The 55,018-nt window shown below is 36.3% G+C and carries 70 protein-coding genes and 6 tRNA genes (1 of these 76 cut by a window edge); 28 read left to right on the forward strand and 48 right to left on the reverse strand.

The features are described 5' to 3' along the window. The first annotated feature begins 2 nt into the window (after positions 1-2). The 14 genes from RYK20_RS00005 (at position 3) to RYK20_RS00070 (ending at position 5,662) form a co-directional block, all read left to right on the forward strand. A tRNA-Thr gene (locus RYK20_RS00005) sits at positions 3-76 on the forward strand. A 31-nt stretch (positions 77-107) separates the two neighbouring features. Then, positions 108-190: transfer RNA gene (locus tag RYK20_RS00010), tRNA-Tyr, on the forward strand. Between the two features lie 11 nt (positions 191-201). Continuing rightward, positions 202-274 (forward strand) — tRNA-Gly (locus RYK20_RS00015). An 11-nt stretch (positions 275-285) separates the two neighbouring features. Next, a tRNA-Thr gene (locus RYK20_RS00020) sits at positions 286-357 on the forward strand. A gap of 72 nt (positions 358-429) precedes the next feature. Next, positions 430-1,617, forward strand: a complete 1,188-nt coding sequence (tuf, locus tag RYK20_RS00025) for an elongation factor Tu (RefSeq protein ID WP_297978995.1) — start codon at positions 430-432, stop codon at positions 1,615-1,617. A 64-nt stretch (positions 1,618-1,681) separates the two neighbouring features. Beyond that, a tRNA-Trp gene (locus tag RYK20_RS00030) sits at positions 1,682-1,755 on the forward strand. A 34-nt stretch (positions 1,756-1,789) separates the two neighbouring features. Next, positions 1,790-1,972: a preprotein translocase subunit SecE gene (secE, locus tag RYK20_RS00035; RefSeq protein WP_297978993.1), complete on the forward strand. Its 183-nt coding sequence runs from the start codon at positions 1,790-1,792 to the stop codon at positions 1,970-1,972. Next, positions 1,973-2,521: a transcription termination/antitermination protein NusG gene (gene nusG, locus RYK20_RS00040; protein WP_297978991.1), complete on the forward strand. Its 549-nt coding sequence runs from the start codon at positions 1,973-1,975 to the stop codon at positions 2,519-2,521. 54 nt (positions 2,522-2,575) lie between these two features. Next, positions 2,576-3,013 carry a 50S ribosomal protein L11 gene (gene rplK / locus RYK20_RS00045; protein ID WP_297978989.1) on the forward strand — a complete coding sequence of 146 codons (438 nt, stop codon included), beginning with the start codon at positions 2,576-2,578 and terminating at the stop codon, positions 3,011-3,013. Positions 3,014-3,023: 10 nt separating this feature from the next. Continuing rightward, the gene (rplA, locus tag RYK20_RS00050) at positions 3,024-3,713 is read left to right on the forward strand and encodes a 50S ribosomal protein L1 (RefSeq protein WP_297978987.1); all 690 of its coding nucleotides are present in this window, start codon (positions 3,024-3,026) and stop codon (positions 3,711-3,713) included. Positions 3,714-3,735: 22 nt separating this feature from the next. Beyond that, entirely contained in the window at positions 3,736-4,251 is a 516-nt protein-coding gene (gene rplJ, locus RYK20_RS00055; RefSeq protein ID WP_297978985.1) for a 50S ribosomal protein L10, read from the forward strand. A gap of 44 nt (positions 4,252-4,295) precedes the next feature. Then, on the forward strand, positions 4,296-4,673 hold the full coding sequence (rplL, locus tag RYK20_RS00060) for a 50S ribosomal protein L7/L12 (RefSeq protein ID WP_311455935.1): 378 nt from the start codon (positions 4,296-4,298) through the stop codon (positions 4,671-4,673). 73 nt (positions 4,674-4,746) lie between these two features. Further along, positions 4,747-5,106, forward strand: coding sequence for an aspartate 1-decarboxylase (gene panD / locus RYK20_RS00065; protein ID WP_297978981.1), 360 nt, complete (start codon positions 4,747-4,749; stop codon positions 5,104-5,106). Positions 5,107-5,218: 112 nt separating this feature from the next. Then, positions 5,219-5,662 carry a tellurite resistance TerB family protein gene (locus RYK20_RS00070; protein WP_297978979.1) on the forward strand — a complete coding sequence of 148 codons (444 nt, stop codon included), beginning with the start codon at positions 5,219-5,221 and terminating at the stop codon, positions 5,660-5,662. Between the two features lie 67 nt (positions 5,663-5,729). On the opposite strand, the gene RYK20_RS00075 is transcribed toward RYK20_RS00070, so the two are convergent. Then, entirely contained in the window at positions 5,730-8,582 is a 2,853-nt protein-coding gene (locus RYK20_RS00075; RefSeq protein WP_314894063.1) for a DEAD/DEAH box helicase, read from the reverse strand. 117 nt (positions 8,583-8,699) lie between these two features. Continuing rightward, positions 8,700-8,773, reverse strand: a tRNA-Asp gene (locus RYK20_RS00080). Positions 8,774-9,024: 251 nt separating this feature from the next. On the opposite strand from RYK20_RS00080, the gene RYK20_RS00085 reads away from it, so the two are divergent. From RYK20_RS00085 to RYK20_RS00095, 3 genes are read left to right on the forward strand one after another with little or no spacing between them, the layout of a single operon-like run. After that, complete coding sequence (locus tag RYK20_RS00085; protein ID WP_314893979.1) at positions 9,025-9,273, forward strand: phosphopantetheine-binding protein; 249 nt, start codon at positions 9,025-9,027, stop codon at positions 9,271-9,273. Next, on the forward strand, positions 9,263-10,171 hold the full coding sequence (locus RYK20_RS00090) for a lipid A biosynthesis acyltransferase (RefSeq protein ID WP_314893980.1): 909 nt from the start codon (positions 9,263-9,265) through the stop codon (positions 10,169-10,171). Before RYK20_RS00085 ends, RYK20_RS00090 begins: the two co-directional genes overlap by 11 nt. A gap of 12 nt (positions 10,172-10,183) precedes the next feature. Then, positions 10,184-11,002, forward strand: a complete 819-nt coding sequence (locus RYK20_RS00095; RefSeq protein WP_314893981.1) for an SAM-dependent chlorinase/fluorinase — start codon at positions 10,184-10,186, stop codon at positions 11,000-11,002. A 207-nt stretch (positions 11,003-11,209) separates the two neighbouring features. Here RYK20_RS00095 and RYK20_RS00100 read toward each other — a convergent pair whose 3' ends face one another. The 10 genes from RYK20_RS00100 to RYK20_RS00145 all read right to left on the reverse strand — a co-directional run bounded on the left by RYK20_RS00100 (position 11,210) and on the right by RYK20_RS00145 (position 20,807). Next, the gene (locus RYK20_RS00100) at positions 11,210-12,139 is read right to left on the reverse strand and encodes a bifunctional riboflavin kinase/FAD synthetase (protein ID WP_314893982.1); all 930 of its coding nucleotides are present in this window, start codon (positions 12,137-12,139) and stop codon (positions 11,210-11,212) included. 10 nt (positions 12,140-12,149) lie between these two features. Continuing rightward, a complete protein-coding gene (locus RYK20_RS00105; protein ID WP_314893983.1) occupies positions 12,150-12,950 on the reverse strand; it encodes a rhomboid family intramembrane serine protease in 801 nt (266 codons plus the stop codon). 20 nt (positions 12,951-12,970) lie between these two features. Further along, positions 12,971-13,711 (reverse strand): rhomboid family intramembrane serine protease, encoded by a 741-nt coding sequence (locus tag RYK20_RS00110; RefSeq protein WP_311455947.1) that lies wholly within the window; start codon positions 13,709-13,711, stop codon positions 12,971-12,973. Positions 13,712-13,740: 29 nt separating this feature from the next. Then, on the reverse strand, positions 13,741-14,673 hold the full coding sequence (locus tag RYK20_RS00115; protein WP_297980061.1) for an electron transfer flavoprotein subunit alpha/FixB family protein: 933 nt from the start codon (positions 14,671-14,673) through the stop codon (positions 13,741-13,743). 18 nt (positions 14,674-14,691) lie between these two features. Continuing rightward, positions 14,692-15,432 (reverse strand): electron transfer flavoprotein subunit beta/FixA family protein, encoded by a 741-nt coding sequence (locus RYK20_RS00120; protein ID WP_311455951.1) that lies wholly within the window; start codon positions 15,430-15,432, stop codon positions 14,692-14,694. Between the two features lie 135 nt (positions 15,433-15,567). Beyond that, the gene (locus RYK20_RS00125) at positions 15,568-17,058 is read right to left on the reverse strand and encodes a cellulose synthase family protein (protein WP_297980056.1); all 1,491 of its coding nucleotides are present in this window, start codon (positions 17,056-17,058) and stop codon (positions 15,568-15,570) included. 155 nt (positions 17,059-17,213) lie between these two features. Next, on the reverse strand, positions 17,214-17,465 hold the full coding sequence (locus RYK20_RS00130; protein ID WP_297980054.1) for a type B 50S ribosomal protein L31: 252 nt from the start codon (positions 17,463-17,465) through the stop codon (positions 17,214-17,216). 103 nt (positions 17,466-17,568) lie between these two features. Next, positions 17,569-17,886 (reverse strand): DUF4286 family protein, encoded by a 318-nt coding sequence (locus RYK20_RS00135; RefSeq protein ID WP_314893984.1) that lies wholly within the window; start codon positions 17,884-17,886, stop codon positions 17,569-17,571. Between the two features lie 23 nt (positions 17,887-17,909). Continuing rightward, positions 17,910-20,075, reverse strand: a complete 2,166-nt coding sequence (locus tag RYK20_RS00140) for a TonB-dependent receptor (RefSeq protein ID WP_314893985.1) — start codon at positions 20,073-20,075, stop codon at positions 17,910-17,912. 81 nt (positions 20,076-20,156) lie between these two features. Next, entirely contained in the window at positions 20,157-20,807 is a 651-nt protein-coding gene (locus RYK20_RS00145; protein ID WP_314893986.1) for an HmuY family protein, read from the reverse strand. A gap of 173 nt (positions 20,808-20,980) precedes the next feature. Between RYK20_RS00145 and RYK20_RS00150 the strand changes: the two genes are divergently transcribed. Beyond that, positions 20,981-23,086 (forward strand): TonB-dependent receptor, encoded by a 2,106-nt coding sequence (locus tag RYK20_RS00150; RefSeq protein WP_314893987.1) that lies wholly within the window; start codon positions 20,981-20,983, stop codon positions 23,084-23,086. An 11-nt stretch (positions 23,087-23,097) separates the two neighbouring features. Next, positions 23,098-24,228: an HmuY family protein gene (locus RYK20_RS00155; RefSeq protein WP_311455957.1), complete on the forward strand. Its 1,131-nt coding sequence runs from the start codon at positions 23,098-23,100 to the stop codon at positions 24,226-24,228. A 46-nt stretch (positions 24,229-24,274) separates the two neighbouring features. Here RYK20_RS00155 and RYK20_RS00160 read toward each other — a convergent pair whose 3' ends face one another. The 4 genes from RYK20_RS00160 to RYK20_RS00175 form a co-directional block, all read right to left on the reverse strand. Next, the gene (locus tag RYK20_RS00160; protein WP_314893988.1) at positions 24,275-26,356 is read right to left on the reverse strand and encodes a leucine-rich repeat domain-containing protein; all 2,082 of its coding nucleotides are present in this window, start codon (positions 26,354-26,356) and stop codon (positions 24,275-24,277) included. Positions 26,357-26,579: 223 nt separating this feature from the next. Then, positions 26,580-26,864 (reverse strand): transcriptional regulator, encoded by a 285-nt coding sequence (locus tag RYK20_RS00165; RefSeq protein WP_297979785.1) that lies wholly within the window; start codon positions 26,862-26,864, stop codon positions 26,580-26,582. Then, positions 26,849-27,451 (reverse strand): hypothetical protein, encoded by a 603-nt coding sequence (locus RYK20_RS00170; protein ID WP_314893989.1) that lies wholly within the window; start codon positions 27,449-27,451, stop codon positions 26,849-26,851. Before RYK20_RS00170 ends, RYK20_RS00165 begins: the two co-directional genes overlap by 16 nt. A gap of 136 nt (positions 27,452-27,587) precedes the next feature. Continuing rightward, entirely contained in the window at positions 27,588-28,409 is an 822-nt protein-coding gene (locus RYK20_RS00175; protein WP_314603349.1) for a purine-nucleoside phosphorylase, read from the reverse strand. Between the two features lie 308 nt (positions 28,410-28,717). Here RYK20_RS00175 and RYK20_RS00180 point away from each other — a divergent pair, with 308 nt between their 5' ends. Continuing rightward, positions 28,718-29,554, forward strand: coding sequence for a hypothetical protein (locus RYK20_RS00180; protein ID WP_314893990.1), 837 nt, complete (start codon positions 28,718-28,720; stop codon positions 29,552-29,554). A gap of 154 nt (positions 29,555-29,708) precedes the next feature. Here RYK20_RS00180 and rplQ read toward each other — a convergent pair whose 3' ends face one another. The 32 genes from rplQ to rpsL form a co-directional block, all read right to left on the reverse strand. After that, positions 29,709-30,182 (reverse strand): 50S ribosomal protein L17, encoded by a 474-nt coding sequence (gene rplQ / locus RYK20_RS00185; RefSeq protein ID WP_311455969.1) that lies wholly within the window; start codon positions 30,180-30,182, stop codon positions 29,709-29,711. Between the two features lie 30 nt (positions 30,183-30,212). Then, complete coding sequence (locus RYK20_RS00190) at positions 30,213-31,205, reverse strand: DNA-directed RNA polymerase subunit alpha (protein ID WP_297979774.1); 993 nt, start codon at positions 31,203-31,205, stop codon at positions 30,213-30,215. A gap of 22 nt (positions 31,206-31,227) precedes the next feature. Next, on the reverse strand, positions 31,228-31,833 hold the full coding sequence (gene rpsD, locus RYK20_RS00195) for a 30S ribosomal protein S4 (protein ID WP_297979772.1): 606 nt from the start codon (positions 31,831-31,833) through the stop codon (positions 31,228-31,230). Positions 31,834-31,922: 89 nt separating this feature from the next. After that, entirely contained in the window at positions 31,923-32,315 is a 393-nt protein-coding gene (gene rpsK, locus RYK20_RS00200; protein WP_002666650.1) for a 30S ribosomal protein S11, read from the reverse strand. 11 nt (positions 32,316-32,326) lie between these two features. Beyond that, positions 32,327-32,701 (reverse strand): 30S ribosomal protein S13, encoded by a 375-nt coding sequence (rpsM, locus tag RYK20_RS00205; RefSeq protein ID WP_297979768.1) that lies wholly within the window; start codon positions 32,699-32,701, stop codon positions 32,327-32,329. 3 nt (positions 32,702-32,704) lie between these two features. After that, a complete protein-coding gene (ykgO, locus tag RYK20_RS00210) occupies positions 32,705-32,821 on the reverse strand; it encodes a type B 50S ribosomal protein L36 (protein WP_002666762.1) in 117 nt (38 codons plus the stop codon). A gap of 33 nt (positions 32,822-32,854) precedes the next feature. Next, positions 32,855-33,070, reverse strand: coding sequence for a translation initiation factor IF-1 (gene infA, locus RYK20_RS00215; RefSeq protein WP_002666434.1), 216 nt, complete (start codon positions 33,068-33,070; stop codon positions 32,855-32,857). After that, a complete protein-coding gene (gene secY / locus RYK20_RS00220) occupies positions 33,071-34,399 on the reverse strand; it encodes a preprotein translocase subunit SecY (protein ID WP_314893991.1) in 1,329 nt (442 codons plus the stop codon). Positions 34,400-34,414: 15 nt separating this feature from the next. Next, positions 34,415-34,867, reverse strand: a complete 453-nt coding sequence (gene rplO / locus RYK20_RS00225) for a 50S ribosomal protein L15 (protein ID WP_297979763.1) — start codon at positions 34,865-34,867, stop codon at positions 34,415-34,417. Between the two features lie 20 nt (positions 34,868-34,887). Continuing rightward, positions 34,888-35,070: a 50S ribosomal protein L30 gene (gene rpmD / locus RYK20_RS00230; protein ID WP_297979761.1), complete on the reverse strand. Its 183-nt coding sequence runs from the start codon at positions 35,068-35,070 to the stop codon at positions 34,888-34,890. 12 nt (positions 35,071-35,082) lie between these two features. Further along, positions 35,083-35,607 carry a 30S ribosomal protein S5 gene (rpsE, locus tag RYK20_RS00235; RefSeq protein WP_297979758.1) on the reverse strand — a complete coding sequence of 175 codons (525 nt, stop codon included), beginning with the start codon at positions 35,605-35,607 and terminating at the stop codon, positions 35,083-35,085. Positions 35,608-35,613: 6 nt separating this feature from the next. Continuing rightward, the gene (gene rplR / locus RYK20_RS00240; RefSeq protein WP_297979756.1) at positions 35,614-35,967 is read right to left on the reverse strand and encodes a 50S ribosomal protein L18; all 354 of its coding nucleotides are present in this window, start codon (positions 35,965-35,967) and stop codon (positions 35,614-35,616) included. Positions 35,968-35,978: 11 nt separating this feature from the next. Continuing rightward, the gene (rplF, locus tag RYK20_RS00245; protein WP_297979753.1) at positions 35,979-36,521 is read right to left on the reverse strand and encodes a 50S ribosomal protein L6; all 543 of its coding nucleotides are present in this window, start codon (positions 36,519-36,521) and stop codon (positions 35,979-35,981) included. Between the two features lie 18 nt (positions 36,522-36,539). Continuing rightward, complete coding sequence (gene rpsH / locus RYK20_RS00250) at positions 36,540-36,938, reverse strand: 30S ribosomal protein S8 (protein ID WP_297979751.1); 399 nt, start codon at positions 36,936-36,938, stop codon at positions 36,540-36,542. A 19-nt stretch (positions 36,939-36,957) separates the two neighbouring features. Further along, complete coding sequence (rpsN, locus tag RYK20_RS00255) at positions 36,958-37,227, reverse strand: 30S ribosomal protein S14 (protein WP_002666758.1); 270 nt, start codon at positions 37,225-37,227, stop codon at positions 36,958-36,960. A 2-nt stretch (positions 37,228-37,229) separates the two neighbouring features. After that, entirely contained in the window at positions 37,230-37,781 is a 552-nt protein-coding gene (gene rplE, locus RYK20_RS00260) for a 50S ribosomal protein L5 (RefSeq protein WP_297978403.1), read from the reverse strand. A gap of 2 nt (positions 37,782-37,783) precedes the next feature. After that, positions 37,784-38,098: a 50S ribosomal protein L24 gene (rplX, locus tag RYK20_RS00265; protein ID WP_297978402.1), complete on the reverse strand. Its 315-nt coding sequence runs from the start codon at positions 38,096-38,098 to the stop codon at positions 37,784-37,786. Positions 38,099-38,109: 11 nt separating this feature from the next. Continuing rightward, entirely contained in the window at positions 38,110-38,478 is a 369-nt protein-coding gene (gene rplN / locus RYK20_RS00270; RefSeq protein WP_297978401.1) for a 50S ribosomal protein L14, read from the reverse strand. Between the two features lie 2 nt (positions 38,479-38,480). Continuing rightward, positions 38,481-38,738 carry a 30S ribosomal protein S17 gene (rpsQ, locus tag RYK20_RS00275; RefSeq protein WP_297978400.1) on the reverse strand — a complete coding sequence of 86 codons (258 nt, stop codon included), beginning with the start codon at positions 38,736-38,738 and terminating at the stop codon, positions 38,481-38,483. Positions 38,739-38,754: 16 nt separating this feature from the next. Then, the gene (gene rpmC / locus RYK20_RS00280; protein WP_297978399.1) at positions 38,755-38,946 is read right to left on the reverse strand and encodes a 50S ribosomal protein L29; all 192 of its coding nucleotides are present in this window, start codon (positions 38,944-38,946) and stop codon (positions 38,755-38,757) included. Between the two features lie 11 nt (positions 38,947-38,957). Next, the gene (gene rplP, locus RYK20_RS00285; RefSeq protein WP_297978398.1) at positions 38,958-39,377 is read right to left on the reverse strand and encodes a 50S ribosomal protein L16; all 420 of its coding nucleotides are present in this window, start codon (positions 39,375-39,377) and stop codon (positions 38,958-38,960) included. Positions 39,378-39,396: 19 nt separating this feature from the next. Further along, positions 39,397-40,134 carry a 30S ribosomal protein S3 gene (gene rpsC, locus RYK20_RS00290; RefSeq protein ID WP_297978397.1) on the reverse strand — a complete coding sequence of 246 codons (738 nt, stop codon included), beginning with the start codon at positions 40,132-40,134 and terminating at the stop codon, positions 39,397-39,399. 8 nt (positions 40,135-40,142) lie between these two features. Beyond that, positions 40,143-40,550, reverse strand: a complete 408-nt coding sequence (rplV, locus tag RYK20_RS00295) for a 50S ribosomal protein L22 (protein ID WP_297978396.1) — start codon at positions 40,548-40,550, stop codon at positions 40,143-40,145. A gap of 5 nt (positions 40,551-40,555) precedes the next feature. Further along, entirely contained in the window at positions 40,556-40,834 is a 279-nt protein-coding gene (gene rpsS, locus RYK20_RS00300; RefSeq protein WP_297978395.1) for a 30S ribosomal protein S19, read from the reverse strand. An 8-nt stretch (positions 40,835-40,842) separates the two neighbouring features. Further along, positions 40,843-41,667, reverse strand: a complete 825-nt coding sequence (gene rplB, locus RYK20_RS00305; RefSeq protein WP_297978394.1) for a 50S ribosomal protein L2 — start codon at positions 41,665-41,667, stop codon at positions 40,843-40,845. Between the two features lie 8 nt (positions 41,668-41,675). Further along, on the reverse strand, positions 41,676-41,966 hold the full coding sequence (gene rplW / locus RYK20_RS00310; RefSeq protein ID WP_297978393.1) for a 50S ribosomal protein L23: 291 nt from the start codon (positions 41,964-41,966) through the stop codon (positions 41,676-41,678). Positions 41,967-41,970: 4 nt separating this feature from the next. Then, positions 41,971-42,600, reverse strand: a complete 630-nt coding sequence (rplD, locus tag RYK20_RS00315) for a 50S ribosomal protein L4 (RefSeq protein ID WP_297978392.1) — start codon at positions 42,598-42,600, stop codon at positions 41,971-41,973. Next, positions 42,600-43,217: a 50S ribosomal protein L3 gene (gene rplC, locus RYK20_RS00320; protein ID WP_297978391.1), complete on the reverse strand. Its 618-nt coding sequence runs from the start codon at positions 43,215-43,217 to the stop codon at positions 42,600-42,602. The genes rplD and rplC overlap by 1 nt, the downstream gene beginning before the upstream one ends. A gap of 177 nt (positions 43,218-43,394) precedes the next feature. Further along, the gene (gene rpsJ / locus RYK20_RS00325) at positions 43,395-43,700 is read right to left on the reverse strand and encodes a 30S ribosomal protein S10 (protein WP_002666495.1); all 306 of its coding nucleotides are present in this window, start codon (positions 43,698-43,700) and stop codon (positions 43,395-43,397) included. 12 nt (positions 43,701-43,712) lie between these two features. Continuing rightward, entirely contained in the window at positions 43,713-45,833 is a 2,121-nt protein-coding gene (fusA, locus tag RYK20_RS00330; RefSeq protein ID WP_314893992.1) for an elongation factor G, read from the reverse strand. A 13-nt stretch (positions 45,834-45,846) separates the two neighbouring features. Beyond that, positions 45,847-46,323: a 30S ribosomal protein S7 gene (rpsG, locus tag RYK20_RS00335; RefSeq protein ID WP_009642347.1), complete on the reverse strand. Its 477-nt coding sequence runs from the start codon at positions 46,321-46,323 to the stop codon at positions 45,847-45,849. A gap of 28 nt (positions 46,324-46,351) precedes the next feature. Continuing rightward, positions 46,352-46,765, reverse strand: a complete 414-nt coding sequence (rpsL, locus tag RYK20_RS00340; protein WP_002666477.1) for a 30S ribosomal protein S12 — start codon at positions 46,763-46,765, stop codon at positions 46,352-46,354. Between the two features lie 339 nt (positions 46,766-47,104). Here rpsL and RYK20_RS00345 point away from each other — a divergent pair, with 339 nt between their 5' ends. The 8 genes from RYK20_RS00345 to RYK20_RS00380 form a co-directional block, all read left to right on the forward strand. After that, positions 47,105-47,989, forward strand: a complete 885-nt coding sequence (locus tag RYK20_RS00345) for a hypothetical protein (protein ID WP_314893993.1) — start codon at positions 47,105-47,107, stop codon at positions 47,987-47,989. Between the two features lie 117 nt (positions 47,990-48,106). After that, on the forward strand, positions 48,107-48,838 hold the full coding sequence (locus RYK20_RS00350) for a hypothetical protein (RefSeq protein WP_314893994.1): 732 nt from the start codon (positions 48,107-48,109) through the stop codon (positions 48,836-48,838). A gap of 47 nt (positions 48,839-48,885) precedes the next feature. Then, entirely contained in the window at positions 48,886-49,554 is a 669-nt protein-coding gene (locus RYK20_RS00355) for a hypothetical protein (protein ID WP_314893995.1), read from the forward strand. Between the two features lie 12 nt (positions 49,555-49,566). Then, positions 49,567-50,064: a YfbM family protein gene (locus tag RYK20_RS00360; protein WP_314893996.1), complete on the forward strand. Its 498-nt coding sequence runs from the start codon at positions 49,567-49,569 to the stop codon at positions 50,062-50,064. A 176-nt stretch (positions 50,065-50,240) separates the two neighbouring features. Continuing rightward, positions 50,241-50,771, forward strand: coding sequence for a hypothetical protein (locus tag RYK20_RS00365; protein WP_314893997.1), 531 nt, complete (start codon positions 50,241-50,243; stop codon positions 50,769-50,771). Positions 50,772-50,813: 42 nt separating this feature from the next. After that, positions 50,814-52,352: an AAA family ATPase gene (locus tag RYK20_RS00370; protein ID WP_314893998.1), complete on the forward strand. Its 1,539-nt coding sequence runs from the start codon at positions 50,814-50,816 to the stop codon at positions 52,350-52,352. Beyond that, a complete protein-coding gene (locus RYK20_RS00375; RefSeq protein WP_314893999.1) occupies positions 52,339-54,162 on the forward strand; it encodes a VWA domain-containing protein in 1,824 nt (607 codons plus the stop codon). The genes RYK20_RS00370 and RYK20_RS00375 overlap by 14 nt, the downstream gene beginning before the upstream one ends. A 176-nt stretch (positions 54,163-54,338) precedes the next feature. Further along, on the forward strand, positions 54,339-55,018 hold the 5' portion of the coding sequence (locus tag RYK20_RS00380) for a pentapeptide repeat-containing protein (RefSeq protein ID WP_314894000.1). 316 nt of this gene lie beyond the right edge of the window; only the first 680 of its 996 coding nucleotides appear in the window; it begins with the start codon at positions 54,339-54,341; its stop codon lies off the right edge, out of view.

Raw genomic sequence — 55,018 nt, forward strand, 5'->3', positions numbered from 1 at the left:
TTGCCGGTATAGCTCAGTTGGCCAGAGCACGTGATTTGTAATCTCGGGGTCGTGGGTTCGAATCCCTCTACCGGCTCAAAGTTCATCATTGTTTATTGATCAATTAAGGGGAGGTACTCAAGCGGCCAACGAGGGCAGACTGTAAATCTGCTGGTTTTCACCTTCACAGGTTCGAATCCTGTCCTCCCCACTATAAGTATTGCGGGAGTAGCTCAGTTGGTAGAGCGTCAGCCTTCCAAGCTGAATGTCGCGAGTTCGAACCTCGTCTCCCGCTCTTTTCTTTAAGCCGATGTAGCTCAGGGGTAGAGCGCTTCCTTGGTAAGGAAGAGGTCACGAGTTCAAATCTCGTCATTGGCTCTCTTATAGTATAATTATTATAAGTAACATTATATTGATTTTCTATTATAACTAAGATTAAATTATTTAAACATGGCAAAAGAAAATTTTGACCGTTCCAAACCCCACTTGAATATTGGTACTATTGGACACGTTGACCACGGTAAAACAACATTAACTGCTGCTATTACCAAAGTATTGGCTGATGCAGGTCTCTCTGAAGCGAGAAGTTTTGACTCTATTGACAACGCTCCTGAAGAAAAAGAGCGTGGTATTACCATTAATACTTCACACGTTGAATATCAAACAGCTAACCGTCACTACGCACACGTTGACTGTCCTGGTCACGCCGACTACGTAAAGAACATGGTTACTGGTGCGGCTCAGATGGATGGAGCTATCCTTGTAGTTGCTGCTACAGATGGCCCTATGCCTCAAACTCGTGAACACATCCTTCTTGGTCGTCAGGTAGGTATTCCTCGTATCGTTGTTTTCCTTAACAAAGTGGATATGGTGGATGACCCTGAGCTTTTGGAGCTTGTAGAAATGGAAGTACGTGAACTACTTTCTTTCTATGAATATGATGGTGATAATGGTCCTGTAATCCAAGGTTCTGCTCTTGGTGCCCTTAACGGTGAGCCAAAATGGGTAGATACTGTAATGCAGCTTATGGACGCTGTTGACAACTGGATCGAACTTCCACCACGTGATATTGATAAACCATTCTTGATGCCTATCGAGGACGTGTTCACTATCACAGGTCGTGGTACTGTAGCTACTGGACGTATCGAAACTGGTATTGCTAACACTGGTGATCCTGTTGAAATTATCGGTATGGGAGCTGATAAACTTACTTCTACTATCACTGGGGTAGAAATGTTCAAGAAAATCCTTGATCGTGGTGAAGCTGGTGATAACGTAGGTCTATTGCTTCGTGGTATCGACAAAAAAGATATCCGTCGTGGTATGGTAATCTGCAAACCAGGTTCTGTAAAACCACACGCTAAATTCAAAGCTGAGGTGTATATCTTGAAAAAAGAAGAAGGTGGACGTCACACTCCATTCCACAATAACTACCGTCCTCAGTTCTACGTACGTACTACTGACGTTACAGGTACTATTAACCTTCCTGAAGGAGTAGATATGGTAATGCCTGGTGATAACCTTACCATCACTGTAGAACTTCTTCAACCAATCGCTCTTAACGTAGGTCTTCGTTTCGCAATCCGTGAAGGAGGTCGTACAGTAGGTGCTGGACAGGTAACTGAAATTATAGACTAAGAATTCTATTTTTCATAAGATTAATTTTTTTGAAAAAGGGTTTTGGCAACAAAACTCTTTTTATACGGGTGTAGTTCAAGGGTAGAATAGCGGTCTCCAAAACCGTTGATGGGGGTTCGAATCCCTCCACCCGTGCCATAATAGTTTCTACGAACTTTATAAACCAAAAGTAATGATCAACTATATCAAAGAATCATACACTGAACTAACAGAAAATGTTACTTGGACTTCCTTCAGCGAAGCACAACGCTTGTTGTGGGTGGTTACTATTTTCTCTATAGTATTCTCTCTATTTATTGCAGGAGTTGATTTTCTTTTTGAATCTTTCATAGCAAAGATATTTAAAATATTCTAAATGGCAGTTCTTGAAAAAAAATGGTATGTAGTACGCGCCGTAAGCGGACAGGAAAATAAGGTCAAAAATTATATAGAGACCGAAATTAGTCGCTTAGGGTATGCTGACTATGTGGAGCAGGTACTCGTCCCTACTGAGAAAGTGCCTCAGATGCGTAATGGAAAGAAAATTAATGTAGAAAGAGTATTCTTCCCTGGCTATGTAATGATTAAGGCTGACCTCTCTGGAGAAGTCTCTCACATTATCAAAGGTATTTCTGGAGTTATAGGTTTTTTAGGAGAAACTAAAGGAGGTACTCCCACTCCTATCCGTAAGTCAGAGGTTAATAGGATGCTGGGTATTGTAGATGAGTTACAAGAAAAGGTAGAAACAGTTCTTATTCCTTATGAGATAGGAGAATCTATAAAAGTTATTGATGGACCTTTCAATGGCTTTGTAGGAAATGTGGAAAAAGTAAATGAGGAAAAGCGTAAACTGGAAGTAATCGTTAAGATTTTTGGAAGAAAAACGCCTCTTGAACTAAGTTACACACAAGTAGAAAAAGTATAATTTACGTCCTTACCTCAATAGTAAGGACATTATTCATAAATTTAAAGTTGAACAATGGCAAAAGAATTACACAAAGTAGTTAAGCTACGAGTTAAGGGAGGTGCTGCGAATCCTTCGCCACCGGTTGGACCTGCCTTGGGGGCTGCTGGAGTTAACATTATGGAGTTCTGTAAGCAATTTAATGCTCGTACACAGGACAAGCCTGGTAAAGTATTACCTGTTGTTATCTCTGTATACAAAGACAAATCTTTTGATTTTGTTGTAAAGACCCCACCTGCGGCAGTTCAACTCTTAGAAGCAGCTAAAGTAAAAGGGGGCTCTGGAGAGCCTAACCGTAAGAAGGTAGCCAATATCACTTGGGATCAGGTGAAAGCTATCGCTGAGGACAAAATGCAAGATCTTAATGCTTTCACTATTGAGAAAGCTATGAGTATGGTAGCAGGTACTGCTCGTTCTATGGGTATTGCAATTACTGGAGATAAACCTTTTTAATTGATTGATTATGGCAAAACTGACAAAGAAATACAAAGAGGCTTTATCTAAAATAGAAGCTGATAAACTATATAATCTTACAGAAGCTAGTAAGAAAGTAAAAGAAATCTCTTTTACCAAATTTGACGCTTCTGTTGATATAGCCGTAAGGTTAGGAGTTGATCCTCGTAAAGCAAACCAAATGGTTCGTGGTGTGGTAACACTTCCTCACGGAACAGGAAAAGATGTACGTGTACTTGCTCTTGTTACTCCAGATAAGGAGGCTGAAGCAAAAGCGGCTGGAGCTGATCACGTAGGTTTGGATGACTATCTACAAAAAATCAAAGATGGCTGGACAGATGTAGATGTGATTGTTACTATGCCTGCTGTAATGGGTAAATTAGGACCTCTTGGACGCGTTCTTGGACCTCGAGGGCTTATGCCTAACCCTAAAACAGGAACCGTTACAATGGAAATTGGGAAAGCTGTTCAAGAAGTAAAAGCCGGTAAGATTGATTTCCGTGTAGATAAAACAGGGATTGTTCACGCTTCTATTGGAAAAGTTTCTTTCTCAGCTGAGAAATTGGTAGAAAATGCTAATGAACTTATCCAAACACTAATCAAGCTAAAACCATCTACTGCTAAGGGTACTTATATTAAGTCTATTTACTTATCTAGCACTATGAGTCCGAGTGTGGCCATAGATACAAAAGCAGTCTAACACGTAGTTAAAAGGAAAAATTATGACAAAAGAAGAAAAATCAGTAGTAATAAAGGATTTAACCGCACAGTTAGCAGCTAATCACGTCATTTATTTGGCAGACCTCACAGGGCTTGATGCAAAGACAACTTCAGACCTTCGCCGTGCTTGCTTCAAAGCTGGAATTAAGCTTTCCGTAGTTAAGAATACGCTTTTGGCAAAAGCTATGGAGGCTTCTGATAAAAACTTTGGAGACCTTCCTTCTACTCTTAAGGGAAATACCTCTCTTATGTTTGCTGAAGTAGGAAATGCACCTGCTAAACTTATTCAAAATTTTAGAAAAAAATCCGACAAACCTATCCTTAAAGGAGCTTATATAGAAGAAGCTGTATTTATTGGTGATAATCAATTAGATACCCTTTCTGCTATCAAGTCCAGAGAGGAACTTATTGGAGATATTGTGGCTCTTCTACAATCGCCTGCTAAGAATGTTATTTCTGCTCTTAAATCAGGAGGTGGAAAGATTGCAGGAATTGTTAAGACCCTCTCAGAACGTTAATAGAACACACATTATTATTTTATAAACCATTAAAAACGATAGAAATGGCAGATTTAAAAAATTTCGCAGAACAATTAGTAAATTTAACTGTTAAGGAAGTAAACGAGCTTGCTCAAATCCTTAAAGATGAGTATGGTATAGAGCCTGCTGCTGCTGCAGTTGCAGTTGCTGCTGGTCCTGCAGCTGGAGCTGGAGAAGCTGCTGCTGAGAAAACAGAATTCGATGTAATTCTTAAAAATGCAGGTGCTAACAAACTAGCTGTTGTTAAACTTGTAAAAGAACTTACAGGACAAGGCTTAAAAGAAGCTAAAGAATTAGTAGATGGTGCTCCTTCTAAAATAAAAGAAGGTGTTTCTAAAGACGACGCTGAAAGCCTTAAGAAAGCACTAGAAGAAGCTGGAGCTGAAGTAGAATTAAAATAATTTCACCCTGCTTTGAATCATAATAAAGTCTTTCCTTCCTCTGAGGGAAAGACTTTCATTTTTACCTTTGTTTATGAAGATAGAAGTACTAAAATCCAAGATCCACCGAGTATCTGTTACAGGTGCTGATCTAGACTATATAGGAAGTATTACCATTGATGAAGCGCTCCTAGAAGCTGCCAACCTTATCCAAGGAGAAAAAGTTTCGGTTGTGAATGTTAATAATGGGGAACGATTCGAAACTTATATTATCCCTGGCGCACGTAATACAGGAATTATCACCCTCAATGGACCTGCTGCCCGCAAGGTACAAAAGGGAGATATTGTTATTATCATATCATATGCCCTTATGGACTTTGAAGAGGCGAAGAACTTCCAACCAAGTGTTATCTTTCCTGACGAAAGAACAAATTTACTTCTTAAAAAATCATAGAAATTACATTTTTTTAAGAAAAACCCTATTTCTTTCTAAATAAAAAGAGAATTTATTTTTTTAATCAGTTTTTTTTATTACATTTGCCCCTAAATATTTAAAATCATATTATATGAGTTTATTCGGAAAAATCTTCCAATCAGTAACTGAGGAAGTAAATCTTAATGAGCAAGAATCCTTCGCAGGGATTGCTCTTGCTATGGCTGGAGCTGATGGTAATGTAGGTCGTGGAGAATGGGACGAAATCGTAAATTATATGAATCGTCTTCGTATCTATGATAGCTATTCAAGCTCTGCTTTTGACAAACTTTTTGACAAGCTCTTCCGTATTCTAAAAAAAGAAGGTCCTGGAAGCCTTGTAGAAAAATCTGTTAAAGGTCTTCCTTCTGAACTTCGCTTAACTGCTTTTGCTTGTGCTGTAGATATCGCTACTTCTGACGGAGTACTTGAAGAAGAAGAAAAAGATATGATCAACCAATTAGCAGAATTACTTACTGTACCTGAAAAAACCGCAATTTCTATTATTGAAGTAATGCTTATAAAGAATAAGGTATAATGTAGTTTTATCCTAAAAGAATAATGAGACTTCCTCAGGGAAGTCTCATTATCTTTTTTAAGTATTTTTATTCCAATATTTCTCCCAAATGGTTAAATACATCATCCATCAGTATATGTTCCTCTATTATATTTCCTGAAAGCTCTTTTTTGTTCTCTTGTAGGCGAATAATTTTCTCCTCAAGGGTATCCTTAGCTACAAATCTGATAACGTTTACTTTATGTTGTTGTCCCAATCGGTGTGCCCGTGCAATGGCTTGCCGTTCTGAGAAAGGATTCCACCAAGGATCCAATAAGAGTACATAAGAAGCTGCTGTAAGATTTAACCCCACCTCTCCTGCCTTAAGAGAGATAAAGAAAAAAGAGACTTTGGGGTCATTCTGAAAAGCCTCCACCTGTAGTTTCCTTTGCTCCAGTGAAACACTTCCTGTAAGCGTTGCATAGTCCATATGATGGGCTTGACACCATTCCTGATAGATTTCCAAGTGGGATACAAAACTACTAAAAATAAGAGCCTTCTGAGAGGAATTACTTATCTGTTCCAAATAACTAATCACCTCTTCATATTTTCCAGAAGGAATATCACTCTCCTTATCCAATAACTTCGGGTGATTACTCAGTTGCCTTAGCTTTGTAAGCATATTAAGAGTACTTATTTGCACATTTTCCTCTGTAAGTAATAGTTGATTCCTTACTTTGGATTTCTCGCTTTCATACCACTTTCTTTGGGCTTGAGAGAGCTCGCAATAGGCAATTTGTTCCTCCATCTCAGGCAAGTCGTCGAGCACTTGTTCTTTAGTCCTCCTCAGAAGAAAGGGACTAATAATAGTCTTGAGCTCTGCTAAGGCTACTGGATTCTTTTTCTTTTCTATCTCTGTTTTAAAATATTTATTAAATTGGGCAAAGGTTCCCAGTATATTGGGATTAATGAACTGCATCTGTGACCACAGGTCTGTTAGTGAATTTTCGATAGGAGTTCCACTTAAAGAAATTCTATGAGAAGACTGTAAACTATTAATCACTTTAAAGATTTGAGAATCCTTATTTTTTATTCGTTGACTTTCATCTAAGATAATATATCTAAATTCATATTTTTCAAAAATTTTAGCATCCCGAATCACGATAGGATAGCTTGTAAAAACAATATCATAGTTCAGAAGCCTTTTGGCTTTTACCTTTCTATCATTCCCTACATATTGAGTACATTTGAGTTGAGGAGCAAATCGCTTGGCTTCATCATACCAATTAAATACCAGAGAAGAGGGAAGAATCACCAGCACCTTAAGAGCTTCTTTTTGTTTCTGTCCTATCTGGAAGAGATCTTCTGGGTATTCTATGTTTTTTTCAGGCAATTTATCGTGAATATCCACTAATAATGCGAGAGTCTGCAAGGTTTTTCCCAAGCCCATATCATCTGCTAAGCAAGCTCCCATTCCATTATAATAATGTTCTAAGAGCCACTTGACTCCTTCCCTCTGGTAGGGGCGGAGCGTTGCTTTGAGGTTTGGAGAAGGACTATAGTCTATCTTTTGCGAAAGGTGTTGAGGCTTTACTTCTGGCAAATCTTCTAATAAAGCATAATTATTCTTAGGAAGGCGCAACTTTTCCCCTTCTATTTTTCCAAATTTAGCTATTTTTTCGTACTTACTAAACCATTCCTTGGGAATAATAAAGATATTTCCTTCAGAAGAAATATAGATAGGGTTACTTTCCTTGATATTTTTAACTAAAGAAGAAAAATGAAAGCGATTTTCCCCTTGTTGCACCCATATATTAATATCAAACCAATCATTTCCCATCTTAGTCTCCTCAAATAAAAGTTCAAAAGGCTCCATCTCAATGCTCTTCCCTCCTATTTCAAGAGATTCTATAATAAATCCTTTCGAAAGTAGTTCTTCTTTATGAAGCAACAGCTGAAAATAAGTAGCGAAAGGATAAGTATCTTCTACAGAGAAATTTCCTCCTTCATTTATAAAACCCATTTCTTCCAGCATATGGTAGTTCTTTAGTTCTTCTAAATGATTTCTTTTATAGTTATATATCCTTATCTGTTCATTAGGAAGTATTTCTAGGCTTGAATGCGATTTTTTAGACTGATTACTATAAAAAATATAGCCCCCATAGTCAAATTCTATGTATATTTTGTATCGATTTGTGAAAACATCGTGTAAAAACTTTATTTTTGAAGAAATTATCACTGACTTCTGTATCATATCGAATCCAATGGTACTGATCTCCGCTTTTTTGAGTACTTCTTTTAGGAATTTGTTGAAATATTCAGGAATCAACTTCTCTGGAATAAAGACTTCTGTTTTATCCAGAAAAGGCTTGATGTGTAGTGCATTTATATCCTTTAGTTTCATTAGGTTTTTATCAATCACCACCCAAGACCTTAGATTATTCAAGAGCTCTATTTTGTGTTCAGAAGGAATAATTGGTTGCCCTTGGTCATATAGGGACAAACGATAATGGATGCCATTAGTTCCTTTTTCAAACTCAAGGAAAGGAACTAGTTCCTTTTTTGTAGATTTTATATGATATTTTTCTAATATTTCCTGCCTATTAACATAGTTCAAAGACAGATAGAAGTCATTTTCAATTATAATTTCTATAAGTTTTGCTGTTTTTTCTTCTATTTGTTGCTGAATATATCTTTTTTTGTCCCTATTTTTGTAGATATCTTCTATTAGACTCCCTTTAGGGATATATTTTTCTATTAGGATAGGTATCTGCAGATGATTCACAAGCTTCAGAGCTTCTTTTTGGGCTTCACTAAGAGGAATGGCTATACTACGGAGCACTTCCTCAGAGGCTTTTCTGAGCATATACCAATGAGTATTTCTATTCTCTGCAATATAAGCTATAGGAAGAAATAATTGAAAATCAGGATTAAAGGAGAAGTCAAAAAAGATTAGATACATAGAAATAGACTCAAAAAGAAGAAAATAAAAAAAGCCTTCCAAAGGAAAGCCTTTCATTGGTTTAAATAAACCTGTGTAAAACCAAATATTACACAAAACAACACAACTAAATTTTAGCGGTCTGGACGGGACTCGAACCCGCGACCCCATGCGTGACAGGCATGTATTCTAACCAGCTGAACTACCAGACCATTGTTTTGTTTTGCGATGCAAAGGTACAACTTTTTTTGAAACTAACAATGTTTTTTTTCAAAAAAATAAATATTTTTTTCAATTAGTTGATTATCAATTATATGAATTTTAATTAGTCATAGATAAAGACTTTTTTAATAGCCAAATTACCCCCTTTTCAGGAAGTGTGGAAAAGATTTAGAAATTATAAATCGCATTATTTCCATTCTTTGACAAAAATTCCTTATTTTTGCACCTAAATAATACCCCTATGAATAGAGATGAAATTATAGAAACAATCAACCGCATTTTGGTGGAAGAATTTGAAGTGAATGAGAGTGTTATTGAGCCACAAGCGGATTTCCGTGAATCCCTAGGGCTAGATAGCCTTGATTATGTGGATTTGGTAGTTATTATTGAGGAAACATTTGGCGTTAAGCTTGTAGAGGCTGATTTTAAGCCTATTATTACTTTTGAGGATTTTTATAGTACCTTAGAGAATAAGATGAATGCAAAGTAAAGAAGCCTCTCCAAGAACAAAATGGCAAGGAAAGTCCAAAGGGACTGTGCTAGGATATAAGATTTTTGTATTCCTTATTAAGCACTTGGGTGTTCGTTCAGCTTATTTTCTACTTATCTTTGTGGCTTTCTATTATTTCCTTTTTGAAAGAAAATCCAATCAGGTTTTATATTACTATTTCCGCAAACGATTAGGATTCTCCCGCTTGAGAACTATCCTTGCTTTATATCAGAATTATTTTGTTTTTGGGCAAACACTGATTGATAAAGTAGCTATTTTTGCACAACTACAAGACAAATTTACTTACGAATTTGATGGTGTTGAACATCTTTACAATCTCTTAGAACAACCCAATAAGGGAGGTATTCTTATTTCCGCACATATAGGAAACTTTGAAGTGGCTGAGCCTTTTTTTAGAGAAATAGATGTAAATTATCAGATTCATACAGTAACTACTGATATGGAACGGTCGGCTATAAAAGAATATCTGGAAAGTATTACAGATAAGAAGTATGAAGCCAAGTTCGTTTATGTAAAGGAGGATCTTTCCCATATTTTCGAGATTAATGATCTTCTACAGAAGGAAAATATTATTTGCTTTACAGGGGATCGTTATTTTGAAGGAACAAAATATCTCACAGGAAACCTCTTAGGCAAGCAGGCTAAATTTCCTGCAGGACCTTTTTTAATTGCCTCACGCTTGGGTGTTCCTGTTATTTTCGTCTATGTGATGAAAGAAAAGAACCTACACTATCATCTGTATGCACGTATAGCTGAGGCTAAGCATAGAGATGCACAGGAGCTTCTGAATGCCTTCACTGAGAATATGGAACAAATGCTTTTGAAGTATCCCTTGCAGTGGTTTAATTATTTTGATTTCTGGGAAAAGGAAGATTAACCTTGGTCTAATATGAATATGATTACCCTCACCACCGACTTTGGATATAGGGACTATAGTGTTGGTGCCCTAAAGGGACAACTATACCGCCTATTACCCGATGTAACCATTGTAGATATCTCTCACGATATTGAACGCTTCAATATTGCAGAGGTTGCCTATACACTACAGGGGGCTTACTCATATTTCCCTAATAAGACCATTCACATCATAGGGGTAAATAACGAGTTGAACCCCGAAAGACCTCTCTTAATACTTGATTATAACAACCATTATTTCATTACTGCTGACAATGGGTTTATTTCCTTATTTGTAGAAGAACAAACGCCTTGTCATATTTACAAGGTGAATTTGAAAGACACCTGTTCCAGCTTCCCTACCCTTGATTTTTCAACCAAAGTAGCCCAACTTATTCGCCTACAAACTCCCATTGAGGAAATTGGCACTCCCTATCAAGAACACTTACATATTACTAATTTTCTTCCTAAGGTACTCCCCAATAGAATTGAAGGTACTATTATTCATATAGATCATTTTGGAAATCTAGTCTCCAATATCACTCAAAAACTCCTTGAAAAAGAGGCGAAAGGAAGAAAGTTCAACGTGTATTTCCGCTATGAATCTATCAAGAATATAGGACTGGAAGATATCTACCTACAATACAACCAAGCAGAAGAAAAAGAAATTCCAGAAGGAAACAAAATATTGATTTTCAATAAATTAAAATATTTGGAAATGACTCTCTATAAAAGTGATCCTTCTTCTTCGGGAAGTGGGGCTAGCCTAATGGGTATCAAAAGAGGAAATACAATGAGTATCGATTTTATATAAAAATAAGAGAGAGCTTGCGCCCTCTCTTACCAATTCTAACCACAAAATCTAATATATGAAAAACAATTTATCTTTCCCTTTTACGGCGCAAAGATACATCGGTTTTAGCAATAGAAAATCTGTTTTTTTATTGGTTTTTTCTATATTTCTATAGATATTCCTTATATATATGCTTAAAACATTGAAAATGAATACCTTTACGAACATTTATTCTTTTCGGATTCTTTTTCTAGCTTCTACTTCATCCTTTTGAAGTTGTTTTTTTAAAGCCTCTATGGAAGAGAATTTTACTTCTTCTCGGAGATAATCCACAAAATAAATACGTAATTGCTGACCATAAAGATCCCCATTAAAGTCGAAGAAATACACCTCTATACTTTCTCCTTTCCCTTCTATAGTAGGATTTTTCCCTATACTAAGCATCCCGAATACCTTACATCCTTGAATAAAACTATATACAATATATACACCTATTTTAGGAACTATTTTGTAAGGTGTCTCTATCTGGATATTTGCAGTAGGATACCCTAAAGTACGACCCAATTTCTGCCCGTGAATGACCTCCCCTGAAAAGGAAAAAGGATACCCTAAGTAGTGATTCGCTTCCTTTATATCTCCACTAAGTAGAGCCTTTCTTACCTTGGTGGAACTTACAGAGACTGCCTCTACCTCTTGCACAGGGATTTCTATCACCTGAAAGTGATACCGATTTCTAAACTCCTTTAATTCCTCTATCCCTGCTGCACGTTGCCTTCCAAAACGATGATCATACCCTATGATAATTATCTTAGCCCTAAGCTTCTTCATCAGAATATCTTTAACGTATTGTTCTGCTGTAAGTGAAGCAAATTCTTTATCAAAAGGCTGAATCACAAGTTGTTCTATTCCATAATTCTCCATTAAGAAAGCTCTTTCCTCTATTGTTTGGAGAAGCTGGATAGGTTCCGAAGGTTTCAGAACCATTCTGGGGTGAGGGAAAAAAGTCAGTACTGTAGGAAGGAGTTGGTTCCTCTTAGCCATTTCCACTACTTGCTTGATAATCTTCTGATGTCCTATATGTATTCCATCAAATGTTCCAATAGTAACTACGGTATCAGCTGGAGAAATGAAAGAGGTCGTATCTGTAATTAATTGCATAAGGAATCTATTAAGAGTCGTTTTTGCTAGCCAAGAATAGATAGTTTTTCTCCTCACGGGTAAGGCTATCATAGCCACTCTTAGCTATTTTATCTAAAATGGTATTAATCCGTTCTTCGGTAGCTTTGTTGGGGTATTTGTTTGTTTCTTTTTTCTTTTTATTAAAGGAAAATGATAGTCTGAAACCTCTCTTAAGATAAAGAGCATATAATCCTCCTATACAGGCTCCTCCTAAATGTGCAATGTGACCTCCAGCATTGGCAACAGGAATACTTATCAAATCAACTATAATAAGAAGTGCTCCCAACACCCAAAGAGGCAGAGAAAATACGCCTAATAAATATATTCTATAAGAAGGTATATAGCTAGCTAAGAATATCATAACTGCCATAATTCCAGCAGATGCTCCTAAAAGAAAGTCTCCTTCTCGATGTGAGAACACAGGAAATACTTGATAGGTAAGAACGAAAAAGAGTCCTCCTATAATAATTCCTGAAAAATAAACCCCCAAAAAGCGCCTTGGAGAAGATAAATTCATAAATAATACCCCTCCAAAATAAAGCATTATCATATTAAAAAACCAATGCCCAAAACCTGTATGAAAGAAGCTATAAGTAACCAATGTCCAAGGTTGAGATAATAAAGACTTAGGACTCTGCGACAAAGCGAAATAGTCTCTTATAAAAGGTGTTTCTATCTGCCAGAGAAATGCTATAAGTGTAGGAAAGATATACATACACAAATACCCCATCAATAGTATATAAATTACTGATAGGGAATGTCTTGTAAATAGTTGCTTGAGTGGTTTCATCTTAAAATAAAGCTCCTTTTTTAGTTCCAACGCCTATTCTCGAAGGAATTTTTCTGCCATATCTTCATCAGAATAAAACCAATCAAAGCTCCTCCTATATGCGCAAAATGAGCTATATTACTTCCAAAAATAGGGAACTTGGTAATCCCTGAGAACAAATCCAGAGCTATAATAATAGGAATAAAATACTTTGCTTTGATAGGAATTGGCAAAAACATCAGCATCAGTTCTGCATTAGGAAATAGGATTCCAAAAGCTACCAATATTCCATAAACAGCTCCAGAGGCTCCTACTGCAGGAACTGAAAAGGAATTGAAAAGGTCTTTGAGCTGGCTCTGTGATAGAATTCCTTGCCAGTCTGTATAAATTTTCCCCTGACTAACAACATTTGTAATTTGTTCTTGTGTATAACCTTCTCGTAAGAGTACATCCGCTACGGAATGAAACTCATAATAATTGACTGCAGTATGCAAAAAAGCTGCCCCCAATCCACAAGCAAAATAGAAAAAAATAAAACGATTACTCCCAAAATAACTCTCCAGAGGAACCCCAAAAGAATATAAGGCAAACATATTAAAGAAAATATGTCCTATCGAAGCGTGCATAAACAAGTGTGAGAATGCTTGCCACCAATGAAAATTCGGGTTCTCGAAAAAATAGAGAGCTGCATTATCTTGCACAGTAGGAATCACTAAAGCAAGTAAGAAAAATAGGATATTGGCTATAATAAGGTGCTTAACCGCTCTGGTAATATTCATCAAACTAATCGAATTAAAGGGCAAAGATACAACTATTTTTGTAAGTTCTTAATTTTCTCGGTCAGCTTAGGAACAATTTCAAAAAGATCTCCCACAATACCATAGTCAGCTGCCTTAAAGAAAGGAGCTTCTGGATCAGAATTAATAACCACTTTCACCTTGGAAGCACTTACTCCTGCTATATGCTGAATAGCACCAGAAACCCCCAGAGCTATATACAAATCACAAGCCAAAGGCTTCCCTGTCTGTCCAATATGTTCGCTATGAGGACGCCATCCCATATCAGAAACAGGCTTTGTACAAGCGGTAGCCGCTCCAAGAGCATCGGCTAAATCCTCTACTAAGTGCCAGCTTTCAGGAGTCTGCATTCCTCTTCCTCCCGATACAACAATAGAAGCTTCCTCTATTGAAATTTTTTGGGATACTTTCTGTCTTTCTATAGAGTAGATAGACTTCTCTTTATGAGGAATTTCTACCGAAAAATCCTCAATTGAAGCTTCTGTAGGAGCCTGTTTTGCCTCCAACACATTTCCAGCAAGCGTAATTACCTGCTTGGGGGCAAGCGGAATCCAAGCAATTGCTTTTGAAGAAAAAATTACTTTCTGGACTTTCCCTTCTTTAGGTAAGGAAGACACATTGGATAGGTAAGCTCCCCCCCACTTAACAGCCACTATAGGAGCCAGATAGCGAGTATCCGCTGTGCTAGGCAATATTATAGTATTTACCTGTAGGCTCTCGGCTACCTGCTGTATAACCTCAGCATAAGTCTTGGCATCGAAGGAGGAAAGCCTTGTATCTGTTATTTTTATAATTTTATTTGCCCCATACTCTTGTAAGAGAATAGGGTCTGATATATTTATTGTAAGGGCAATAACCTGTTCAGAAATTGACCTAGCGTAAGCAATCGCTTCTAGGGATTTTCTTGTGAATTGTCCTTTATCATATTCGGTATATACTAAGATCATTATTTATCCTTTAAATTTTTAAAAAAGTTTTCTCTTATTATGAAGTTCATCAATTAATTCATCCAGATTATCAGGTGAAATCATCTTGATAGGAGCTTTTTCCTGAGGTTTTTCCAGCGATGCTATAGCAGGCTGAGATTGAGCCTCTATAGGAGAAAGTAGTTGCAAAGGTGCTTTACGAGCTCCCATTATTCCTTTCATACTTGGAATACGTATTTCATTCTCTGGAATGAGCTCTTTCTGGATACCTACCACTATGGGAAATGAAGATTCTAATAGTTCCTTACCGCCATCAATTGTACGAGTTACCTTTACTTTTTCTCCCTCTATAGAAAAAGCTGTTACATCATCTACAAAGTTATAATCCAGTAAGGTTGCTAGCATCCCCCCTACCATTCCTCCATTATAATCCAATGATTCACGCCCACAGAAGATAATTGGGTAGTCCTTAGCTACTACAGCCAGCTGTTGTGCTACAAAATAACCATCTGTAGGAAAAGTATCTATCCGAATCATCTCATCTGCTCCCAAAGCAAAGGCTTTCCTTAGAACAGGCTCACTATCAGAAAGTCCTACGTGTACTAGAGTAATATGAGCCCCTTCTTGTTCTTTGAGCTGTATTGCCCTAATAAGAGCAGCTTCATCACTAGGATTTATTACAAATTGTACGCCTGTCGGGTCAAACGACTTATGGTCAGTTGTGAAATTTATCTGGGAGGTAGTGTCAGGTACCTGATTAATACAAACTAATATTTTCATTAAAAATGTAATTTATAAAGAATGCACAAAGATACAAATTTTTCACTATAAAAATAAATATTAAAAATAAAAATAAGGCTTTATCCTCAAATAAAGCCTTATCAACAACTAAACATTTATCTCACAAATTTACAACTATGCTTTCGGAATTAGTGACTTATAAAATACAAAGCCAAAACCAAAGGTAAGCATTAAGTGAAAAGGAAAAAGTCCAAAATCATTCAGCTTAATACCACTATAGAGTCCAAATAAGAAATAACACATCAACAGAAATTCCATAATCACATTTGGAGAAAGCTTCTTATTGATATATTTATTTCCTTTCCAAGAATCCTTCAAAGAACTAATATTAAACTTAGGTGTACGGACAAACTCCGTTTTCTTTCCTGAATATCCCTGAAGCACTGCCAATACATTATGTAAAGAGAATCCTAGAGCAACGGAGAAAAAGCTAAAGAATAGCTTCACATAATCCACAAAATCATCAAAAGTTTTTCCTTGGATATTTTTATATGTAATCCAGTAACAACAAAAGAGAATTATAGTACTAGCAATAAAAAAACTTGTAAGCTTGAACAGCCAAGCAAAACTAGTATAATAATCCTTAACATACATCATAGGAACACTAAGTATTGCTACCAAGAATACATAAAGAAACATAGAACTATTCAGTAAATGCATCACACCGTGGAACTTTGTCTTCCAGCTAATATTCTTGGCTGCGAGAACATTACGAACTGATTTTTTAAATACCTCTGCCCCACCCTTATTCCATCGGAATTGCTGTGAGCGTGCTGCGGAAACTACTACTGGTAATTCTGCTGGAGTCTCTACATCTACCAAGTATTTGAATTTCCAATTCTTAAGCTGGGCTCGATAGCTCAAATCCAAGTCCTCTGTAAGAGTATCTCCTTCCCAATTCCCTGCATCTAGAATTGTCTTCTTCCTCCAGATTCCAGCAGTTCCGTTGAAGTTAATAAAGTGCCCTTTGCTGTTACGCCCCACTTGTTCTAAGGTAAAGTGAGTATCTAAGGCTAGAGCTTGAATCTTCGTCAAAAGAGAATAGTTACGATTGATATGTCCCCATCGGGTCTGAACTACTCCTATTTGTTCGTCTTTAAAATAAATAACTGTTTTCTTAAGCCAATCAGGCTTAGGAAGGAAATCTGCATCGAAGATAGCAATAAAATCTCCTTTAGCAATCGCTGTTCCATATTTTAGAGCTCCTGCCTTGAAGCCTTCTCTATTTTCACGACGAATATGAACAATATCCAAGCCTGTTGCTTGTAACTCAGCAATAATCCTAGCTGTTTCTGCTACCGAATCATCTGTAGAATCATCTAATACTTGGATTTCTAATTTATTCTTTGGATATTCTAACTTAGCAATATTTTCTAACAGGCGAGGCACCACATATTTTTCATTATAAATAGGGAGCTGTACTGTCACATAAGGAATTTCATTAGGGTCAAATAAGTTGAACTTAGGAGCTTCACTATTCTGATTCTTATTTCGCAGATAATTAACAGCTAAATTCAATATAGTCAAGCTATAAAAGAAAATAAGCAATAATGACAAGCAATAAACACCTGAAATTATGTACGTTACAATTAATTTTAAATCCATAAATTTACTGATTTAAATCCAGTGCAAAGATACGTTTTTTTCTCTATTTAACATTGTTAAATATTTTTTTTAAAAAACAAACCCTTCTCTTCAAAAAGAGAAGAGAGAGGGCTCGCAAAATAATTTTAAAACTTATTTATTATGAAAAACCTTTTCTATTTTTGATATTTAGCATACTTGCTCTTGAACTTATCTATACGCCCAGCGGTGTCGATAAGCTTCGCTTTTCCTGTATAATAAGGATGAGAAGTACGAGAGATTTCCAACTTTACTAAAGGATATTCTACTCCTTCTATTTCTATGGTATCTTTAGCTTCTATGGTTGATTTGGTGATAAAGATATCCTCATTAGACATATCTTTGAAAACAACCAAACGATAATTAGAGGGATGTATTTCTTTTTTCATTACTACTGTTATTTCTGATTTTTTCAAGGTGCAAAGGTACTACTTTTTTTTTATTTCACAAACGAAAAGAATATTTTTTATTCACAAATATAAATTTTAACATTTAATCCTGCTTTAGTTCTTCTGTTACCTCCAAAAGTGTAGCAAAAGTAAGCACTTTTTCTCCGAACTGTAGAAAAAGTTCTTTCCTATAATGCTCTTCAAGAACAGACTGGAAATAGGAAATTGCTTCCTTATTGGTAGCTTCATACTGCAGGCTGAAAGCCTTACTTCCTATCTCTTGTATATGAATCTGTAGAAGTTTTAATCCTGAAAAGTGACTTTCCTGTAATGATCGAGACATATGTCCTCTTATCCATTCTTGCCATTGAGGGAAAACAGCTTCCTCTATATGGTAGGTGATGTTATAAATATATTTCATTCTTAATTTTTTATCAAACCCGTCTATAAATTCCACTTAAGCCCAGCATAATAAGTACGCCCTGGGGAGATACTCGAATAGAAAGTATTCGTCTTAGACTGATAACCCAATAAGTTATTAATTCCTGCACTTATGGTCATCTTGTAAGGGAGCTTAGAAGATAGTTGTAATCGCCATATGCTATAGGGTTCGTAGTAGCTATATGTCTCCGAACCATTATCTGTTCCATAAAGATGATTCGCACTTACATATTTACCACTGATAAGTACATTCGGAATATATTTCCTATTATTTACAGGTATATATTCAGCTTTAAGAGTAAAAGTATGAGGCCTTTCCTCTGATTTCCTTTTTTCTATATTATAATAAGCATAAGAAGCCTTAAAACGCAATGCGTGTATAGGGCGATATGTAGCCGAAACCTCAGATCCTATAACCCCTGTTTTCCCTGAGAAATTGGTATAGTGCAGGGTATCATTGGACTGCGTCCAGACATAAGCAATCTTATCTGTAACCACTGAATACTGAGTCATTGCTGTTACATTCCATTTTTTAGTATTAAGCTCTACAGAAAAATTAAAATTGTTACTCGTCTCTGGCTGAAGCTTCTTATTACCCATTATCTGGAATCCTCCTCCTGGTGCGTGGAACCAATTCGTATAAAGTTCTTTCAGAGTAGGAGAACGGAATCCTGTAGAATAGCCTCCTCTAAAGGTAAATTCTTCGATCTTGAACATCCCTGAAAGACGATAAGTAAAATACTCCTTAAAGAGAGAATGATAATCCATTCTCAAGCCTGTAACCAAAGTAAAAGCTGGAGAAAGTGCCCAATCCTGTTGAGTAAAAAGACTATAAGTATAAGCATTTTGCTTAGCTGAAGTTCCCTCATTATTAAAGCGAAAACTCATCAAACCGTCTGAGTTAGCTTCTATACCTGCCACAAAAGAATGCTTCCCATAAAGAGCTTGGTTATACTGAGAACCTACCTTCCAGATAGTACTTTCATAATTTTTTTCTTTCTCCTTTAATCTCACAAAATAATCATATTTTTCATAACGGTCGAAAGAACCAGAGAAGCTCAATTCCTTATTTTCATTAATTAGGTATTTGGCATTCATAGCTAAGCTATAGTCATAATAGCGATCTCTTATCTTATTAGATATTTCAGTTCCAGGATTCCGCTCACTGAAATAATAAGTAGGCGTAAAAGAGAGCTTTAGCTTAGGAGAGAAATCAAATCCTATTTTGGGTGAAACACTATAGATAGTAAATCCTGCAATGTTAATTTTCCCTTTTTCTCCTTCCACTACTCTTCCATCTGGATAAGTCACTTTTAGCCCTTCAGTATCTGTAAGCCAATAAGGTGTCCGGAGCTTATAGAAAGATGTAAGACGAATATTCCCCCATTTTTGCTTGGAGCCTATGGTAAAGTCTATCTTATGATCCTTATTGGTGTCATAGAGGTAACCAGCATTCATCTCTATAGGCTTCTGAGAATTTTTAGTTATGATATTAATAACCCCTCCCAAAGCATTAGAACCATAAAGAGAGGATGAGGCTCCTTTAATAATCTCTATCCGTTCTACATTATCCAAATTAATCCGATCATAGTCAATATTATCAAAACTTTCGCCTCCCATACGTTCTCCATCCACTAGGAAAAGGACATATTTTCCGCCAAATCCCATCATATTAATATCAGGACTGCTATTCCCTCGATAGGTAAAATTAATTCCAGAAAATTCGTTCTCCAAGAAAGTTTGGAAGTTTGTAGCCTGAGATTTTCGTATATCCTCCGAGGTAATTACCTGTACTGTAATAGGTACATTTTTAAGATTTTTCTCTGTTCTTGTAGCAGTCACAGTGATTTCTTCAACTTCTATTTCCTTATCCTTACAAATGGCAAAAGTATAATTTTTTTCACTTTTTTTGAGCGTTATCCTAAAAAATTTACCTTTGTAGCCCTCTTGAGAGATATAAATAGGATATGTTCCCTTAGGAAGATTATCAAAAAGAAAATGTCCTTGCTCATTGGTCTGTATAGTTCTTTTAAGAGAGACAAACTCCACTGTGGCACCTACCAAAGGCTGTTGAGAGGAACAATCAATAATCCTCCCTGAAAAAGAATATTGTGCCCAGGCATCCAAAGACAGAAAAAGACAACATAGATAGATAAATATTCTCCCCATTTTGTATTAGATTTTTTAGAAAAAGGAATTGCTACACTCTTAATAAGCATAGCAATTCACAGACATTTTATATTTTATGGGTTAGAAATTTCCATCTGTACTCACTTTATAAATGAATGTAATGAAGCCAGCTACTTTTTTATCACTATAGAAATCCGTAACTTGGAACTTCACAAGCTTACCTGTTGCTGTCTTTAGGACATATACATTCTTAGTAGGAGCATATACACTTGGCCAGGTAGGCATATTAGTTGGAGCAATATTAATTGTTCCTGTAGTTACTCCAAAACCACCTGTAAGCAAGGGAGAAGCAGAGGTTGTAATAGTCTGATAAGGTTTATAAGAGAGAGTTAGCTCAATTCCTTCTTTATCCTTTACAAATGTACCTGTAGGTGCTTTGGTTACAGCTGCAAAGTCCTTGCTATCAGCACTTATTGCTTCTGCTTGACCTTTTCCAGATGTTCCTCCATTAAGCTTTACCGCATAAGAATTAAAAGCAACATCCCAAGTAAGGTCTGTCTCAGGAGTGGTAGGGGTTACAGTAGTCCCTTTTTCAAAGGAGAAATACACCCATTGTTTCTTAGAAGCATCTAAGTTTTCTATTTTCTTTTCCCCTCCATTAGTAGAGGCTCCTCCTTGATTCTGTTCGCTAGACTTATTATCATCTTTGCTGCAAGAGCTAAGCGTTACCATTCCTGCTAGGAGCGCAGGAAGAAAAAAATTCATTTTCATCTTTGTAGAATTTAGTATTATTAATGGGGCAAAGTTACGATTTTATTTAGAATAAAAAAAAATAATTTAATTATTTTCCAGTTTTTAAAATATGATTTTATTTATTATAAATATTATTTGGAATAAATAAAAACAATTATTACCTTTGCACCCTAATAAAATTTAACCTTGAAATGCGATTTCTTTTGATTTTCTCTGTAGGATTATTTGGTATACAAAATGCCTTCTCCCAGAGAGATACTCTTGACCCTAAAAAAATTATTAAACTAGATGATATTGTGGTTTCTGCACAGATAGAACCACAATCTATCAGAAAATCTATCAAAAATGTGCAAGTAATCACAGAGGAACAGATTAAAAGCTTAGGAGCTTCAAATCTTGGTGATGTACTGAACCAATATGTGAATATTACAGTAGTACCTAGCGGAGAATCTGGACGATCTACAGTGTCTCTTTTTGGTTTGGACTCAGATTATTTCAAAATATTGGTAGATAACGTCCCTTTAGTTAATGAAGGAGGTTTTGGAAATAATACGGATTTGTCTCAAATCAATCTGGAAGATATCGAACGTATTGAAATCGTAGAAGGAGCGATGGGAGTTACACACGGAGCAAATGCTGTAAGTGGCATTCTAAATATTATTACCAAAAGAAAAACACCTAACCAATGGGACATATCCTATTCCCTACAGGAGGAAACAGTAGGGAAAGAATACAATATAAAGGATAGAGGGCGACACATTCAGAACTTCAAAGCTACTCATAATATTAATCAAAATTGGCTAGCTTCATTAGGAACTACTCGCAATCGATTTATGGGGTTTTTAGGCGATTATAATGGAAAAAATGTTCTCTATAATAGCCAAGGAAGAGGTTATATGTATCTACCACGTACCTATTGGCAGACCAATGCATTGGTGAATTATCATTCTCAGAAATTCAACACTTTCTACAAGTTCGAATGGATGACTCAGGATATTGATTACTATGACCGAAATATAAAATCTGCCTATAATGATCGCTGGGGAGCTTACAAATACGGAAATGACAAGCGTTATTTCTATAAGCGACAGTTCCATAACTTGAACCTGAATGGAATTGGATGGATGAATTATGATTTTTCTTTCTCTTTCCAGAAACAAACTCGCGAGAATGAAGACTTTAGATATATTATTAGTCAGAAAACAGAAGCGGACAACCGAAAACAACTCATAGAATCTATGCAAGTATTCTATTCCAAAGGAAACCTCAACAAACTATTCTATGACAAGAAGTTAGCTCTTTCTTTAGGCTATGAGGCTACCTCCAATAAAGGATTTGCTTTAGTAGATGCTGAACAAAACAGAACAAGAGAAGTTCAAAAGAACATTGATAACTATGATGCTTTTCTTGTCTCAGAATATCATTTCACAGATAAATTTTCTACTAGCATAGGAGGAAGATATTCATTCCAGACTTTATTTGACAACCAATATTCCTACTCCTTGGGAACAAGATATTTGTTCAAAGACAATTATGAATGGAGAGCTTCTGTGGGGCGTTCCTATCGTACCCCTGATTTCTATGAACTCTATTCTAATATTATCTTCGAGGGGCATCATTTCCTTGGCAACGAGGCATTACTCCCTGAAAGTAGTCTCTCTGTGGATACGAGCCTTAAAAAGCTTACATCCTTTGAGAATGGAGCTACTCTCAAGAACCAAATAGGAATCAGTTATAATACTATAAAGGATCGTATCACAAGCGCTCTTATTGGCTATGACGGTGCTACTCCTAAGTATCAGAATATCAATATTAGTGAGTATAAATACATTAATTTATCTTCTCCTAATAAGCTTATAATTCATAATTTTGACTTGAATATTGGAGCTTCTCTCACTTGGATATCTCAACTTATTAATAACAATCAGTACCAGACTGACAGCCGTTATCTGCTGAATATTGTAGGAAATGTGGGGCTTTCTTATAACATTCCTTCTTGGGATACTTCTATTTCAGGTTATTATAAATATGTAGGAAAGTCTCAATTATGGGCTAGTACAGCCAATGGCTATGTTGTTTCTGAAAGAGACCCTTATGGCTGGCTAGATGCTTCTATAAAGAAAAATCTCCTCCATAAACGATTAGAACTTACTTTGGGTGTTAGAAACCTATTAGATGTAACAACTGTCTCAAGAACCTTATTAACTGTAGGACACGAAAGCTCCTCTAGTATACTCCTGGGATATGGAAGATCTTATTTCTTGAAACTTACTTATAACTTAAATATTAATTATTAAATTTTTCCATTATGAGAAAACAGATATTATTTCTCTCACTTGTAGCCCTTGGGCTATCTTCTTGTTCAAAGGATGACAATAATAGTCCTAATCCTGTTGATCCTGTTACTCCCACTACTCCCGTCTCTGAAGGAGGTATTTTCAAGCCTTCTGTAGGAGGAGCTACCCAACCTAATCAGGTATTCATAGACCTTTCTGCCAAAAGTGAAAGTACAGCCAAGAGAGACTCTTGGGATTTTGGATTCTATTGTGGTGATGAATTCCGAGTAATCCTTAACAGCACTGTAAAAATGGCTGCTAAGCAACTAGAAACTACTAATATCGACGAAGTACAAACCGAAGACCCCAATGTAGCAGTAGGTTTTAGTACTCCTGCAACTTCTGGTTATGTAGATGGACCTTGGGGAGAAATCAATTCCAATACTAAAGGAAGAGGTACTGCCATTGCTGAAATCTCAGCTACAGAATCCGAAAATAAAGTATATTTGGTAAATATGGGTGCTTCTGTTCCTACTGATGCCTCTCCTCAAGCAGGGGCTACTGCCTTAGAAGGTGATTCCAGAGGTTGGAAAAAAATCCGTGTCACTCGTAACGGTAATGATTATGTAATTGATTACGCCGACCTAAATGCTACCACTCATCAGTCTATCACTGTAAGAAAAAATCCTGCTTATAATTTCGTTTTTGTAAGCCTTAACCAAGGAAAAGTTGTGAATGTACAACCTGAAAAAGCAAAATGGGATATTGCTTTCTCTCCTCTTATTAACTATACAGCTACCAGACGCCCTGCTACTTTAGAAAACTCTGTTACCTACTATTTTGCTGATGTGGTTACTACTAATATCTTAGGAAATGTAAGAGCTCAGATTATCAAAAGTGATAGTGCTGAAAAACGTGACCAAGACTATGCAGCTTATGACAAAGCTAAAGCAAATGAAATCAATTTCAATGACCCCTCTCTAAACCAACAATTAGTGATTGGAGCTTCTTGGAGAAATACTTTTAATAAAGTATTATATGATAATGTATTCTATGTAATTAAGGATGCTGAAGGAAATCTTTTCAAACTCAAATTCGTAAGCCTTATGAACGAACAAGGAGTTCGTGGTTATCCTGTATTTGAATACGCCTTATTAAAATAAAACAATCGAGAGAAGAACAGGGGTCTCCTTGGGGAGACCCCTGTTATTATTTTCCTTTTATATACTGTCTATAATCACTCCACCTATTCTTATAGAGTACTTCCGATGATAGAGGAACAAATATATTCTTTAAAGAGGTTTTATTAAACGCTCCATCTCCTAAAAAAGGAGGACTCTCTCTTTCTACAGTTACCGTTGTCAATGATCTACAATCAAAGAAGGCATTGTCCTCTATTTGGGTTATATCCTTATGGAGAACCACTGTTTTAAGTGCAAAACATTTAGTGAAAGAACTTCTTTCTATTTTCTTAACTCCTTTAGGGATAACTATATGCTCCAGTGCAGAACATCTTGATAAGCTTAGACTTGTTATAGCATCCGAAAGTTCTACCTCCTTAAGGAGCTTACAACCATCTAATCGAACAGTCGTTATTTGTTTCGGTAATTTTATAGAAGTAATTCCCGCTGCTGTTATAGAAAAACTACTTTGCTCAATACTTGAGGGGATAGTAAGAGTCTGTAAGTCTTCACATCCATCAAATGCCTCTAATCCAATTGATTTCAATTGATTAGGCAGATTCAACTGAATGATGGATTTACAGTTTTCAAATGCCGAGTTCCTAATATATAACAAACTCTGAGGAAGCGTTACAGAAACCAGATACTCACAATTTGAAAAGGCTCGTTCGCCTATAGCTACTACTTTGTCTCCTAATATAATAGAAGTAACTCTTCTATTCCCTGCAAAAGCGTCTTTTTCAATATGAGTTACTTCTCTAAGTTCCTCATTAGAATTCATATCTATATGAGTCATTCGAGTATTATTCCATCTAAGTAATGTCTTCCCATTATTAGTCAAATCATAGTCTGTCTTCTTAATAGGAAGAGATGGAGAAATGGCCTCATTTGTTTGTCCTAAGGAAAGATAAGAGTTTCCCCAGCCTTGTGCTGTCTTAGGACCATACAGCCGCTTATTTTCAGTATCAATATACCAATCCTCTATACTTCCTTTATTTTCATCAGGAGCTCCTTTCCCTGCATATATCCTAGAGCCATCTTTTCCAGACATTCCTGTAGCACCTTGTGCCTTGACACCTAAATCTTTATCTCCCACATACCAATTACCATTGGCTCCTATATGGGGAGCTATTCCCTCTCTACCAGGTGTTCCCTGTGCTCCTTGTGCCTTAATCCCTAGATCCTGATATCCCACATACCAATTCCCATTAGTTCCTATATGAGGGATAAGTCCATCTTTACCTGGGGTTCCTTGTGCTTTTACTCCCAAATCCTCATTTCCTACAAACCAATTACCATTGGCTCCTATATAAGGGGTAAGCCCATCTTTACCTGGGGTTCCTTGTGCTTTTACTCCCAAGTCCTCATTTCCTACAAACCAATTACCATTAGAACCTATACGAGGAGCTCCTGCAGTTCCTCCTGAAGCTCCTGGGGCTCCCTGCAATCCTTGAGCCTTCACGCGGGTATCCATCTCTCCTATAAACCAGTTGCCATTAGAACCTATATGAGGAGTAATCCCATTACTACCTGATGTACCCGGATTCCCTTTCGCTCCTCTAGGACCTTGTGCTTTCACGTGAGTATCTATTTCTCCTACATACCAATTACCATTGGCTCCTATATGAGGCGCTATTCCATCGGCTCCTGTAGCCCCAGTTTCTCCTTGTGCTTTTACACGGGTATCTGTATCCCCTACAAACCAATTACCATTAGTTCCTATATGAGGAGATATTCCTGGGGCTCCTTGCATACCCGGGGTTCCTTGTGCTTTCACCTGAGTATCAGTTTCTCCTACAAACCAATTCCCATTAGAACCTATATGGGGAGTTACTCCATTAGAACCTGCCTTCCCTGGAATTCCTTTTAGGTTAATGGGCATCCCCCAGCCTTGAACAGTTTTCCCTCCATATAGATTGTAAGTTTCTATATCCAAATAGTAATCCCCTATATTCCCTAAGGATTCATTAGGCACTCCATTTCCTGAATGGATTGAGGTACCTTTCTGCACCTCTACACGTTCTACTATGGTTTCTTTACCACAATTTACTGTAGATATTCCTAATAGAATACCTATCACCAGAGCTAATCCTTTAAGTCGATGATTCATAATTTTTTTATTATATTCTAAAAAATTACCTCTTATAAAAGCTTCTTCACCTAAGAACAAAGTTACGAAAAATTCTTGAAATATCAGCTAATTTTTGCAAATTATTTTAACTGCAAATAATTGTATCTATTCTAACTAATAATTATTTTTTATATTTCATAGAAAACAAAACAAAAGGAGCCTCCCTCTATCGGAAGCTCCTCTCAATAAAAAATATTAATTATCAGAGATTTAGATAACTTTTTAGCGCTTCTACATAACTTTCAAAGGCAAGCAACCCCTTATGAGTGAGTGTAATTTCGGTATTAGGGTAATTATCCTTGAAAGACTTGGTAACTGAGATATAACCTGCAGTCTCCAATTTCTGTATTTGTACCGAAATATTTCCTGAGCTAGCCTTGGTAGCTTGCTTTATCCGAGTAAAATCGGCTTTTTCCTCTGTTATAAGCAAGGAAACTATAGCTAATCTCAGCTGAGAATGCAATATAGGATCTAGCTCACTGAACATTTTTTCTGCTTTTTATAGTTAAAATAGAACTGAATCCCTGGAATAAGAAATAATAAGCACGCTAATAGCGAGGAAACCAGAGGAAGAGCTATTCCATAGTGGAAAAATAGCACACTATAAGTCAGTCCCAATCCAAATAATGAGGTTATTATCCAGAGGAAAACCCTAAGATGAAGTGCTATAGCTAATGCTACAAAAGAAAAAGGCAGATAAATAGCCAGAATCATTATCTCATAGTTCTTCCAATTGCTATAAGGCAGAAAAAAACCAAGAAAAGCACCCAATCCTGCTACTAACCAAAGCCAATCCAACGGATCCGGACTCTTCTTCTCCACCTTATTCCTTATTCCTTCCCTTATTTTTTGCCCAAAATTAAAAAGAAAGCCCAAAGGCATCAGTACAGCCCAGCCTATCCACGAATGTCGAGGATAGTAATCCAAGGCGAGCATCACAAACTGTATTATCCCTGAAAGGGAAATTAGCACACTCCAAAAGATAAGAAAGAAACCATTTTCCTCATACTTTTGTTTTCTTTGATGAATGATATCTTGAATAATTCTCAAGCTATCAGCAGGTTGTAGTTCCATAATGATAATATTATAAAGTTTTTAAATACAATGCAAATATAAATAAGTTTATTTTATAAACCAAATATTTTAACTTTATCTTAAATAAAAGAGGCTTTCCTATGGAAAGCCTCTTTCGATAAAAACAAGTATTTTACTAAGAATTTTCTCTACGAACAAACTCTCTTACGAGCTTAAGCACCTTTGGCATTGTTGCATTTACAGCATTAAGCACTTCAGTATGAGAGACCGTTGGAGCAATATTGGCTCCTCCTAAGTCAGAGATGATAGAGAGTGCAAATACTTTCATTCCTTGATGTCTTGCTACGATTACTTCAGGAACGGTACTCATCCCCACAGCATCACCTCCTATAGCTCTTACCATTCCATATTCTGCAGGAGTCTCAAAAGTAGGTCCTTGTAAGCCTACATATACCCCTTTTTGAAGATTTATTCCCTGCTCCTTAGCAATTTCCTCTGCTAATGAAATCATTGAGCGATTATACGCCTCACTCATATCAGGGAAGCGGGTGCCAAACTTTTCTAAGTTCTTTCCTCGTAAAGGGTGCTCTGGGAACATATTGATATGATCCTTAATCAGCATAATATCCCCAATAGAGAAAGCAGGATTCACCCCTCCTGAAGCATTAGAGACTATCAGTTTTTTGATCCCTAATAAATGGAATATACGAATGGGAAAAGTTACTTCATCCATTGCATAGCCCTCATAGTAGTGAAAACGACCACTCATTAGTAGCACATATTTCCCTGACAGAGTACCATAAATAAGTTTGTTCCCGTGCCCTTCTACTGTGGAATGTGGAAAGTTAGGAATCCCTGTATATGGTATTTCTACAATCGGTGTTACTTCTTCCTGTAGAGAAGATAAGCCTGAGCCAAGGATAATAGCAAACTCAGGAGCTCCTTCACTTATAAATTGTTGGATATAATCTGCCGTTTCTTGATATCTTTTGTACATATTCTTTTTTTGATGACAAAGATACGGATTTTTTTGGGATTTATTTCCCTTTCTTACGAAAATTATCCCTTAGAGTAGATTTTTTAGAATTAACTTATTAAAGAGGGAGAAGAATTATAACATTCCTTGTATTAGAAGTATTTTTAAGCTCTTGCTCTGACAAACTTACCTCCTCCAAGGTTGGAAAATGAATAATATTAATAACTATGATATAGAACATTAAAAAAACTATTATAAACCTTATATATGTTTTGGTATATAACAAAAATTTCTGTATTTTTGCCTATCTGTATTTAATTATTTTTTTTATGAAGAAATCCATTAAAACAATGTTTTTCACTTTAGCTTCTATAGTCTCTGTATCAGCATACAGTCAAGATATGATTTCTCTAAGAAATGGAGAGAAAATCAAGGCAAATGTAAAAGAAGTTAGCGAAAGTGAAGTAGTATTTACTTATGACAAGGAAACTGTCATTAACAAGCTTCCTACTTATCAAATTGCACAGATTAAATTCAAATCAGGTAGAGTACAGAAGTTTGAGGCTTCCAACACACAAGCTAGCGATCCAAACGCACAGGCCAACGCCCTATTAGAAGCCTACAATGCCTCTATTGGCAGGAAAGGTCAAGGAAACTATTCCTCTAATACAACATCTCCCTATACTTTCAACATTCCTGAACCTAATTATGCAGGAACTGTTCTCCTAATTGATGAAAATGGAAATACTCTGGGTACGCTAGAAAACCAGAAAGTAGCTATTCGTACAAATTCCAATGCAGGAGTATTCATTGTAGGGGTAGGCTCTACTAAAACAAGACAATATGTAAAGGGAAAAAGCTCTCCTTTACGTGTAAAGAAAGGAAAAATCCTATTACTTGCTAAATCAATTAATAATTTTTCTAATCCCAATGAAGTTATTGAGGTATTTAAGCTAGAACAAGGTAAAAAAGACCGCTCCATTGTTATCTCAGAAGCTCACACTTATGGAGGGACAAAAAGCAGTGATATTGATTATTTACCTTTCAATGCATATCCTTACAAAGGATCTTCTTACTTAATAGAACTAAACATAGATCAAGCTGGTGAATATGCTATTGCTTTGAATGGCTCAAATCTTAATTTCAGCCTTTTTGGAGTTGATTAATTAATCTTCAATACCAACTTTATATACCCGAAAAACCGCTCCAATAAGGCGGTTTTTTTGTTTTAAGGAAGATAAAATTCCGATTTAAATAATTTTATAAAAAAACCACCTCTTAAAGAGATGGTTATTTATTTTTAGAATTTTCTCAGGGATTCTATTCTTCTGTTTTAGGAGCTTCAGTAGTAGCTTGTTCAGCCTTCTTTCCTCCACGTCCTCTACGAGTAGATTTTTTCTTAGAAGCAGTAGCTCCTTTTGGTGAGTATCCTGCTGTATTGTAATCTACTAGCTCAATAAGTGCCATTTCAGCATTATCTCCCAATCGATTTCCTAGCTTAATGATACGAGTGTATCCACCAGGACGATTTGCTACTTTTACAGATATATTTCTGAAAAGCTCTGTAACAGCATACTTATTGTGTAAGCGACTAAATACAACACGACGGTTGTGAGTAGTATCCTCTTTTGATTTAGTAATCAAAGGTTCTACGAATACTTTCAGAGCTTTTGCTTTTGCCAAGGTTGTATTGATTCGCTTGTGTTCTATCAAAGAGCAAGCCATATTTGCCAACATAGATTTTCTATGAGCAGCTTTTCTTCCTAAATTATTAATTTTATCTCCGTGTCTCATTTTCGTTGAATTAAATGTTATATAACCTTATTATTCTTTTTCTAATTTGTACTTAGACAAATCCATTCCGAAAGTAAGTCCTTTGCTTTCAACAAGCTCATCAAGTTCTGTGAGCGATTTTTTACCAAAGTTACGGAATTTCATTAAATCATTTTTAGTAAAAGAAACCAAGTCGCCCAAAGTATCTACTTCGGCTGCTTTAAGGCAGTTCAGTGCGCGTACGGAAAGATCCATATCTATCAGTTTGGTTTTGAGTAGCTGGCGCATATGTAATGATTCCTCATCATAGCTTTCGGTATGTACTACCTCTTCAGGTTCTATGGTAATACGCTCGTCTGAGAAGAGCATAAAGTGATGAATCAAGGTCTTGGCAGCTTCCATCAAGGCATCCTTAGGATGAATGGATCCGTCTGTTTTGATTTCAAAAATCAATTTTTCGTAGTCAGTTTTCTGCTCTACACGATAGTTCTCTATGCTATACTTTACATTTTTAATAGGTGTAAAGATTGCATCTGTAGGGATAGTCCCCACAGGCTGGTTTGCCTTTGTATTTTCCTCAGCGGAAACATATCCTGAGCCTTTTTCGATGGTGATATCCATCTTAATGGCTACTTCAGGCTCCATATTACAGATTACTAAATCAGGATTAAGTACTTGAAAACCTGTTATAAATTTTTGAAAATCTCCCGCAGTCAATTGTTTTTTCCCTGTAACAGAAATAGATGCTTTCTCGTGGTCAGTTCCTTCTGTTTGGAGTTTGAATCGCACTTGCTTCAAGTTCAAAATAATCTCAGTAACATCCTCCACTACCCCTGCTATGGTAGAGAATTCGTGTTCTACAGTATCTATTTTAACCGAAGTAATCGCATAGCCTTCCAATGAGGAAAGCATTACTCTTCGCAATGCGTTACCAATAGTGAGTCCATAACCAGGTTCCAAGGGACGGAATTCAAACTTCCCCTCGAACTCTGAGGACTCAATCATGATAACCTTATCTGGTTTTTGAAAATTGAATAATGCCATAATTCTGACTGCTGTCTAGTTATTATTTAGAGTACAACTCTACGATTAATTGTTCTTTAATATTCTCAGGAATTTGGATACGCTGAGGAAGTGCTACAAAAGTACCTTCTAATTTTTCAGGATTCCAAGTAATCCATTCATATACAGAACTGTTACTTGCCAAGGCATTTTCTATCACTTGTAGTGATTGTGACTTATGACGTACCCCTACAATATCCCCTGGCTTAAGAGAGTAAGAAGGAATATTCACTACTTCTCCATTCACTGTAATATGACGGTGAGAAACCAATTGGCGTGCAGCAGGGCGAGAAGGTGCAATTCCCATTCTGTAAACTACATTATCCAAGCGAGCTTCACATAACTGAAGTAATACCTCACCTGTTACTCCCTTACTACGACGAGCCTTCTCATAAAGATTCTGGAACTGACGTTCTAGAATTCCATAGGTATATTTTGCTTTTTGTTTTTCTTGTAATTGGATCGCATATTCGGAACGCTTAGCTCTCTTACGAGCAATTCCGTGCTGTCCTGGAGGATAATTTTTCTTAGCGAAAGATTTATCTTCTCCAAAAATCGCTTCTCCAAACTTACGAGCGATTTTAGTTTTTGGGCCTGTATATCTTGCCATTTTCTTCGTTTAATTTAAATGGAGAGAGGAGATTATGAATTAAGGCTGTCCTTCGATAATAAGCCTCTCTCTTTGAGTTAGATTAGTTGTTATACTTTACGTCTTTTAGGAGGGCGACATCCATTATGAGGTAGTGGAGTTACATCAATAATTTCAGTAACTTCTATTCCTGCATTATGGATACTACGGATAGCAGATTCTCTCCCTACCCCAGGTCCTTTTACGAATACACGCACTTTCTTAAGTCCTGCATCAAAAGCTGTTTTAGCGGCATCTTCGGCTGCTACTTGAGCTGCATAAGGAGTATTTTTTTTAGAACCTCTAAACTTCATTTTCCCTGCAGAAGACCAAGAAATCACATCTCCTTTTTTGTTAGTTAAAGAGATGATGATATTATTGAAAGTAGCTGAGATATGTGCCTCTCCAGAAGATTCTATAACTACTTTGCGTTTTTTGGTAACTTTTGTATTTGTTTTTGCCATATCGCTACTTATTATTTAGTTGCTTTCTTCTTGTTCGCAACAGTTTTTCGTTTTCCTTTTCTTGTACGAGAGTTATTCTTAGTTTTCTGACCACGCAAAGGTAATCCAGAGCGATGACGGATTCCTCGGTAACAACCAATATCCATTAAGCGCTTGATGTTCAATTGGATCTCTGAGCGCAACTCTCCTTCGATTTTGTACGATGAAACTACCTCACGAATACGACTGATCTGATCATCATTCCATTCGCTTACTTTGATGTCTTCATCTACTTGAGCTTTCTTTAAAATTTCCTTTGCTCTGCTTTTTCCAATACCAAAAATATAGGTAAGCCCGATGGCACCTCTTTTATGTTTTGGTAAGTCAATACCTGCTATTCTTGCCATAATTTATCCTTGTCTTTGTTTGAATCTAGGATTCTTTTTATTAATTACGTACAATACCCCTTTACGTCGCACAATTTTGCACTCGGGGCTTCTTTTCTTAATAGATGCTCTTACTTTCATCTGTTATCTGTTTTTTTAAAACGAATTTTATTATTAATATCGGTAGGTAATGCGTGCCTTAGTAAGGTCATACGGAGTCATTTCAAGCTTTACTCTATCTCCTGGTAATAATTTGATATAATGCATACGCATTTTTCCAGAGATATGAGCTGTAACTACGTGACCATTATCCAATTCCACACGGAACATTGCATTAGAGAGTGATTCTATAATGGTTCCATCCTGTTCTATTGCTGCTTGCTTTGCCATCTATCGTCTTTTTTTACCTGTTTTCATAAGCCCATCGTAATGACGATTAAGCAAATAGGAGTTTACTTGTTGCATTGTATCAATAGCAACTCCTACTAAGATGAGTAAAGAAGTACCTCCATAGAATAACGCCCATTGCTGATCAATCTCTAGTAAAGGTAATTTATTAACTACAGCTGGTAAAACGGCTATAGCCACTAGGAATAAAGACCCTGGTAGGGTAATCAAAGACATTATCTTGTCTAGATAATCACTTGTATCCTGTCCTGGTTTCACCCCTGGTATAAAACCACCACTACGCTTGAGATCATCTGCCATCTTGTTACTAGGTACTGTAATAGCTGTATAAAAATACGTAAAGATGATAATAAGCAATCCAAAGAGTACATTATACCAAAACTCAAAAGGAGAGCGGAAAGCATTCTGTATGCTTTGAGCAAATTCTGACTTAGAAAGTCCAGCCAATGCAGAAGGTACAAACATTATTGCTTGTGCAAAAATGATAGGCATTACTCCCGCTGAATTAAGCTTTAATGGAATATACTGTCTCGCTCCGAAGATATTCTTCTCCACTTGCCCTCCTGTGGTTCTTCTAGCATATTGTACAGGAATCTGTCTTACCGCTAAAGTAAGGAAGATACAGCCTAAAATAACTAATAACCACAAAAGAATTTCTACAATAACAATCATAGGTCCATGTACTCGATTAATCTCAGCTATGAAAGCATGAGGCATACGAGCAATAATCCCTACCATAATAAGAAGAGAAATCCCATTCCCTACCCCTTTATCTGTAATTTTCTCTCCAAGCCACATTGCAAAAACGGTACCTGTTACCAAGATAATTACTGAAGGAATAATGAATCCAAGCCCTTTTCCTAAAAGAAAAGCTTCTTCAGGAACTCCTAATGCACTTATAGAGTACAAATAAGCAGGGGCTTGAACCACACAGATAGCAATGGTAAGCCAACGTGTAATTTGGTTAATTCTTCTACGTCCACTCTCACCCTCTTGTTGCAATTTCTGTAGATAAGGAATCGCAATTCCCATAAGCTGTACTACGATAGAAGCAGAGATATAAGGCATAATTCCTAATGCAAATACAGAGGCTTTTGCAAAAGCCCCCCCTGTAAAAGCATTAAGGATATCTAATAACCCACCTTCCGAAGTCTTTTGAGTTAAATTACTTAACTTCTCCGCATCAATCCCTGGAAGGATAATATGCGCACCAAAGCGATATACTAAAAGAATTCCAATGGTAAGAATGATACGGTTACGTAATTCTTCTATCTTCCAAACATTCGTTAGGGTCTCTATAAATTTCTTCATAAGATATTTTGTTTATTAGAGCGTTATGGCTTCTCCTCCTAGTTTCTCAACCGCTTCTTTAGCACTGGCTGTGAATTTATGAACAGAGATTTTCAATTTCGCTTTCAACTCTCCTCCTCCAAGGATTTTCACTAGGTCAGTCTTTTTAGCTAAGCGGTTTTCCACAAGGATATCCAAATTAACTGTATCAGTAACCACTCCTTTATCCACTAACTCTTGTAATTTTCCAAGGTTGATTCCAGTATATTCCTTGCGGTTGAAGTTTTTGAAACCAAATTTTGGTACGCGTCTTTGAAGAGGCATTTGCCCTCCTTCAAAACCTATCTTAGTAGAAAAACCAGAACGAGACTTTGCTCCCTTATGCCCACGTGTGGATGTTCCTCCCTTACCTGAGCCTTGTCCTCTACCTACGCGCTTCCCTTCTTTGTGTACTGAACCTTCTGCAGGTTTCAAATTACTTAAATTCATAATTAAATTGCTACTTTTATTTACGCTTCTTGTACAGAAACTAAGTGTTCTACTTTATTAATCATTCCTAAAATGCTTGGAGTAGCCTCGTGAGTCACTTCTTTCCCAATAGAACCTAATCCTAAAGAAATTAAAGTGAGTTTTTGTGTTTTGGCACGCTTTATGCTACTTCGCACTTGCTTTACAATAATTTTCTTTGCCATTGCTGTGTATTTTTAACCTTTAAACATTTTATCCAAAGTAATTCCTCTTTGCTCAGCAATTGTTTTAGCACTTCTGAGTTTTAATAAAGCATCAAAAGTAGCTTTTACCACATTGTGAGGGTTAGAAGAACCTTGTGATTTGGATAGTACGTTATGAACTCCTACAGATTCCAAAACGGCACGTACAGCACCTCCGGCAATCACCCCTGTACCTTCTGCTGCTGGCTGAAGATACACACGTGCTCCACCGAATTTCCCTTTTTGTTCGTGAGGAAGAGTCGTACCATTCAAAGGAATACGCACCAAATTCTTTTTAGCATCTTCCACAGCCTTTGCAATAGCATCAGCAACTTCTTTTGACTTACCTAAGCCCTGTCCTACTACGCCATTCTCATCTCCTACTACTACGATAGCAGAGAAGCCGAAAGCACGTCCTCCTTTGGTAACCTTAGTTACACGTTGTACACCTACCAAGCGGTCTTTTAGTTCTAAACCACTTGGTTTTACATATTCTACATTTTTATAATTCTGATACATAATTTCTTAGAATTTAAGTCCGCCTTCTCTTGCTCCTTCTGCTAAGGATTTTACACGTCCGTGATATAGATAACCTCCACGGTCAAAAGAAATAGTTTCAATACCTGCCGCAAGAGCTTTCTTAGCAACAGCTTCTCCTACTTTTTTTGCTTTCTCAGTCTTGGTACCTGTTAATTTCAAGTCTTTATCTCTAGAAGAGGCAGCTACTAAAGTAACACCTTGGGTATCATCTATTATCTGAGCATAGATTTCACTATTACTTCTAAAAACAACCAAACGTGGTCTTTCAGGAGTTCCTGATACGGTCTTTTTGATTCTGTATTTGATACGTTGTCTTCTCTGTATTTTTGATAATGCCATTATGTTACGTTTTAAGCTGATTTACCTGCTTTTCTTCTGAGTTCTTCTCCTACGAATTTCACACCTTTTCCTTTGTAAGGTTCTGGCTTACGGAAAGAACGAATCTTAGCTGCTACTTGTCCGAGTAATTGTTTGTCGTGAGAAGTAAGCTTAATGATAGGGTTTTTCCCTTTTTCATTAATCGTTTCTAATTTTATCTCTTGAGGAAGTTCCATTAGGATATTGTGAGAGAATCCGAGTGCCAAATCAAGTTTTTGTCCTTGATTAGAGGCACGATATCCTACTCCTACAAGTTCTAACTCCTTAGTAAAGCCAACAGAGACTCCTACTACCATATTGTGTAGTAATGCACGATAAAGCCCGTGCATTGCGTTACTTTGCTTAGTGTCTCCTTGTCTTTCTATTATGAGTTGTCCATCTTCTTGCTTTACAGCAACGTCTTTAACCACTTGGGTTAATTCGCCGAGTTTCCCTTTTACAGTAATGATATTATCTTTGATAGTAACAGTTACTCCTTGAGGGATACTGATGGGTGCTTTACCTATTCTTGACATTTTTTTAAGTCTATTTTTTTAGTAAACATTACAAATTACTTCTCCTCCGATATTCAATGCTCTGGCTTGCTTACCAGTCATCACTCCTTGAGAGGTAGAAACGATAGTGATCCCTAATCCATTAAGAACACGTGGAAGATTATCTGCTCCTACATACTTACGAAGTCCTGGAGTACTTACACGTTCTATTTTTCTAATAATGGGCTCTTTGGTCTCTTTATCATATTTGAGGGCTATTTTGATAGTTCCTTGCACATCATTTTCTTCAAACTTATAGCTAAGGATATATCCTTGATCAAAGAGAATTTTAGTAATTTCTTTTTTAAGTTTTGAAGCTGGAATTTCTACCACTCTATGCCCTGCACTACTAGCGTTGCGAATTCTTGTTAGATAGTCCGCGATTGGGTCTGTGTACATAAATTTTCTATTTTTTTAATTACCAACTTGCTTTTTTTACACCAGGAATAAGCCCTTTATTAGCCATCTCACGGAAAAGTACACGAGAGATTCCAAAAGTACGCATATATCCTTTAGGACGACCTGTTAGTTTGCAACGATTGTGCAAGCGTACAGGAGAGGCATTTTTAGGTAGTTTCTGAAGAGCTTCATAATCACCAGCTTCCTTAAGAGCTTTGCGTTTTTCAGCATATTTTGCTACCAATTTAGCTCTTTTCACTTCACGAGCCTTCATTGATTCTTTTGCCATAATTAATTCTTTTTAAAGGGTAATCCTAATTCGGTTAATAATGATTTTGCTTCTTTGTCTGTATTGGCAGATGTAACAAAAGTAATATCCATTCCCGCAATTTTATTGATCTTATCAATATCAATTTCTGGGAAGATAATCTGCTCAGTAATTCCTAAGTTATAATTTCCACGTCCATCAAAACCAGTAGCTTTGATCCCTTGAAAATCTCTTACTCGAGGAAGAGCTGCTGTGATGAGCCTATCCAAGAACTCATACATACGTTCACCACGGAGAGTTACTTTAGCACCAATGGACATTCCACGGCGAAGCTTAAAAGAAGCTACGTCTTTCTTAGAAGTGGTTGCAACTGCTTTTTGTCCTGTTATCTTGGTAAGTTCCTCTACAGCATATTCTATTTGTTTCTTATCGGAAACAGCAGAACCTACTCCACGGCTTACTACAATTTTCTCAAGCTTAGGAACTTGCATTACATTTTTATAACCAAATTCTTCCTTAAGAGCTGCAATTACGCGCTCCTTATATTCCTGTTTAAGTCTAGGTATATATGCCATAATTACACTACTTGTTTTGATTTTTTAGAAATTCTCACTTTTTTGCCATCACGCACTTCATATCCTACACGAGTAGGCTCTCCTGTCTTAGGATCTAGGAGAGATAGATTGGATATTTGGATAGGAGCTTCTTTTTTTATAATACCTCCTTGTGGGTTTTGTGCGCTGGGTTTGGTATGCTTTGATATAAGATTCACACCTTCCACGATAGCCTTGTTCTTCTCACGATCTACTTTGAGTACTTTTCCTTTTTCCCCTTTGTGATCGCCTGCGATTACTTGTACTGTATCGCCAGTTTTTATTTTTAGCTTTATCATCATTGCATAGATTAAAGCACCTCAGGTGCTAATGACACAATTTTCATAAACTGCTTGTCACGAAGCTCACGTGCTACAGGACCAAAGACACGGGTGCCTCTCATCTCTCCAGCAGCATTGAGGAGTACACAAGCATTCTCATCAAAGCGGATGTAAGAACCATCTTGGCGTCTTACTTCCTTCTTTGTTCTTACCACTACAGCGGTGGATACTTGTCCTTTTTTTACGTTTCCGTTAGGAGTTGCTTCTTTTATAGTAACAACTATTTTATCACCTACAGACGCATAACGACGCTTTGTTCCACCAAGTACACGGATTGTCAAAACTTCTTTGGCTCCGGTATTATCTGCTACTTTTAATCTTGTTTCTTGTTGTACCATAATTACTTCGCTCTTTCAATAATTTCTACTAATCGCCAGCATTTAGTTTTGCTAAGAGGGCGAGTTTCCATAATACGCACGGTGTCACCGATATTGCAATCATTTTTTTCATCGTGTGCAACAAACTTTTTAGTTTGCAATACGAATTTCCCGTACATAGGGTGTTTTACACGTTTTACTACGGATACCACAATGGATTTATCCATTTTATTACTGGTAACAACCCCTATTCTTTCTTTTCTGATATTTCTTTTTTCCATATTAAAGCCACAATGATTATTGTAATTCTCTACGGGTTAATTCACTTTCTATACGTGCGATAATTCTGCGAGTGGTACGGATAGTTAGTGGATTATCTAAAGGAGAAATAGCATGCGCCAATTTCATCTCCGCATATGATTTCTTAAGTTCGATGAGCTTCTGCTCAAGCTCAGCAACTGATAAATTTTTAACTTCTGACTGTTTCATTGTTCATCAAATTAATCTTGATAATCTCTCGCTACAACGAACTTAGTAGTTACGGGTAACTTTTGAGCTGCAAGGCGAAGTGCTTCCTTAGCAATATCCTGAGGCACTCCTCCTACTTCAAATAATATTCTACCTGGCTTCACTACAGCTACCCAATATTCTACAGCTCCTTTCCCTTTACCCATACGTACCTCAAGAGGCTTCTTGGTGATAGGCTTATCTGGGAAAATTTTTATCCAAAGCTGTCCTTCACGTTTCATATAACGCGTAGCTGCTACACGAGCAGACTCAATTTGGCGAGCAGTAATAAAGGCAGACTCTAGGGATTTGATACCAAATGTACCATTAGAAAGCTGATGCCCTCTTTGGGAAATTCCTTTCATTCTCCCCTTTTGCGTCTTACGATATTTTGTTCTTTTTGGTTGTAACATTACTTACTAATTTAAAAAATTATTTTCTTCGGCGAGCACGTTTTGCATCTGAATTTCCTTCTTTGGGGGCTGCAGAACCATTAAGAGGTTTCTTAGTCATTCCTACCAAAGGAGAAAGTTCTCTTTTTCCATATACTTCACCTTTCATAATCCATACCTTGATACCCATACGTCCGTAAGTAGTATGTGCTTCGTCAATAGCATAATCAATATCTGCACGGAAAGTAGAAAGCGGAATACGCCCTTCCTTATAGCTCTCTGAACGAGCCATTTCAGCTCCATTGAGACGTCCAGATATTTGAATTTTGATACCTTCAGCATTCATTCGCATAGTAGCAGCAATTGCCATTTTGATAGCTCTACGATAAGAGATACGATTCTCTATCTGGCGAGCGATACTTGCGGCTACTAAGGAAGCATCAAGTTCTGGTCTTTTAATTTCAAAGATATTTATTTGAATATCCTTACCTGTAACTTTCTTAAGTTCTTCTTTAAGCATATCCACATCTTGTCCTCCCTTTCCTATAATCATTCCTGGGCGAGCAGTTGTGATAGTAACTGTTACAAGCTTTAAAGTTCTTTCAATAATTATACGAGAAACACTAGCTTTAGACAAACGCTCGTGAGCGTGAATATATCTTCTGATTTTGTCATCTTCAGCGAGCTTATCTCCGTAGTCATTTCCTCCATACCAGTTAGATTCCCATCCTCTGATAATTCCAAGGCGATTTCCGATTGGATTTGTTTTTTGTCCCATACTCTATCTTAGCTTTCAGTGTTATTTTTTGCTCCTAATACAATTGTTACGTGATTGGAACGTTTGCGAATTCTATGTGCTCTTCCTTGTGGTGCTGGACGAAGCCTCTTAAGCATAGCTCCTCCATCTACACGAATTTCTTGAATGAACACTTGAGCGGTTTCTATATCAACCCCTTCATTCTTAGTCTTCCAATTCTCAATAGCAGAAAGTAACAGCTTATGTAAGTTAGCTGCTGCTTCCTTTTGGTTGAACTTAAGGATAGCTAATGCTTTTTCCACCGAAATTCCACGTACTAGATCAGCCACTAAGCGCATTTTACGAGGTGAAGTAGGGCAGTTATTCAACTTTGCAAAAGCTAAATTTCTTTTAGCTTCTTTAATCTGGTCTGCTTTTAATTTTTTTCTAACTCCCATATTTCTTATTTTTTACCTTTATTTTTTGCACCTGCGTGTCCTCTGAAAGAACGAGTTGGCGCAAATTCTCCTAACTTATGACCTACCATATTCTCTGTGATATATACGGGAACAAACTGTTTTCCGTTATGTACCGCAATGGTCTCTCCCACAAAATCAGGAGTGATCATTGAAGCTCTAGACCATGTTTTTATAATATTCTTTTTTCCTGTTTCCTTATTTTGAAGAACTTTTTTCTCCAAAGCATAATGAACATAAGGACCTTTTTTTAATGAACGAGCCATATCTTACCTTATTTCTTTCTACGTTCTACAATATACTTATTACTAGCCTTGGTTTTAGAACGAGTTCTGTAACCTTTGGCAGGGATTCCTTTACGAGAGCGAGGGTGACCTCCTGAAGCACGTCCTTCACCACCTCCCATTGGGTGATCTACTGGGTTCATCACTACAGCACGTGTACGAGGACGACGACCAAGCCAACGTGAACGACCTGCTTTTCCTGAAAGGATCAGCTGATGATCTGAGTTAGAAACTGCTCCTATAGTAGCCAAGCAAGTAAGCAGAATCATTCTTGTCTCTCCTGAAGGTAACTTTACAGTAGCATATTTACCTTCTTTTGCCATAAGCTGGGCAAAAGTACCCGCTGAACGAGCCATATTAGCACCCTGTCCTGGGCGAAGTTCAATACAGCTAATAACTGTACCTAGAGGAATCTGAGAAAGAGGCATTGCATTTCCTATTTCAGGAGCTACATTCTCTCCAGAGATAATTGTCTGCTCTACTTTAAGTCCTGCAGGAGCAATAATATATCGTTTTTCCCCATCTGTATATTGAAGCAATGCGATAAACGCTGTTCTATTAGGGTCATACTCAATAGAAACTACTTTGGCTTCTACTCCAAATTTGTTTCTTTTGAAGTCAATGATACGATACTTTTTCTTATGACCACCTCCTATATAGCGCATGGTCATCTTCCCTTGGTTGTTTCTACCCCCCGTCTTTTTTAACGGAACGAGCAAGCTCTTTTCCGGCTTATCAGTGGTAATCGCATCGTAATTATTTACCACTCTAAAACGCTGACCGGGAGTAATGGGTTTTAATTTTCTTACTGACATATGGTCTTTTAAATAGCGTTAAAAAAATCTATTGTTTCTCCTTCTTTTATGCTTACTACAGCTTTCTTTACTGCATTGGTTTGAGTTTGTTGCAAACCATTTTTTGTGTAACGAACACTACGCTTAGGTGCATAGTTAAGTGTTCTTACTTTCTCAACAGTAACTCCATAAGCAGCTTCTACAGCTTGCTTAATCTGGATCTTATTTGCCTTCTTATCTACTGAAAAAGTATAGCAATTTCTTAACTCACTATTGCTATTTGCTTTCTCTGTAATGATAGGCTTTATCAATATACTCATAGTCTTACTTTGTTAAAATTGATTCAATAACCTCTACTGCGCCTTCTAAAAGCACTACACTTGTAGCATTAGCTACATTGTAAGTGTTTAATTCAGAGGCAGTTATTGTATTTACACTTGGTAAATTACGAGAGGACAAATATACATTTTTATTTATATCTGACAATACAAAAAGTACTTTTTTATCTTGAATCCCTAAGTTAGAAAGAATATTTGTAAATTCTTTAGTTTTAGGAGCTTCAAAATTAAAGTTTTCCAAGACAATAATTGCTCCATCTTTTGCTTTCTGGCTAAGAATAGAACGACGTGCTAGGCGTTTTACTTTTTTGTTAAGCTTCTGAGTATAATCCTTAGGGCGAGGACCAAATATACGACCTCCTCCTACAAATACAGGTGATTTCACACTTCCCGCACGAGCTGTACCTGTACCTTTTTGTTTTTTGATCTTACGAGTACTTCCGGCTACTTCATTACGTTCTTTGGATTTGTGAGTTCCTTGGCGTTGATTAGCTAAGAATTGCTTAATATCCAAATAAATAGTGTGATTGTTAGGTTCTATCCCGAAAACAGCCTCAGAAAGAGTAATCTTTCTTCCTGTTTCTTTTCCTTGTATATTTAATACTGCTACTTCCATTATTTATGAATCGTTACGTAAGCATTTTTGTGACCTGGAATACATCCTTTTATGATGAGAAGATTCTTTTCAGAAATCACTTTTAACACTCTTAAATTTTGTACTGTTACTCTTTCTGCACCCATTCTTCCTGCCATACGCATTCCTTTGAATACACGTGAAGGATAAGATGATGCTCCTACTGAACCTGGTGCTCTTAGTCGGTTATGTTGTCCGTGAGTAGACTGTCCTACTCCTCCAAAACCGTGACGACGAACTACCCCTTGAAATCCTTTCCCTTTGGAAGTTCCTGTGATATCCACAAATTCTCCTTCTACAAAAAATTCAACTGTAATAGTGTCTCCTAATTTGTAATTGCTCTCAAATCCTTGGAATTCGACAAGTTTCTTTTTAGGAGTAACTCCTGCTTTGGCAAAATGCCCTGCCGCTGCTTTGTTCGTGTGTTTCTCCTTTTTGTCATCGAAACCAAGTTGAAGAGCCTCATACCCGTCAACCTCTTTGGTTCTGACTTGGGTAACTACGCATGGTCCTACCTCAATGATGGTACAAGGAATGTTTTTCCCATTCTCATCAAAAATACTAGTCATGCCTACTTTTTTTCCTATTAACCCAGACATATTTAATATTTAAAATTAATTAACTTTTTGTTTTGAATAGTGTAATAAAATTTTCTTTTTAACTACAAGTTGAAATTCAGGGTGAAGTATTTCATCCCTGAATATCAATTTATAACCGTTTTTCCCTCACGCTATTGTTTTGGGACAAGTCAAGCAAATCTTCCGTTTTGCTTTTTATCACACTTTGATTTCTACTTCTACTCCACTAGGAAGTTCTAGCTTCATTAGTGCATCTATTGTCTTAGGTGATGAACTATAGATGTCTAACAAACGTTTGTATGAACTTAGCTGGAACTGCTCTCTCGCTTTTTTATTCACGTGTGGAGAACGTAATACAGTAAATAATTTTTTGTGTGTAGGAAGTGGAATAGGTCCTACTACTCCTGCTCCTGTTGATTTTACTGTTTTTACAATCTTCTCAGCAGACTTGTCTACCAAATTATGATCGTAAGATTTTAGTTTTATTCTGATTTTTTGACTCATTTTCTTTACAAATTAATTACCTCTTGCTTTTTTGATAACTTCTTCTGATATGTTAGAAGGGGTTTCTGCATAGTGTGAGAACTCCATAGTAGAAGTTGCACGACCTGAAGAAAGGGTTCTAAGGGTAGTTACATAACCGAACATTTCAGAAAGTGGTACATTGGCTTTGATTACCTTAGCCCCATTTCTATCGCCCATATCATTTACCTGACCACGGCGACGGTTAAGGTCTCCTACGATATCTCCCATGTTTTCCTCTGGAGTGATTACTTCTAATTTCATAATAGGCTCCATTAGAACAGCTTTAGCAGCACGTGCAGCTTCCTTGTATCCTAACTTAGCAGCAAGCTCAAAAGATAGAGAATCTGAATCCACAGGGTGGAAAGAACCATCTTTCAAAGTAATCTTCATTGCATCCATTTCAAAGCCTGCTAGAGGTCCATTCTTCATCGCTTCTTTGAATCCTTTTTCTATAGAAGGAATATACTCTTTTGGAATGTTACCACCTTTGATTTCGTTGATAAATTCTAATCCAGCTTTACCTTCTTCTGCAGGCTCCATAGTGAAGACGATATCAGCAAACTTACCACGACCCCCTGTTTGTTTCTTGTACACTTCACGGTGATCAGCTTTGCCAGTGATAGCCTCTTTGTACTCTACCTGAGGTTCTCCTTGATTTACTTCCACCTTGAACTCACGTTTTAAGCGGTCAACGATGATATCCAAGTGAAGCTCACCCATACCAGAGATAATAGTCTGTCCTGAAGCTTGGTCTGTTTTTACTTGGAATGTTGGGTCTTCTTCAGCAAGTTTTGCTAATGCCATACCTAACTTATCCACATCAGCCTTAGTCTTAGGCTCTACTGCAATACCGATTACTGGATCAGGGAACACCATACTTTCTAGTACGATAGGATATTTCTCATCACAAAGGGTATCCCCTGTTTTGATATCCTTGAACCCTACTGCAGCTCCGATATCACCTGCTTCAATGTATTCAATAGGATTTTGCTTATTAGCGTGCATCTGATAGATACGAGAGATACGCTCTTTGCTTTCTGAACGAGTGTTCAATACATAAGATCCTGCATCCAAACGTCCTGAGTAAGCACGGAAGAAAGCCAAACGTCCTACATAAGGGTCGGTAGCAATCTTAAATGCTAAAGCAGCAAAAGGAGCATCTACTGCAGGCTTACGAAGAGCAGGTTCTCCTGTATTAGGATTTGTTCCCTCAATAGCTTCTTTATCCAAAGGAGAAGGCAAGTAACGGCATACCGCATCAAGCATGAACTGTACTCCTTTGTTTTTGAAAGATGAACCACAAGTCATTGGGATAATAGCCATATCCATTACTGCAGCACGAAGCGCTTTGTGGATTTCTTCTTCAGAGATAGAATCTTCATCTTCCATAAATTTCTCAAGAAGTCCTTCATCATATCCTGCTACCTCTTCAATAAGCTGAGCACGGTATTTGGCTACATCAGCCTTCATATCCTCAGGGATATCTACGACATCAAAAGTAGCTCCTTGAGTTTCTTCATGCCATATGATAGCACGGTTCTTGATCAAATCCACTACTCCTTTAAAGTCTGCTTCTTCACCAATAGGCAATACGATAGGCACAGCATTAGATTTGAGCATATCTTTCACCTGTTGGCATACCTTAAGGAAGTCAGAACCTTGACGGTCCATTTTGTTGACAAATCCCATACGAGGCACTTTGTAGTTGTCTGCAAGGCGCCAGTTAGTTTCAGACTGAGGCTCTACTCCATCTACCGCAGAGAAGAGGAACACCAATCCGTCTAACACACGAAGAGAACGGTTTACCTCTACAGTAAAGTCCACGTGCCCGGGAGTGTCAATAATATTAAAATGGTATTCCTTAGCATCAGCTGTAGGTTTTCCATTCTCAGTTGGGAAATTCCATTTACAAGTAGTAGCAGCTGATTGGATAGTAATTCCACGTTCTGCTTCTTGTTCCATCCAGTCCATAGTAGAAGCACCATCGTGTACTTCCCCTATTTTGTGCGTTTTCCCTGTATAAAAAAGAATACGCTCAGTGGTAGTTGTTTTTCCGGCATCAATGTGTGCTGCGATACCAATGTTTCTTGTATATTTTAAATCTCTACTCATACTACCTTACTGATTAAAATCTAAAATGAGAGAAAGCCTTATTAGCTTCTGCCATCTTATGTGTATCCATTTTCTTTTTAACAGCAGCCCCCTCTTCTTTAGCAGCAGAAAGAATTTCTCCAGCTAATTTCTGAGCCATTGATTTTTCATTTCTTTTACGTGCATATCCTATAAGCCATTTCATAGCCATTGACACTTTGCGGTCCGGACGGATTTGCATCGGAATTTGGAAAGTAGCTCCTCCTACACGGCGAGAACGTACTTCCACGTGAGGCATTACATTGGAAAGTGCATCTTTCCACACTTCTAACGCCGTTTTTTCGTCGTTATTCTTCTTTTGTTCTACAATGTCAATTGCATCATAGAAAATCTTAAAAGCCACTGACTTTTTACCATCCCACATAAGGTTATTCACAAAGCGAGTAACCAACTGGTCATTATATTTTGCATCTGGTAAAAGAGGTCTTTTTTTAGCTTGTCTCTTTCTCATTTGATTGTTTTAGACGGTTTTTAAAAATTTACTTTTTCTTTCCTTTAGCTGGTGCTGCAGCTGCTTGTCCTGGTTTAGGGCGTTTAGCTCCATACTTAGAGCGTCTTTGGGTTCTTCCATTTACCCCAGCAGTATCCAGTGCACCACGTACGATGTGGTAACGTACCCCTGGTAAATCTTTTACTCTTCCGCCTCTTACCAATACTATCGAGTGCTCTTGGAGGTTATGTCCTTCTCCTGGGATGTAAGCGTTCACCTCATTCCCATTAGTCAAACGCACACGCGCCACTTTACGCATTGCTGAGTTTGGCTTTTTAGGAGTAGTGGTGTACACACGGGTACATACGCCACGACGTTGGGGACATGAATCCAAAGCAGCCGATTTACTCTTCTTGGCTATTTTAGCTCTTCCTTTTCGTACTAATTGTGAAATTGTTGGCATTTATAAAATATTTTTTTAAGCGAGGGCAAAGATACAAACTTTTTCCTTAATACACAAAACGCAATCGCCTTATTTTCAATATTTTTTTATTAACATCGTGATTTTTACTATACTTAGCTGTTTTTTCATTTGCAAAATATTGATTTTCAATATTTTGCAGATTATAGCTACCTATAGCCAAAAACCATATTTTTTGAAAAAAAGTTATCAACATAGCAATTTTATCTTGATTTTCTTTAAAATATCTTCAAAAAATGAATTTATTTGTTGTTTTTCCCACTATTGATAAAAGGTTTTATTATCTTTGCCCAAGAATTTTTTACACTTATTAAGTTTCCTATGAAGAAAATCATTCTTGCTATAATTATTATCCCTGTTGTTATTGTTCTAATAACCATAATAGTTCCCAAAAAATCTCTCTCTCACCGAGATATGGAAGGGCTTAGAGGAAATGTAAAATGTATGGAACAGAAAACTTATTTTTTTGATAGCGAACAACAGAATTTTGAAAGCCTTATCCGCACAGATAATCTGGCAGAAGATGAAGAAGTATCTGACGTGGAAAGTGTAGGCTTGTACCGAATGCTAGGATTTATGAACTTTTCTGAAAATTATAAAGTCTGTTTTACTCCCGAAGGAAAAGTGTCTGAGAAAGAGGATCTCTATAAAGACAACTACTTTACAAAACTGCGATTCGAATACAATTCCAAAGGATTTCTCATCAAAACAAAGGTAAAAACTTCACGACAAACCTATATATTGGTATTTGAAGAACCCACAGCAGAGGGCTTAGTTCATTATCAAAAATTCCAAGAAGGAAAGCTCCCAGAAAGGAAACTTCTTATCTATGAAAAAGGCAACATCACACGAATTTTCCCAGCCGAATCTATTCAATATGATAAAAAAGGACGCATCAAAGAGCTTATTACCTATGAAAATGACAGTATTCCTTCCGATTCTGACCCTATTTTTCGCTATTCCTATAATAGTAAGGGACAATTAAGCCGTATTTCTTTTTATTTTGGAGAGTATTTAGCTGGAGAACTCAATGCTTTCTATGATAAAAAAGGAAATATCAGCCACAGAAAAGATAATGGAGTCATTAACTCTGGCGAGAAAACCTATAAGTATACATTTGACAAAGAAGGCAACTGGATAGAACGCACTACCTTCAAGGATGGAACCCCTTGGGTTCTTTCTATAAGAAATATTGAATATTATTAACAGAAATATACTTATATGTATTTTGAAAATGAGAAATTGAACAACTCATATCAGAAAGGGAAGGTCATTTATTTCGCGAAAAGGAAAATTACTTATTACAACTAATATATAACTCTTATGATGAAGTATCTTTTTTTGATTTTGGTATTGCCTATGGGGTTACGTGGACAAAATCTCTATACAGCTAAAAGTATGTCGCTCAAAGGGAAGGTGAAAAGCATTGCTGAAACTACTCAGTATGCGTATCCTCCTCAAAAATTAGCTACTATGAAAATGCAAAGCCCTATCCCTACGCTTTATTCTTTTAACCAAAGAGGAGATCTCACTGAGAAAAGTATAGGAGCGGATATCAAGTATGTGTATCAATATGATCGTTATCAACACTATTTATCGGGTGGTAAAAAGTATGTCTATTCTGAGAAAATAAAGGCAGATATAATGTTTATACGCGTTAAAAATGGGGCTTTTTGGGAAGAACTTACTTTTTATAAAAAGATGACAGAGAAATTAAGAATAGATTATTTGTCACCTGTTCACTGTAAAATAACTCATACCATTGCTGGAAAAGTAATTGATGAGAAGGAGATTTACTACCAAAAACCTTATTTGGATAGCAAAATTGATTACATACTTCGAGATGGAAAAAAGGAAGTCTATACTTATAACGACCAAGGCGAGGTAGCGACGATTACTTTCTACGACGAAAAAGGTGAAGTGAGTAATAGCTACCGTTATGAGTATGTGTATGATGGGCAGGGAAATTGGGTAGAGAAGAAGCAAACTTTTCAGACACCTATACCAGATAAATACCCTGAAATTGTACGCAGGGAAATAACTTATTACAACTAATATATAATCTTATGATGAGGTATCTTTTTTTGATTTTAGTACTAATATTGCCTATAAGTTTACACGGACAAAGCGTCTATACAGCTAAAAGTATGTCGCTTAAAGGAAAAGTGAAATCAGTAGAGAGCAGTGATACTTACCAAATTGATATTCCTACTATCTACTCTTTTGATGAACAGGGAAGAGTGATCTCCATTACTAGAAAAGGGGTATATACTACCCAATATAAATACGATACTTCCAATTATCCCATAAAAGCGGTAGTAATTTCTCACGATGGTATAAAAAGACTTATAACTTTTGAGACGGATACTACTCATAGTTTTTGGAAGGAAATGATGCGAGAAAAAGGTAAGTTGAAAGAAGAACAAGAATACCAATCTGTTTCACCTACTAAAACAATCTGTATATACAGAAATCATCCTATTGAAGTGGTTTCTGTGAGAGCTTATTACTATACCGATAGTACACAAACAAAATTTGATTATGCAATTGATGAGGAAGACAATCATAAGGAAGTATATACTTACAATACCAATGGTGATATAAAAACGAAAAAGAGATATGACCTTAATGATAACAACGAAAGTTTAGAAACTTATCAGTATGTTTATCAGTATGATAGCAAAGGGAATTGGATTCAATGCAGTATATATAGAGAGAATGTTTCTTATCCTATCTATGTTGCACACAGGAAAATTACTTATTACGACTAAATATTAAAAACTATGGGAATGATTATGTATTTGCTCCGCATCTCTAAGCAGGAACTTGAAAGTTATATAGATAAGCCTGATCTCTTTTTGGAAAACAGAGTAGATGACGCTTATTCTATGGATATCGATAAAGCGTGGGGTGGCATTTTATATCTGCTTACTGGAAAGGCATTTGCCTTTGGAAGTCTTGAGGATGAAGTAGATAGCCTCAATCGTATCTTCTTTAGTGCGCAATTCTTTGATGAAGATATGGATGTAGGCTACGGACCTGCTCATTACCTTACTCCTGAGCAAGTAGCGGGTATTAACCGCAAAATAGCTTCACTTACGGAAGCTGATCTAAAATCGCACTACGATCCTGAGGCAATGAATGAAGAGGAGAAATTATACCCTTCATTGGATTGGAATGAGAAAATTTTTGAGTATTTGTATTTTCATTTTCAAGCACTTCAATCTTTCTTTGCTACGGCATCCAGTAGGGGAGAGGCGATAGTTACTTTCCTGAATTAGAGGAAAATCAAGAAGAGAGATGTATCTGTACTATCACACTTTTTCACTCAAAGGTGTAAAAGTAAGGCATCATCACCATTGTCACCTTGTTCCTACCACCCCATTATTACTTGTACATTTTCCCTAATTTGCTAATTTTCAAATTATTTCATATCTTTGCATCAAACAAGAACCCTATGAAAAATATATTCTTACCCTTTATAGCACTAACATTTGTCTTTAGCTTGCAAGCTCAGCAAACCGATTGGGAAAAGTATGACCTCAAAGGGAAAGTAAAAAAAGTAGAAGCTAATACAGGTTTCTATAAAGGACATTGTGCTCAAACGATAAAATATTCTGTTTATACCTGCATTACTTCTTTTGATGAAAAAGGTAATATCTTGAAAAATACTTGGCTTATGAGCAATCGTATCGAACAAGAACAGATATTTTCTTATAAAAAAAATTGGGTTATTCTTGATATTATATTTTATGATGATAATGAAAATATATTAAATACTAAAAAATTTTATTACAAAAAAGGAAAAAAATCTATTTTAGATAAAGAAATGAATGATTTTGACATCTTTTCATTTGATTTTTACCAAAAAAATATCCTTTGGAAGTATTCAAAAGCTACTTTTGATGATTTTGGTAATTGGATAACTAAAGAAAATGAAAAAGAAAACTGTATTGAACACAGTTTTCGAACCATTGAATATTATTAATGAAAAAGTTTTTCTATACAAAAGATAAATTTGTAATAAAATATGAAAGAACGTATTAATAAATTACTACATCAACTCAATCAAAATTTATTTGAAAGGGAAGAAGCTATCAAATTAGCACTATTAGCTACCTTATCAGGAGAAAGTATATTCTTTTTAGGTCCTCCTGGAGTTGCAAAAAGTCTTATTTCTCGTAGAGTGAAAGATATTTTCAAGGATGGAACTTCATTTGAGTACTTAATGAATAGATTTAGTACTCCTGACGAGATATTTGGACCTATTGCCATTTCAAAACTTAAAAATGAAGATAAATATGAGCGTAAGGTACAAAGTTATCTCCCCACTGCTGATGTAGTTTTCTTAGATGAAATATGGAAAGCAGGTCCTTCTATTCAGAATGCTTTGCTAACAGTTATTAATGAAAAAAAATATCGTAATGGAACTCAAGAAATAGATATTCCTCTCAAAGGACTTATCTCTGCTTCTAATGAACTGCCTGCAAAAGGAGAAGGATTGGAAGCCTTGTGGGATAGGTTTATCATTAGGTATATCGTTGAAAATATTACTAATGAAGATAATTTCAATGCTTTCCTTAAAAAATCTACAATTGATATTTCTTCTACTATAGATGAAGATTTAAAATTCAGCAAAGAAGAATATAATCAATGTCAATATGAAATAGATACTATAAATATTCCTGATGAAGTTTTAAGAGTCATTAGTTTTATTAGATATAGTGTAGCTGAATACAATGCAAAAGAAGAAAATAAGGCTAAAATATATATTTCTGACCGACGTTGGAAGAAAATAGTTCGTTTTCTCAAAACAGCAGCTTTTCTGAATGATAGAAAAGAAATCAATTTAGGAGATTGCTTCCTAATAACTTATACTCTTTGGGATGAAGTAGAACAAATAGATTTTGTAAAAGAAGCGGTTACTATTGCTATCAAAAATCACGGTTATTCCTATAAGTTTGATATAACAGCTTTTGAAGAGCAGATCGAAAAACTTAAGTTAGATATTAAAAATAACTCTCAAATTACTAAAAAAGTAGAATATTTTGTACCTAAAGTTTATGATATAAATGGAGATAAGTATTATAAAATTGAAGGATTCAATTATCCTTACATAGAAAAATCTGATTTTGACAATATAAAGTCTGATAGAATATCAATTACTTTATACGATAAAAATCTATGGCATAGTAGAGGATATATAGTCAAGAAATCTGAAAATAAGATTTTTTTAAAAGATATATATGATTATAATCGTGAAAAATATACTGAGTATGATTTAGAAGTAGATACTAAGACAAAAGAGGTTATAGAAACTTCTCGTCCTGATAAGAGAATTATAGCAGATTGGGATAAGACTGTACAGAACCTACTTACTGAGATAGATGAGGTGATAGATGAAATAGAAATCTATAAAAATAAGGATGAAAAAGGCTTAAAAGATAATCTTTTTGTACCCAAAGAACTTACTGCCTTAGCAGAAGAAAGTGTCAATAAAGCTCTTATAGAGTGTAAAAAAACAAAAGCTATAATCATTCAAATAAAAGAAGATTATGATAAACTCTAAATCGGAAATATTAGATAAGTTTGTTCGTTTTGGAAAAATAGCGGATAAGAGCGTGCGCACTCAAATAGCCGAATGTTTAAAAAACTGGCAGGTAGTTCCTATAGAAAAATCATTTATTGAAAGAAAATATCAAGATTCTTTGAATAAAATTATAGCCGATGAAACTATTAATAGACTCTTAAAAGAACACCCTCACCTCAGAGATGAAATTTTTGAAAAAGCCATCGCTCTTCTCGAAAAAATAGTTGTAGAAACTGAAAAAATAGAACTTCCTTCCCACAAGGAACTGATAGAGAAAGTTAATAAAAATGATTTTAGTGAATTGCCTGAAGGTTTGATTGAAAAACATAGAAAATTGTTTGAATCTATAGAAAAAGTAGAGGAAAGTGCTAAAATAGAGCAATATAAGCTCTTAAAAGAGGAGTTTCAAAACAAATGGGAATTTTGTATAGATACTAATGTATTTAGAATCAGAGATAGAGAAGAAGATATTCAAAGTGCTATAGAGGAAGATAAACTTTTTGAAATAGTAAAAAGACTTTCTGTACAAGACTTTTTGAAAGAATGGAAAGCAAATACTTTTACAAACTTTTTAAAAACTATTTATAGTAGAAGAGATTTTGATTTAGCATCATATAACCAAAAAATAATAGATATTGAAAGCCATAAAGCAAAAATAGAGCAAAAAAACCAAAATACACTAAGAGAACAGCTTATTAAAGAGATAGAACAAGAAGCGGAAATAGAAAAAGCATTAGAAGAGATAAAAGTTATAGATGAACTGAGAAAAGATTTCCTACAGATGCTTTATGAAGAAATTGAAAAGCTTAAGGAATTCTTAGAATTGTTGGCTCCTTTTGTTGAAGACACTACCTCTTTGGGGCGTTTGTGGGATTTATCAAAAGGAAACTGGAAGCAAATAAACTTTAATCTACTCCAAAAATATGGAGAATTACTCACTCAAAAGAAAGAATTATTAGCCTTAGCAGAAGCATTGGGCAGGTATCGGAAAGCAGAAGTTGAGATTAAGGAAGAATCTTACACCAATTGGAAAATTACTCAGCAATTTAAGTATAATCATTCAGGAAAATCAGAGCTTATAGGAGTTACTGAAAGTGATGACCTCAATCACTTGCTGCCTACAGAACTATCTTTGTTTAGTGATATAGAGACTGAAAATATTTTCTATAAGAAGTTTTCAGAGAAGAAATTACAAACCTATCAGTTTATCAGTAAAGAGAGTTATCAACAAGAACAGTCATTTGAAGATAAAAGACAAACAGAAGCTGAGAAAGATAAAGGACCTTTTATATTAGCTATTGATACCAGTGGTTCTATGTATGGACAACCTGAAGAAATCGCAAAATTAATAGCTTTTGCCATTGTCAAAATAGCTTATAGAGAAAAAAGAAAAGCCTTATTGATTTCTTTTTCTACCTCCTATAAACTATTTGAACTCACTGATTTTCAGAACTCACTTCCTAAATTAGTGAATTTTTTGCAGATGTCATTCTCTGGGGGTACTGATATTTCTGATGCTATTAAGGAGACAGTTCGTAGAATGGAAGAACAAGACTATAAGAACGCAGACCTTTTAGTAATTACTGATGGTATCTTTGGTAATATTGGATCTCAGTTAGTATCTCAAATAGAGGCACTAAAACAGAAAGGTAATAAGTTTAATACTTTAATTATAGGGGCTTCTCAGAACACAAATGCTTTAAGTTTCTGTGATAATATTTGGTTTTGTGATAATTATTTACATAATATTAATAAATTAGTTAAACAAATAGAAGAATATTCTAAATAATGAATATACAAAATATATTATAGCCCTTTTTAATGATTATATATTCATTTTCAATTACTTAAATCTTTCTTTGCTACGGCAGCCAGTAGGGGAGAAGCGATAGTTACTTACTTGAATTAACCTTAGTTTATACGGTAAAATAATGATTTACAGATTTTTATAAATATCATTGTTATATGGCAATATCAATCAAACTCAAAAAGCGATGGGATATCTATCCCACTTTACAAGAGGTGCTCGCAACAACTCAAAACCTTAGTGTATCGCCCTTTGGACTTACCGAAGAGGGCTTGCAGGACTTTCGTGGGATTAAGCTCATAGGCGAAAGGGCGCAAGTTCCTTTACGAAATGGCTATATGTGGGAAAACATATCCAAACCCCTCCATACCTCCCTATCCTATGCTGATTTTACGGGTTCGGTATGGCAGTATTTTGCCATTGAAGAAACAGACGATTTTACCCCTGTGATAGACCACGTTATTTTTGACGAAAGCATGTTTCAATTGAGCGCCTATGCTATTTGCGGAAATGGCGCTACCTTCTTATCGTGCAGTTTTGCTGGCTGCAAATACAAATGGGGAGAGTTTATAGGGGCTACACTAAAAGACTGCCGATTTACCCAAATCAAAAAGAATGTCCGCTTAAAGTTCAATAGCTGCAAACTGTTAGAAAACTGCCTATTTAGCGGAGAAATCCACAAAGCGCTTTTTTGGTATTCCAATCTGAAAAACTGTACCTTTGAAGGGCTGTTATACGACTGCTCTTTTTACGGAGCAGAAAAGACAGGAAACCTGCGTAAGGGAGAGATTATTCCGCCAGAAAAAGTGGATAACAGAATGGACGGCGTGGATTTCTC

The organism is uncultured Capnocytophaga sp., from assembly GCF_963525585.1.
In the GTDB taxonomy this organism is placed as follows: domain Bacteria; phylum Bacteroidota; class Bacteroidia; order Flavobacteriales; family Flavobacteriaceae; genus Capnocytophaga.

Bases quoted from the DNA above. Each gene is read 5' to 3' on its own strand.
- rplN (WP_297978401.1), bottom strand. From the start codon at position 38,478: ATGGTACAACAAGAAACAAGATTAAAAGTAGCAGATAATACCGGAGCC.
- RYK20_RS00135 (WP_314893984.1), bottom strand. From the start codon at position 17,886: ATGAAATATATTTATAACATCACCTACCATATAGAGGAAGCTGTTTTC.
- rplW (WP_297978393.1), bottom strand. From the start codon at position 41,966: ATGAGTATATTGATAAAGCCTATCATTACAGAGAAAGCAAATAGCAAT.
- RYK20_RS00150 (WP_314893987.1), top strand. From the start codon at position 20,981: ATGCGATTTCTTTTGATTTTCTCTGTAGGATTATTTGGTATACAAAAT.
- rpsM (WP_297979768.1), bottom strand. From the start codon at position 32,701: ATGGCAAGAATAGCAGGTATTGACTTACCAAAACATAAAAGAGGTGCC.
- nusG (WP_297978991.1), top strand. From the start codon at position 1,973: ATGGCAGTTCTTGAAAAAAAATGGTATGTAGTACGCGCCGTAAGCGGA.
- RYK20_RS00100 (WP_314893982.1), bottom strand. From the start codon at position 12,139: ATGCAATTAATTACAGATACGACCTCTTTCATTTCTCCAGCTGATACC.
- rpsC (WP_297978397.1), bottom strand. From the start codon at position 40,134: ATGGGACAAAAAACAAATCCAATCGGAAATCGCCTTGGAATTATCAGA.
- secY (WP_314893991.1), bottom strand. From the start codon at position 34,399: ATGAAGAAATTTATAGAGACCCTAACGAATGTTTGGAAGATAGAAGAA.
- rpsN (WP_002666758.1), bottom strand. From the start codon at position 37,227: ATGGCAAAAGAATCAATGAAGGCTCGTGAAGTGAAAAGAGCTAAATTG.
- rplP (WP_297978398.1), bottom strand. From the start codon at position 39,377: ATGTTACAACCAAAAAGAACAAAATATCGTAAGACGCAAAAGGGGAGA.
- RYK20_RS00145 (WP_314893986.1), bottom strand. From the start codon at position 20,807: ATGAAAATGAATTTTTTTCTTCCTGCGCTCCTAGCAGGAATGGTAACG.
- RYK20_RS00170 (WP_314893989.1), bottom strand. From the start codon at position 27,451: ATGGAACTACAACCTGCTGATAGCTTGAGAATTATTCAAGATATCATT.
- RYK20_RS00155 (WP_311455957.1), top strand. From the start codon at position 23,098: ATGAGAAAACAGATATTATTTCTCTCACTTGTAGCCCTTGGGCTATCT.
- rplJ (WP_297978985.1), top strand. From the start codon at position 3,736: ATGACAAAAGAAGAAAAATCAGTAGTAATAAAGGATTTAACCGCACAG.
- RYK20_RS00090 (WP_314893980.1), top strand. From the start codon at position 9,263: ATGCAAAGTAAAGAAGCCTCTCCAAGAACAAAATGGCAAGGAAAGTCC.
- rpsH (WP_297979751.1), bottom strand. From the start codon at position 36,938: ATGTACACAGACCCAATCGCGGACTATCTAACAAGAATTCGCAACGCT.
- rpsQ (WP_297978400.1), bottom strand. From the start codon at position 38,738: ATGGAAAAAAGAAATATCAGAAAAGAAAGAATAGGGGTTGTTACCAGT.
- RYK20_RS00365 (WP_314893997.1), top strand. From the start codon at position 50,241: ATGAAAAATATATTCTTACCCTTTATAGCACTAACATTTGTCTTTAGC.
- RYK20_RS00105 (WP_314893983.1), bottom strand. From the start codon at position 12,950: ATGAAACCACTCAAGCAACTATTTACAAGACATTCCCTATCAGTAATT.
- RYK20_RS00095 (WP_314893981.1), top strand. From the start codon at position 10,184: ATGAATATGATTACCCTCACCACCGACTTTGGATATAGGGACTATAGT.
- RYK20_RS00160 (WP_314893988.1), bottom strand. From the start codon at position 26,356: ATGAATCATCGACTTAAAGGATTAGCTCTGGTGATAGGTATTCTATTA.
- rpmC (WP_297978399.1), bottom strand. From the start codon at position 38,946: ATGAAACAGTCAGAAGTTAAAAATTTATCAGTTGCTGAGCTTGAGCAG.
- rplK (WP_297978989.1), top strand. From the start codon at position 2,576: ATGGCAAAAGAATTACACAAAGTAGTTAAGCTACGAGTTAAGGGAGGT.
- rplR (WP_297979756.1), bottom strand. From the start codon at position 35,967: ATGGCATTATCAAAAATACAGAGAAGACAACGTATCAAATACAGAATC.
- rplV (WP_297978396.1), bottom strand. From the start codon at position 40,550: ATGGGAGTTAGAAAAAAATTAAAAGCAGACCAGATTAAAGAAGCTAAA.
- rplF (WP_297979753.1), bottom strand. From the start codon at position 36,521: ATGTCAAGAATAGGTAAAGCACCCATCAGTATCCCTCAAGGAGTAACT.
- rplC (WP_297978391.1), bottom strand. From the start codon at position 43,217: ATGTCTGGGTTAATAGGAAAAAAAGTAGGCATGACTAGTATTTTTGAT.
- rplQ (WP_311455969.1), bottom strand. From the start codon at position 30,182: ATGAGACACGGAGATAAAATTAATAATTTAGGAAGAAAAGCTGCTCAT.
- rpsL (WP_002666477.1), bottom strand. From the start codon at position 46,765: ATGCCAACAATTTCACAATTAGTACGAAAAGGAAGAGCTAAAATAGCC.
- RYK20_RS00370 (WP_314893998.1), top strand. From the start codon at position 50,814: ATGAAAGAACGTATTAATAAATTACTACATCAACTCAATCAAAATTTA.
- secE (WP_297978993.1), top strand. From the start codon at position 1,790: ATGATCAACTATATCAAAGAATCATACACTGAACTAACAGAAAATGTT.
- rplE (WP_297978403.1), bottom strand. From the start codon at position 37,781: ATGGCATATATACCTAGACTTAAACAGGAATATAAGGAGCGCGTAATT.
- rpsS (WP_297978395.1), bottom strand. From the start codon at position 40,834: ATGGCTCGTTCATTAAAAAAAGGTCCTTATGTTCATTATGCTTTGGAG.
- RYK20_RS00125 (WP_297980056.1), bottom strand. From the start codon at position 17,058: ATGGATTTAAAATTAATTGTAACGTACATAATTTCAGGTGTTTATTGC.
- rplX (WP_297978402.1), bottom strand. From the start codon at position 38,098: ATGATAAAGCTAAAAATAAAAACTGGCGATACAGTACAAGTAATCGCA.
- RYK20_RS00120 (WP_311455951.1), bottom strand. From the start codon at position 15,432: ATGAAAATATTAGTTTGTATTAATCAGGTACCTGACACTACCTCCCAG.
- RYK20_RS00085 (WP_314893979.1), top strand. From the start codon at position 9,025: ATGAATAGAGATGAAATTATAGAAACAATCAACCGCATTTTGGTGGAA.
- rplD (WP_297978392.1), bottom strand. From the start codon at position 42,600: ATGGAAGTAGCAGTATTAAATATACAAGGAAAAGAAACAGGAAGAAAG.
- rpsD (WP_297979772.1), bottom strand. From the start codon at position 31,833: ATGGCAAGATATACAGGCCCAAAAACTAAAATCGCTCGTAAGTTTGGA.
- rplO (WP_297979763.1), bottom strand. From the start codon at position 34,867: ATGAATTTAAGTAATTTGAAACCTGCAGAAGGTTCAGTACACAAAGAA.
- rpsK (WP_002666650.1), bottom strand. From the start codon at position 32,315: ATGGCAAAAACAAATACAAAAGTTACCAAAAAACGCAAAGTAGTTATA.
- RYK20_RS00175 (WP_314603349.1), bottom strand. From the start codon at position 28,409: ATGTACAAAAGATATCAAGAAACGGCAGATTATATCCAACAATTTATA.
- RYK20_RS00360 (WP_314893996.1), top strand. From the start codon at position 49,567: ATGGGAATGATTATGTATTTGCTCCGCATCTCTAAGCAGGAACTTGAA.
- rplB (WP_297978394.1), bottom strand. From the start codon at position 41,667: ATGTCAGTAAGAAAATTAAAACCCATTACTCCCGGTCAGCGTTTTAGA.
- rpmD (WP_297979761.1), bottom strand. From the start codon at position 35,070: ATGGCAAAGAAAATTATTGTAAAGCAAGTGCGAAGTAGCATAAAGCGT.
- rplL (WP_311455935.1), top strand. From the start codon at position 4,296: ATGGCAGATTTAAAAAATTTCGCAGAACAATTAGTAAATTTAACTGTT.
- RYK20_RS00075 (WP_314894063.1), bottom strand. From the start codon at position 8,582: ATGTATCTAATCTTTTTTGACTTCTCCTTTAATCCTGATTTTCAATTA.
- RYK20_RS00180 (WP_314893990.1), top strand. From the start codon at position 28,718: ATGAAGAAATCCATTAAAACAATGTTTTTCACTTTAGCTTCTATAGTC.
- RYK20_RS00190 (WP_297979774.1), bottom strand. From the start codon at position 31,205: ATGGCATTATTCAATTTTCAAAAACCAGATAAGGTTATCATGATTGAG.
- rpsJ (WP_002666495.1), bottom strand. From the start codon at position 43,700: ATGAGTCAAAAAATCAGAATAAAACTAAAATCTTACGATCATAATTTG.
- fusA (WP_314893992.1), bottom strand. From the start codon at position 45,833: ATGAGTAGAGATTTAAAATATACAAGAAACATTGGTATCGCAGCACAC.
- RYK20_RS00165 (WP_297979785.1), bottom strand. From the start codon at position 26,864: ATGTTCAGTGAGCTAGATCCTATATTGCATTCTCAGCTGAGATTAGCT.
- RYK20_RS00115 (WP_297980061.1), bottom strand. From the start codon at position 14,673: ATGATCTTAGTATATACCGAATATGATAAAGGACAATTCACAAGAAAA.
- RYK20_RS00130 (WP_297980054.1), bottom strand. From the start codon at position 17,465: ATGAAAAAAGAAATACATCCCTCTAATTATCGTTTGGTTGTTTTCAAA.
- RYK20_RS00375 (WP_314893999.1), top strand. From the start codon at position 52,339: ATGATAAACTCTAAATCGGAAATATTAGATAAGTTTGTTCGTTTTGGA.
- RYK20_RS00345 (WP_314893993.1), top strand. From the start codon at position 47,105: ATGAAGAAAATCATTCTTGCTATAATTATTATCCCTGTTGTTATTGTT.
- RYK20_RS00140 (WP_314893985.1), bottom strand. From the start codon at position 20,075: ATGGGGAGAATATTTATCTATCTATGTTGTCTTTTTCTGTCTTTGGAT.
- infA (WP_002666434.1), bottom strand. From the start codon at position 33,070: ATGGCAAAGCAAGCAGCAATAGAACAGGATGGAACCATTATAGAATCA.
- rpsG (WP_009642347.1), bottom strand. From the start codon at position 46,323: ATGAGAAAGAGACAAGCTAAAAAAAGACCTCTTTTACCAGATGCAAAA.
- panD (WP_297978981.1), top strand. From the start codon at position 4,747: ATGAAGATAGAAGTACTAAAATCCAAGATCCACCGAGTATCTGTTACA.
- rplA (WP_297978987.1), top strand. From the start codon at position 3,024: ATGGCAAAACTGACAAAGAAATACAAAGAGGCTTTATCTAAAATAGAA.
- RYK20_RS00070 (WP_297978979.1), top strand. From the start codon at position 5,219: ATGAGTTTATTCGGAAAAATCTTCCAATCAGTAACTGAGGAAGTAAAT.
- ykgO (WP_002666762.1), bottom strand. From the start codon at position 32,821: ATGAAAGTAAGAGCATCTATTAAGAAAAGAAGCCCCGAGTGCAAAATT.
- tuf (WP_297978995.1), top strand. From the start codon at position 430: ATGGCAAAAGAAAATTTTGACCGTTCCAAACCCCACTTGAATATTGGT.
- RYK20_RS00350 (WP_314893994.1), top strand. From the start codon at position 48,107: ATGATGAAGTATCTTTTTTTGATTTTGGTATTGCCTATGGGGTTACGT.
- rpsE (WP_297979758.1), bottom strand. From the start codon at position 35,607: ATGTATCAGAATTATAAAAATGTAGAATATGTAAAACCAAGTGGTTTA.